The organism is Azospirillum lipoferum, from assembly GCF_024170005.1.
Lineage (GTDB): Bacteria > Pseudomonadota > Alphaproteobacteria > Azospirillales > Azospirillaceae > Azospirillum > Azospirillum lipoferum.
Window position 1 is genome coordinate 227715 of the sequence record NZ_JALJXJ010000006.1, and the last position, 57671, is coordinate 285385.

General features: G+C 67.7%; 40 protein-coding genes (2 of these 40 cut by a window edge). 23 read left to right on the plus strand and 17 right to left on the minus strand.

Translation table 11 applies throughout. The features are described 5' to 3' along the window. Nucleotide 1: a 1-nt sliver of a hypothetical protein gene (locus tag J2848_RS15525; protein ID WP_149231871.1), read on the minus strand. Its footprint begins 449 nt before the window's first position; a 1-nt sliver of its 450-nt coding sequence is all that appears in the window; only part of the start codon is in view: it crosses the left edge, with 1 base visible at nt 1; its stop codon lies off the left edge, out of view. 326 nt (nt 2–327) lie between these two features. Between J2848_RS15525 and J2848_RS15530 the strand changes: the two genes are divergently transcribed. The 4 genes from J2848_RS15530 (at nt 328) to J2848_RS15545 (ending at nt 3964) form a co-directional block, all read left to right on the plus strand. Continuing rightward, entirely contained in the window at nt 328–1521 is a 1194-nt protein-coding gene (locus J2848_RS15530) for a muconate cycloisomerase family protein (protein ID WP_149231870.1), read from the plus strand. 4 nt (nt 1522–1525) lie between these two features. Beyond that, on the plus strand, nt 1526–1816 hold the full coding sequence (catC, locus tag J2848_RS15535) for a muconolactone Delta-isomerase (RefSeq protein WP_149231869.1): 291 nt from the start codon (nt 1526–1528) through the stop codon (nt 1814–1816). A gap of 71 nt (nt 1817–1887) precedes the next feature. Then, on the plus strand, nt 1888–2808 hold the full coding sequence (gene catA, locus J2848_RS15540) for a catechol 1,2-dioxygenase (protein WP_149231868.1): 921 nt from the start codon (nt 1888–1890) through the stop codon (nt 2806–2808). A gap of 160 nt (nt 2809–2968) precedes the next feature. Next, on the plus strand, nt 2969–3964 hold the full coding sequence (locus J2848_RS15545) for an AraC family transcriptional regulator (RefSeq protein WP_149231867.1): 996 nt from the start codon (nt 2969–2971) through the stop codon (nt 3962–3964). Nucleotides 3965–3988: 24 nt separating this feature from the next. Here the strand turns inward: J2848_RS15545 and J2848_RS15550 are convergent, their stop codons facing one another. The 10 genes from J2848_RS15550 to J2848_RS15595 form a co-directional block, all read right to left on the minus strand. Beyond that, complete coding sequence (locus J2848_RS15550) at nt 3989–4690, minus strand: ABC transporter ATP-binding protein (protein WP_149231866.1); 702 nt, start codon at nt 4688–4690, stop codon at nt 3989–3991. Continuing rightward, a complete protein-coding gene (locus J2848_RS15555; protein ID WP_149231865.1) occupies nt 4690–5445 on the minus strand; it encodes an ABC transporter ATP-binding protein in 756 nt (251 codons plus the stop codon). The genes J2848_RS15550 and J2848_RS15555 overlap by 1 nt, the downstream gene beginning before the upstream one ends. Further along, nucleotides 5438–6427: a branched-chain amino acid ABC transporter permease gene (locus tag J2848_RS15560; RefSeq protein ID WP_149231864.1), complete on the minus strand. Its 990-nt coding sequence runs from the start codon at nt 6425–6427 to the stop codon at nt 5438–5440. Before J2848_RS15560 ends, J2848_RS15555 begins: the two co-directional genes overlap by 8 nt. Next, the gene (locus tag J2848_RS15565) at nt 6424–7356 is read right to left on the minus strand and encodes a branched-chain amino acid ABC transporter permease (RefSeq protein WP_149231863.1); all 933 of its coding nucleotides are present in this window, start codon (nt 7354–7356) and stop codon (nt 6424–6426) included. Before J2848_RS15565 ends, J2848_RS15560 begins: the two co-directional genes overlap by 4 nt. 32 nt (nt 7357–7388) lie before the next feature. Then, complete coding sequence (locus J2848_RS15570; protein WP_149231862.1) at nt 7389–8585, minus strand: ABC transporter substrate-binding protein; 1197 nt, start codon at nt 8583–8585, stop codon at nt 7389–7391. 163 nt (nt 8586–8748) lie between these two features. Further along, nucleotides 8749–10014, minus strand: a complete 1266-nt coding sequence (locus J2848_RS15575; RefSeq protein WP_149232058.1) for an NAD(P)/FAD-dependent oxidoreductase — start codon at nt 10012–10014, stop codon at nt 8749–8751. A gap of 22 nt (nt 10015–10036) precedes the next feature. Beyond that, nucleotides 10037–10351: an anthranilate 1,2-dioxygenase ferredoxin subunit AndAb gene (gene andAb / locus J2848_RS15580; RefSeq protein WP_149231861.1), complete on the minus strand. Its 315-nt coding sequence runs from the start codon at nt 10349–10351 to the stop codon at nt 10037–10039. Between the two features lie 20 nt (nt 10352–10371). After that, complete coding sequence (gene andAd, locus J2848_RS15585; RefSeq protein WP_149231860.1) at nt 10372–10860, minus strand: anthranilate 1,2-dioxygenase small subunit AndAd; 489 nt, start codon at nt 10858–10860, stop codon at nt 10372–10374. Between the two features lie 5 nt (nt 10861–10865). Beyond that, nucleotides 10866–12140: an anthranilate 1,2-dioxygenase large subunit AndAc gene (gene andAc, locus J2848_RS15590; protein WP_149231859.1), complete on the minus strand. Its 1275-nt coding sequence runs from the start codon at nt 12138–12140 to the stop codon at nt 10866–10868. A 287-nt stretch (nt 12141–12427) separates the two neighbouring features. Beyond that, a complete protein-coding gene (locus J2848_RS15595) occupies nt 12428–13300 on the minus strand; it encodes a LysR family transcriptional regulator (protein ID WP_149231858.1) in 873 nt (290 codons plus the stop codon). A gap of 544 nt (nt 13301–13844) precedes the next feature. Between J2848_RS15595 and J2848_RS15600 the strand changes: the two genes are divergently transcribed. From J2848_RS15600 to gcvA, 10 genes are all read left to right on the plus strand, one after another. Continuing rightward, the gene (locus J2848_RS15600) at nt 13845–14573 is read left to right on the plus strand and encodes a helix-turn-helix transcriptional regulator (RefSeq protein WP_149231857.1); all 729 of its coding nucleotides are present in this window, start codon (nt 13845–13847) and stop codon (nt 14571–14573) included. 387 nt (nt 14574–14960) lie between these two features. Continuing rightward, nucleotides 14961–15542: an acyl-homoserine-lactone synthase gene (locus tag J2848_RS15605; RefSeq protein ID WP_246193905.1), complete on the plus strand. Its 582-nt coding sequence runs from the start codon at nt 14961–14963 to the stop codon at nt 15540–15542. An 85-nt stretch (nt 15543–15627) separates the two neighbouring features. After that, nucleotides 15628–16437 carry a pyrroline-5-carboxylate reductase gene (gene proC, locus J2848_RS15610; RefSeq protein WP_149231855.1) on the plus strand — a complete coding sequence of 270 codons (810 nt, stop codon included), beginning with the start codon at nt 15628–15630 and terminating at the stop codon, nt 16435–16437. Nucleotides 16438–16473: 36 nt separating this feature from the next. Continuing rightward, a complete protein-coding gene (locus tag J2848_RS15615) occupies nt 16474–17340 on the plus strand; it encodes a methyltransferase (protein WP_149231854.1) in 867 nt (288 codons plus the stop codon). A gap of 38 nt (nt 17341–17378) precedes the next feature. Next, on the plus strand, nt 17379–18623 hold the full coding sequence (locus J2848_RS15620) for a sarcosine oxidase subunit beta family protein (protein ID WP_149231853.1): 1245 nt from the start codon (nt 17379–17381) through the stop codon (nt 18621–18623). 25 nt (nt 18624–18648) lie between these two features. Continuing rightward, nucleotides 18649–18933: a sarcosine oxidase subunit delta gene (locus J2848_RS15625; protein ID WP_149231852.1), complete on the plus strand. Its 285-nt coding sequence runs from the start codon at nt 18649–18651 to the stop codon at nt 18931–18933. Between the two features lie 41 nt (nt 18934–18974). Continuing rightward, nucleotides 18975–22022 (plus strand): sarcosine oxidase subunit alpha family protein, encoded by a 3048-nt coding sequence (locus tag J2848_RS15630; RefSeq protein WP_253568663.1) that lies wholly within the window; start codon nt 18975–18977, stop codon nt 22020–22022. Next, nucleotides 22015–22599: a sarcosine oxidase subunit gamma gene (locus J2848_RS15635; protein WP_170307053.1), complete on the plus strand. Its 585-nt coding sequence runs from the start codon at nt 22015–22017 to the stop codon at nt 22597–22599. The genes J2848_RS15630 and J2848_RS15635 overlap by 8 nt, the downstream gene beginning before the upstream one ends. A gap of 79 nt (nt 22600–22678) precedes the next feature. After that, nucleotides 22679–23848, plus strand: a complete 1170-nt coding sequence (gene metK, locus J2848_RS15640) for a methionine adenosyltransferase (protein ID WP_149231849.1) — start codon at nt 22679–22681, stop codon at nt 23846–23848. Between the two features lie 71 nt (nt 23849–23919). Continuing rightward, nucleotides 23920–24897, plus strand: a complete 978-nt coding sequence (gene gcvA, locus J2848_RS15645) for a transcriptional regulator GcvA (RefSeq protein ID WP_170307052.1) — start codon at nt 23920–23922, stop codon at nt 24895–24897. A gap of 102 nt (nt 24898–24999) precedes the next feature. Here the strand turns inward: gcvA and J2848_RS15650 are convergent, their stop codons facing one another. The 3 genes from J2848_RS15650 to J2848_RS15660 form a co-directional block, all read right to left on the minus strand. Continuing rightward, the gene (locus tag J2848_RS15650; protein ID WP_246193904.1) at nt 25000–26163 is read right to left on the minus strand and encodes an MFS transporter; all 1164 of its coding nucleotides are present in this window, start codon (nt 26161–26163) and stop codon (nt 25000–25002) included. Nucleotides 26164–26366: 203 nt separating this feature from the next. Next, complete coding sequence (locus J2848_RS15655) at nt 26367–26819, minus strand: MaoC family dehydratase (RefSeq protein WP_149231846.1); 453 nt, start codon at nt 26817–26819, stop codon at nt 26367–26369. Beyond that, nucleotides 26816–27982, minus strand: a complete 1167-nt coding sequence (locus J2848_RS15660) for a CaiB/BaiF CoA transferase family protein (RefSeq protein WP_149231845.1) — start codon at nt 27980–27982, stop codon at nt 26816–26818. The genes J2848_RS15655 and J2848_RS15660 overlap by 4 nt, the downstream gene beginning before the upstream one ends. A 475-nt stretch (nt 27983–28457) precedes the next feature. Here J2848_RS15660 and J2848_RS15665 point away from each other — a divergent pair, with 475 nt between their 5' ends. Further along, on the plus strand, nt 28458–30134 hold the full coding sequence (locus tag J2848_RS15665) for an AMP-binding protein (RefSeq protein ID WP_149231844.1): 1677 nt from the start codon (nt 28458–28460) through the stop codon (nt 30132–30134). A gap of 30 nt (nt 30135–30164) precedes the next feature. Here J2848_RS15665 and J2848_RS15670 read toward each other — a convergent pair whose 3' ends face one another. Together J2848_RS15670 and J2848_RS15675 are read right to left on the minus strand one after the other, a co-directional pair. Beyond that, nucleotides 30165–30968 carry a ParB/RepB/Spo0J family partition protein gene (locus tag J2848_RS15670; RefSeq protein ID WP_149231843.1) on the minus strand — a complete coding sequence of 268 codons (804 nt, stop codon included), beginning with the start codon at nt 30966–30968 and terminating at the stop codon, nt 30165–30167. A gap of 153 nt (nt 30969–31121) precedes the next feature. After that, the gene (locus tag J2848_RS15675; protein ID WP_149231842.1) at nt 31122–32549 is read right to left on the minus strand and encodes a sigma-54 interaction domain-containing protein; all 1428 of its coding nucleotides are present in this window, start codon (nt 32547–32549) and stop codon (nt 31122–31124) included. Between the two features lie 296 nt (nt 32550–32845). On the opposite strand from J2848_RS15675, the gene J2848_RS15680 reads away from it, so the two are divergent. From J2848_RS15680 to J2848_RS15700, 5 genes are all read left to right on the plus strand, one after another. After that, a complete protein-coding gene (locus tag J2848_RS15680; RefSeq protein ID WP_149231841.1) occupies nt 32846–33757 on the plus strand; it encodes a 3-hydroxyacyl-CoA dehydrogenase family protein in 912 nt (303 codons plus the stop codon). A 72-nt stretch (nt 33758–33829) separates the two neighbouring features. Next, the gene (kce, locus tag J2848_RS15685) at nt 33830–34783 is read left to right on the plus strand and encodes a 3,5-dioxohexanoate:acetyl-CoA acetone transferase (RefSeq protein WP_149231840.1); all 954 of its coding nucleotides are present in this window, start codon (nt 33830–33832) and stop codon (nt 34781–34783) included. A 32-nt stretch (nt 34784–34815) separates the two neighbouring features. Next, nucleotides 34816–35610, plus strand: a complete 795-nt coding sequence (locus tag J2848_RS15690) for a 3-hydroxybutyrate dehydrogenase (RefSeq protein ID WP_149231839.1) — start codon at nt 34816–34818, stop codon at nt 35608–35610. Between the two features lie 74 nt (nt 35611–35684). After that, nucleotides 35685–36899: an ABC transporter substrate-binding protein gene (locus J2848_RS15695; RefSeq protein WP_149231838.1), complete on the plus strand. Its 1215-nt coding sequence runs from the start codon at nt 35685–35687 to the stop codon at nt 36897–36899. A 196-nt stretch (nt 36900–37095) separates the two neighbouring features. After that, nucleotides 37096–37890, plus strand: coding sequence for a tellurite resistance TerB family protein (locus tag J2848_RS15700; protein WP_149231837.1), 795 nt, complete (start codon nt 37096–37098; stop codon nt 37888–37890). A gap of 17 nt (nt 37891–37907) precedes the next feature. On the opposite strand, the gene J2848_RS15705 is transcribed toward J2848_RS15700, so the two are convergent. Then, the gene (locus J2848_RS15705) at nt 37908–38090 is read right to left on the minus strand and encodes a hypothetical protein (RefSeq protein ID WP_149231836.1); all 183 of its coding nucleotides are present in this window, start codon (nt 38088–38090) and stop codon (nt 37908–37910) included. A 487-nt stretch (nt 38091–38577) separates the two neighbouring features. Here J2848_RS15705 and J2848_RS15710 point away from each other — a divergent pair, with 487 nt between their 5' ends. From J2848_RS15710 to J2848_RS15720, 3 genes are all read left to right on the plus strand, one after another. Then, complete coding sequence (locus J2848_RS15710; protein WP_149231835.1) at nt 38578–40740, plus strand: type I secretion system permease/ATPase; 2163 nt, start codon at nt 38578–38580, stop codon at nt 40738–40740. After that, nucleotides 40727–42190 (plus strand): HlyD family type I secretion periplasmic adaptor subunit, encoded by a 1464-nt coding sequence (locus J2848_RS15715; protein WP_149231834.1) that lies wholly within the window; start codon nt 40727–40729, stop codon nt 42188–42190. Before J2848_RS15710 ends, J2848_RS15715 begins: the two co-directional genes overlap by 14 nt. 78 nt (nt 42191–42268) lie before the next feature. Further along, on the plus strand, nt 42269–57671 hold the 5' portion of the coding sequence (locus tag J2848_RS15720; RefSeq protein WP_149231833.1) for a calcium-binding protein. It continues 4364 nt past the right edge of the window; 15403 of the gene's 19767 nt are visible here — the first part of the coding sequence; it begins with the start codon at nt 42269–42271; the stop codon falls past the right edge of the window.

The window sequence follows — 57671 nt, forward strand, 5'->3', positions numbered from 1 at the left end:
TGGTGTGGTCTCCTGGATGGGGCCGGTGCTGTGCATCCGGCGGGTTGTCCCGATGACATGACCCTAGCCGACCCCGCCCGCCGCCGATGTGAGCCGGGCCACAACCGGCCGCATCTTTCACCACGATCCAGAACTCCAGGGGCTCCACCGCTCGGAAATCGGTCCCCGCTGCCTTCGGACCTTCTCAGCACCGCCCATACCTCTTGGGTATGGAAACCGGACTCAATCGGTTTTGGACACCGACTGTCCTTTAAAACGATGATCAGCCCCAGAAGCTCTGAAGCTGCAAATGCACTGATTTGGGCGCACTGATTTGAGGATGTTCGCGTGACGAAAATCGAGCGGGTCGAAACCTTCATTCTGGATCTGCCGACCATCCGCCAGCATGTGCTGGCGATGGCGACGATGCGGACGCAATCGGTCGTGATCGTCCGCATCACCGCGTCCGACGGTGTCGTCGGCTGGGGCGAAGGGGCGACCATCGGCGGCCTGAGCTATGGCGAGGAATCGGTCGAGGGCATGGCGCTGGCCATCGACACCTACATGACGCCGTTGCTGGTCGGCGAGGACGCCGGACGGGTCGGTGCCGCGATGGCGCGGATCGACGCCTTCGTCCAGGGCAACAACACGGCCAAATGCGCGGTCGAGACGGCGCTTCAGGACGCGGCGGCCCGGCGGCTGGGCGTATCGCTGGCCGATCTGTTCGGCGGGCGGGTGCGCGACCGGCTGCCCTGCGCCTGGACACTGGCGAGCGGGCAATCCGACCTGGACATCGCCGAGGCCGAGCGGCTGCTCGACGCCCGCCGCCACAACATCTTCAAGCTGAAGATCGGCAAGCGCGCGCTGGCCGACGACATCGCCCACATCGCCGCGATCAAACGCGCGCTGGGCGACCGCGCCAGCGTCCGGGTCGACGTCAACCAGGCCTGGAGCGTCACCGACGCCCGGCGCGGACTGGCGGCGCTGGCCGACGCCGGGGCCGATCTCGTCGAACAGCCGGTAAGCCGCCGGCATCTGCCGGCGCTGGCCCGCCTGACCCAGGATTTTCCCATCGCCGTGATGGCCGACGAGATCCTGCGCGGCACCGAAGACGCCTTCCGTGTCGCCGCCGCCGCCGGGGCCGACGTCTTCTCGGTCAAGCTGGCCCAATCGGGCGGCGTCGGTCCGGCGGCCAAGGTCGCGGCCATCGCCGAGGCGGCCGGGATCGGCATCTATGGCGGCACCATGATCGAAACCGGGGTGGGGACGGCGGCGGCGGCCCAGCTGTTCGCCACGCTGCCCCGGCTGGACTGGGGAACCGAGCTGTTCGGCCCCCTGCTGTTCACCGACGATTTTCTCGCCACGCCGCTGCGTTACGAGGAGTTCGCCCTGGTCGTGCCGGACGGGCCGGGCATCGGCGTCGACATCGACCCCGACCGGCTGGATGCCCTGCGCCGCGACCGTCCGCGCAGCCTCCACGCGACCCGTGCCATTTCTCAGGCCGCCATTCCCCAAGCCGCCGTTCCCCAAGCCGGAGAGTGATCCCATGCTGTTCCATGTGACGATGACCGTGCGCCTGCCGGCCGACATGCCGGCGGACGACGCGGCCGACCTGAAGGCGCGCGAGAAGGCCATCGCCGCCGGCCTGCAACGCGGCGGCAAATGGCGCCATCTGTGGCGCGTCGCCGGCGCCTACGCCAATGTCAGCATCTTCGATGTCGCCGACAATGCCGAGCTGCACGACATCCTGACCGGACTGCCCCTGTTCCCCTACATGGACATCGCCGTGACGCCGCTGTGCCGTCACCCCTCCTCGGTCCGTGACGGCGACGCCTGACGGTCCTCATCACACGTCCGTTCCCCAGCCCCCCTCACGCCACCAACCAACAAGTTCAAAGGGAGACTCCCATGCAGGCCAAGGAAATCGATGCGCTGCTGGCGCGCTTCACCCAGGTCACGCCCGGCAAGACGCCCAACCCGCGGGTCAAGGCGATCGTCGACCGCATCGTCCGCGACTTGTTCGTGACGATGAACGAATTCGACGTTACCCCGGACGAATTCTGGACCGCCTGCAACTACCTGACCGAGCTGGGCAAGAACAACGAGGCCGGGCTGCTGGCTCCGGGGCTGGGCTTCGAGCATTTCATCGACCTGCTGGTCGAGGAGCGCGAGAGCGCCGCCGGCCTGAATGAGAACGGCACGCCGCGCACCATCGAAGGCCCGCTCTATGTGGCCGGCGCCCCGGTACACCAGGGCAGCGCCCGCATCGATGACGGGCTGGACAGCGAGGCGGAGCCGCTCTTCATGTCGGGCGTCGTGCGCGATGCCTCGGGCAAGCCGATCCCCAACGCGGTGGTCGAGGTCTGGCATGCCAATTCCAAGGGCAACTATTCGATCTTCGACAGTTCGCAGACGCCCTTCAACAACCGTGGCACCATCCAGACCGGTGCCGACGGGCGCTATTCCTTCCAGTCGATCATGCCGTCGGGCTATGCCTGCCCGCCGGGCAGCAGCACGCTGCAACTGCTGGACCTGCTGGGCCGCCACGGCGCCCGTCCCGCCCACATCCACTTCTTCGTCAGCGCCCCCGGCTACCGCAAGCTGACGACGCAGATCAACATCCAGGGCGACCCGCTGATCGACGACGATTTCGCCTTCGCCACCCGCGACGGTCTGGTGCCCGAGATTCGCCGCATCGACGATCCGGCGGCGCTGGAGGCCCGTGGCGTGACCCGTCCCTTCGCCGAGATCGGCTTCGACTTCCGTCTGGTCGAGGCCCGCGACGGCCTGCCGGCCGACGTGGTCGAACGCGCGCGCGTGTCCGCCTGAACGGTCCAGACGCCCCAGGGGCGCCCCGGCTTCCGCTCCGTAACGACCCCCGCCAGTCCTGGCGGGGGCGTTCCCGTTTCGGAATCCGGGATACGGTATAAGATTTGCTTAGAGTCCGTATCGTTGCGAGGATTGTCCACAGCCGGGAGGATGCGTCGCCATGGACATGACTGCCGCCTTGTCTGCCCTGAACGGGCCGTCCCTCGACGCGTCGGCGCTTCGGCTGTGCCGCGTCTTCGAGACAGCGGATCTGGACGACGCCCGCGAACGGATTTCCAAGGTGATGCAGCCGCACAGCCTGATGGCCTGCGGCCGGCCGAAGGGGGGGCAGCCCTCGCACATGGATTTCATGGCGATGAAGGGCATGGGGATCGGGACGATCAAGTTCGGTCAGGCATCGATCGCCGTCCCGCCGCTGGACGATTACTATCTCGCCATCCTCTGCGTCAGCGGCGGCGCCGAAATCCGCATCGAGCGCGACACCTTCACCGTGGACCGTTTCAACGGCGTGCTCTGTTCGCCGGGAAGCCCAATCGCTGGGCAGTTCTCGCCCGATTGCGAGCAGCTGGTGCTCAAGATTGCGCGCACCCGGCTGGCGACCTTCAACGGGCCGCGTCCGGTGCGGCTGGCGTCAAGGCTCGATCTGCGCAGCCCGCGGCTGACGCCGCTGCTGGTGGCGCTGCGCGGCGTGATCGGCGACCCGGCCACCGTGCGGCTGATCCGCGACGACGCCCTGGTCGCCGCGGAGTATGAGCAGCTTTTCCTGCGGCTGCTGCTGGCCGGGCAGGAATGCGTCGAGACGGACGACCGGCCGCAGGGTCCGCGGCCGGTGTCGGTTCATCGCGCCATCGCCTATCTGCGGGAGAATTCCGCCGCCGCGGTCACGCTGGCCGACATCGCCCAGGCGGCCGGCGTGCCGGAACGCACGCTGCACGACGCCTTCAAGCGCTTCGAGGGCGTCAGCCCGTTACGCTATCTGCGCAACCTGCGGCTCGACGATGTTCATGCGCAGCTGCGCGCCGGTGGTGGGGAAGATGCCAGCGTGACGGCCATCGCGCTGAACGCCGGCTTCACCCATCTGAGCCGCTTCGCCCAGGATTATGCCGAGCGCTTCGGCGAGCGGCCGTCCGACACCCTGCGCCGGGGGTGCGCCTGACGGCGGCCGCTATCCCCCGACGCCTCAGATGTGCAGGTAGCTTTCCTGGATGTCCGTCGCCCGGCCCAGCTCCGCGCTGGTGCCGCTCCACACCGTGCGGCCCTTCTCGATCACCGCGCAGGCGTCGGCGAGGCGCAGTACCGCCGACAGGTTCTTGTCGACCAGAAGGATGGACTGGCCTTCGCGCTTCAGCGTCTCCAGCACCGCCCAGATTTCGGCGCGGATCACCGGGGCCAGCCCTTCGGTCGCTTCGTCCAGGATCAGCAGGCGCGGGTTGGTCATCAGCGCCCGCCCGATCGCCAGCATCTGCTGCTCGCCGCCCGACAGGCGGTTGCCCAGGTTGCGGCGGCGTTCGCGCAGGCGGGGGAACAGTTCCCACACCGCCTCCAGCGTCCAGCGTGCGGTTCCATCGCCACGGGCGGCGGCGGTGGCGACGAGGTTTTCCTCCACCGTCAGGGTCGGGAAGATCTGGCGGCCTTCCGGCACCAGCCCGACCCCCAGCCGCGCCACCCGGTGCGGCGGCATCCGGCCGATGCCCCGGCCGTCGAAGCTGACGCCGCCGCCCCAGCGCGGGATCAGCCCCATGATTGCGGAGATGGTCGTCGTCTTGCCCATGCCGTTGCGCCCCATCAGGGCCAGCACCTGACCGGCCTCGATGGAGAGCGACACGTCGAACAGCACCTGGCTCTGGCCGTAGCCCGCCGTGAGATTGTCGATCTTCAGCATCACGCCAGCGCGTCCTCTCCAAGATAGGCGGTGCGGACTTCCGGATGGCCGCGGATCTCGTCCACCGTGCCGGTGACGATGACCCGGCCATAGACCAGGACGGAGATGCGGTCGGCCAGGGCGAACACCGCCTGCATGTCATGCTCGACCAGCAGGATGCCGTAGCGGCTGCGCAGGTCGCGCAGGATGCCGATCAGCCGCTCCGTCTCCTCCGGCCCGGCCCCGGCCAGCGGCTCGTCGAGCAGCAGCAGGCGGGGGTTCATCGCGATGGCGATGGCGAGTTCGAGCTGGCGCTTCTCGCCATGCGACAGGGCCGCGGCGCCGCGGTCGGCGACGCGGCCCAGCCCGACGGTGTCGAGTGCGGCGCGCGCCTCCTCGTTCAGCGCCTTCTCGTTCGCGACCGGTCGCAGGAAGCGGAAGGAGGAGCCGCTGCGCGCCTGCACCGCCAGCGCCACATTCTCCAGGGCGGTGAAGCCCGGCACGATGCTGGTGATCTGGAAGCTGCGGGCCAGCCCCAGCCGGGCGCGGCGTTCGAAGGGCAGGGCGGTCACATCCTGCCCGGCGAAGCGGATGGTTCCGCGGTCCGGGCGCAGGGTGCCGCTGATCTGGTGGATCAGCGTGGTCTTGCCCGCCCCGTTCGGGCCGATGATCGCGTGGATCTCCCCCGGCAGGACGGTCAGCGACACGTCGGAGGTCACGGTCAGCGCGCCGAAATTCTTGCTCAGGCCGCGCAGCTCCAGCAACGGATCAGGCATCGGCGTTCCTCCGCTTGGGCGAGGCGAACCGGAAGGCGGCGCGCAGGCGCAGCGGGGCGCCGACCAGCCCGTCCGGCAGGAACAGCACCGACAGCACCAGCAGCGGCCCGAACACCAGCCGCCAGTAGACCAGCAGGTGCGACAGCGATTCCTCCAGCAGCACGATGGCGAGCGCCCCCAGGATCGCGCCGCCGAGCTGGCCGACGCCGCCGAGGATGACCATGAACAGCAGCTCGCCCGAGCGGGTCCAGGACAGCAGGGCAGGGGACACGAACTCCGTCGCGTTGGCCAGCAGGGCGCCGGCCAGCCCGCCGACCGCCCCGGCCATCACATAGGCGACCAGACGGTAGGGGTAGGGCTGGAAGCCGACCGCCAGCGCCCGCTGCGGATTCTCCCGCGCCGCCCGCAGCACCCGGCCGAACCGGCTGCCCAGCAGCAGGCTGCCGCCGACCCAGACCAGGGCCAGCAGGCTGAGGCAGAGGAAATGGAAGGTCAGGCGGCTGTCCAGGATCCGGGTCCCCAGCCATTCGGTGCGGGCATAGAGCGTGTAGCCGTCGTCGCCGCCCAGGCTGGAGAAGGAGGAGGTGGTGAAGAAGGCCATCTGGCCGAAGGCCAGCGTGATCATGATGAAATGCACGCCGCTGGTGCGCAGCGACACCGCTCCCGTCAGAAGCGCGTAGGCGGCGGCCGCGGTGATGGCGGCGGGAAAGACGATCAACCCCTCGCTGATCCCGGCGGCGTCGAAGGCGACCACGGTATAGGCGCCGATCCCCATCGTCGCGGCGTGGCCCAGGCTGACCAGCCCGGCGCCGCCGACCAGCAGCGACAGGCTGACCGCCGCCATGCCCAGGATCATCGCGCGGGCCAGCAGGCCGAGCGCGAAGCCGTCGCCGAAACCGAGGAAGGGGGCCGCCGCCAGCGCCAGCAGCGTGACCAGGGCAAGGGCATGTTTGCGAAGGGTTTTGCGAAGCGGTGCCGTCATGCCGAACGTCCTCCCGGAAACAGCCCGGCCGGGCGGAAGAACAGGATGGCGGCCATGACGATGTAGACCAGCATGGAGGCCAGCGCCGCTCCGGTCTGCCGGGCCGACGACGGGTCGAGCAGCAGCCGCAGCAGGTCGGGCAGCATCGCCCGCCCCACACTGTCGAGCAGCCCGACCAGCAATGCTGCGATGAAGGCGCCGCGGATGGAGCCGACGCCGCCGATGACGATGACCACGAAGCACAGGATCAGCACGGTGTCGCCCATGCCCGGCGCCACCGGGAAGATCGGGCTGGCCAGCGCCCCGGCGAAGCCCGCCAGCATGGCGCCGAAGGCGAAGACGATTGTGAACAGGCGGCGGATGTCCACCCCCAGCGCCGACACCATGGCGGGATGGGTCGCCCCCGCCCGCACCAGCATGCCGGCCCGCGTGCGCTCCACCAGGAACCACAGCAGCAGCGGCACCACGATGCCGACGCCGATGATGACCAGCCGGTAGGTCGGGTAGATCAGTCCGGCGACGATCTCCACCCCGCCCAGCGGGCCGCCGGACAGTCCCGACGGCTCCAGCACGGTCTGCGGCGCGCTGCCCCACAGTGCCCGCGTCGCCTCCTCCACCGTCAGGATCACCCCGAAGGTGGCGAGCACCTGGCTCAGATGGTCGCGGCGGTAGAGATGGCGGAACACCAGCCATTCCAGCGCCAGCCCGACCAGCAGCGCCACCGGCAGGGCCAGCAGCGCCCCCAGCCAGAAGCTGCCGGTCCACACCCCCAGCGTGGCGGCGACATAGGCCCCCAGCATGTACTGGACGCCATGGGCCAGATTGATCAGGTCCATGACGCCGAACACCAGACTGAGTCCGGCCGCCACCAGGAACAACAGCACCCCGAACTGCAGGCCGTTCAGGGCCTGCACCAGAAGCATGGACATCGCGAAAGCCCCCTGTCAGCCCGTCCCGCCCGTCACCCCATCTTGCAGGAGGCGGCGTAGCTGTCGGCGTCGGCGGTCAGCACCTTGCGCACGGTTTCCGTCTGGAACTTGCCGTCGGCGCGCTTGGCGACCTTGCACAGCCAGAAATCCTGGATCGGGAAATGGTTGGGACCCAGCCGCAGCGCGCCCCGCACCGACGGGAAATCGCCGGCCTCCAGCGCCGTGCGTAGCGCCGCCTTGTCGGCGACGTCGCCCTTGGTCCGGCGGATCGCCGCGTCCAGCATGTGGGCGGCGTCATAGGCGTGGGCGGCGAAGTTCGACGGGACATAGCCGTAGGCCGCCTCGAACTCCTGCACGAAGCGGCGGCTGTGCGGGTTGTCGAAGTTGGGCGCCCAGGTGGCGGCGGTGTAGAAGTCGAGCGCCGCCTCGCCCTGGGCCGGCAGGGTCGATTCATCGACGGTGAAGGTGGACAGGAAGGGGATGTTGGCCAGCCCGGCCTGCCGGTACTGCCGCACCAGATTGACGCCGAGCGCGCCCGGCATGAAGGTGAAGATGGCGTCCGGCTTGGCGGCGGCGATCTTGGTGACCTCGGTCGAGAAGTCGAGCTGGCTCAGCGGCACATAGATCTCGTCGACCACCTCGCCCTTGTAGCGGCTGCGGAAACCGGCCACCGCGTCCTTGCCGGCCTGATAGTTCGGCACCAGGATGAAGACGCGCTTGTAGCCCAGATCCTGCGCCGCCTGCCCCATCGTCGCGTGCGGCTGGTCGTTCTGGTAGGCGCTGCTGAAGAGGAACGGACTGCACCCCTTGCCGGCGAGGGTGGAGGGACCGGCGTTGGCGGTGATCAGGAAGGTGTTGCTCTCCGTCACCGGGCGGACGATGGCCTGCAGCATGTTGCTGAAGACGACGCCGACCACGAAATCGACCTTGTCGCGCTCCAGCGCGGCGCGGACCTTGGACACCGCCACGTCGGGCTTCAGCTCGTCGTCGATCACCAGCGTCTCGACCGCCCGGCCGCCGAGCTGGTTGTTCAGCCGCGTCACCCCCGCCAGCCAGCCGTCGCGCAGATGCGTGCCCAGCGCCGCCCCCGGACCGGACAGCGTGCCGACGAACGCCACCTTCACCGCCTGGTTCTGCGCCCGCGCGATGGACGGCGCGAACGCGAAGCCGCCGGTGGCGGCGAGGGTTGCGGTTGCGGCGGTCGTGGTGAGAAAGCTGCGACGGTTCATTGGTGAATTTCCCTGTTCTTGAAGTGTTTGGAGCATACCCCCGCGATCCGGCTTTTGGCATCCGTGTCTCTGCGGTGCACCGGTTGTCCGTGGCGGGGGTCGAACTGTCCAGATCCGAAATTCGGTTCCTTGAAACCGGAGCCGGAATGTCTGGAAGGACGCGTCAGTCCATTCCGACGTTCGGGCGGCTGGGCAGGCGCTGGACCGGCGTCGCCGTGTCGGCCCAGGCGTCCGGCAGCGGGGCGCGGCCATCCTCCAGCAGCTTGCGCAGCACGCGCAGGTCGCGGGCGGCGTTGACCGCGACCGCGCCGACGGCGATCCCGGACTCGTCCAGCATCAGCCAGCAGCCACTTCCGGCCTCCGGCGTGCCGCGCGCAACCGCGCGGGTGCCGAGGCCGGGCAACCCCAGCATCTGGACGTTCACGCCATACTGATCGGACCAGAACCACGGGATGTCGGCATAGACGCCGGTCCCGCCCAGGGCCGCTCGCGCCGCGGCGATGGCCTGGTTCTGGGCGTTGGCCCAGGATTCCAGCCGCAGCGCCGCCCCGGCGAAGGCGTTGGGATGGCGGGCGACGTCGCCGGCGGCGAAGATGCGGGGGTCGGAGGTCCGCCCCTGGGCATCGACGACGATGCCGTCGTCCAGCGCCAGACCCATCGCCGCAGCCAGCCCGACCTCCGGCTCGATGCCGATGCCGAGCAGCAGATGGTCGGCATCCAGCCGGCCGCCGTCGGCCAGGGTGACGGCGACGCCATCGGCCGTACCGGTGACGCCGGCAACACCGGTCCCGGTCAGCACGTGCACGCCGTTGGCTTCATGCAGAGTGTGCAGCCAGTCGGAGACCACCGGCGGCATGGTGCGGGCGCACAGCCGGGGGGCCGCCTCCACCACCGTCACCGCGACCCCGAGGGCGCGGGCGGTCGCCGCGACCTCCAGCCCGATCCAGCCGCCGCCCAGCACCAGCAGATGCTTCGCCCCGGCCAGCGCACCACGCAGCCGTTCGGACTCCGTCAGCGTGCGCAGGGTGTGGACCCGCTCCGCCGGCACCGCGTCCAGGCCGGGCAACCGCCGCGCCTGCCCGCCGGTCGCCAGGAACAGCGTGTCGTAGGCGACGCTCCGGCCGTCGGCGGTGGTGACGACCCGCGCCTCCCGGTCCACCGCCGTCACGCGCTGGCCGAGCCAGCACTCGATGCCGGCCTCCTCGGCCAGCGTCGCGTTCAGCAGGGTGATCGCCTCGACGCTGCCGGTTCCGCGCAGGAACTCCTTCGACAGGGCCGGCCGTTCATAGGGCCAGTGCGGTTCCTCGCCGATCAGCACCAGCCGTCCGGCGAACCCCTCGGCCCGCAGGGTGCGGGCGATCCAGGCGGCGGCTTGACCGCCGCCGACCACCACATAGGTCGCGTCGTTTTCCGGCATCGCGGTCAACATCGCGGTCAAGGGCGCCTCCTCCTCAGCGGTTGAGAGCGATCTCGACCCGGTCGCCGACCACCCGCACGGGATAGCTACGCACCGGCTCGGTGATCGGGGCGGAGCAGGGGGCGCCGCTGCGGATGTCCACCAGCCCCTGGTGCAGCGGGCATTCGACGCAGCCGTTTTCGACGAAGCCGTCGGACAGCCGGGCCGCCCCGTGGGAGCAGAGGTCGTGCAGGGCGAAGAAGGCGCCCTCCTGCCGGAACAGGGCGACCGGCACGCCGGCGATGCTGAGCCCCATCACCTCGTCGTCGCTGAGCGCGTCGGTGGCGGCGGCGTCGTGCCATTCGGTCATGGTCGGCCTCCTCTCCGCGGTCAGATCGGGTAGGCCAGCAGGGTCTGCACCCGGCTGGTGTCGTAGATGCAGCGCTTGGCCTTGAAGCGCAGCCCTTCGGCCGTGCGCACCACATGGTCGAGATAGCGCCCGGCTTGGTAGACCGTCGATTCCCCGGCCGCCGAGGTGTTGATCACCACATAGCTGGTCTGGCAGAGATAGCCGTCCGCCCCGTCGCTCCTCCATTCCAGGCCGGACAGGCAATGGCGGTAGATCGGCTGTTCGAAGATGTTGGCGTTGCGCATCGCCACCACGCGGTCGCGCAGCATGCGGGCGTTGTCGCAATGCATGATCGGCGCCGGCAGCCCCAGATCCTCGTTCTCCTTCGAGATGATCTGGTACAGGCAGTCCTCGGTGAACAGCGCCGGCCATTCCTCCATCCGGTCATTATCGATGATGGAGACGTAACGGTCCTGGAGCGCGCTCAGCTCCAGGCGGATCATCAGGTCGCGGGTCGTCAGGTCGTTCATGCCGGTCACTCCGCCGCGATGCTGGGCGTCTGGAAGCCCATCAGGTTCTGATAGCCGACCCAGAAGCGGCGGATCAGGTTTTCGGTGATCAGGGTGTTCTGCTCGTCCGGGGCCGAGCGGGCCATCTCGATGACCGAGGTCTTGTCGCCGTCGCGCACCGTGCCGCGCTGCACCAGCTCGGTCGCCTCGGTGTCCTCCATCGAGATGTAGCCGGCCGGGCCGACCAGATTGGCCTGCTTGATGCGCAGCGCCCGCAGCTCCGGCGTGTCGTCCTCATAGCCGAAGAAGTGGAAGACCAGCTCGAAATGGTCCGGCCCCTTGGGCAGCAGCTGGCGGGCGACCAGCGTGTTGTGGATCTGCTGGATCACCAGCTGCGGGAAGATCGGCTGGATGTGGTTGGTGGTGATCTCCTCGAATTCCGGCTCCAGCGCCAGCAATGAGTCATCCTCCAGATGGAAGCCCTCGTCGTAGGAGCGGATCTTCTGGGCCTTGTAGTCGGCCGAGTTCACGTCCTCCTCGCTCTTCGACACATAGATGATGCTGTGCAGCCCGTGCGTGGCGTCGGGGATGCAGCGCGCCTTCATGCCGACGCGGAAGATGTTGAAGGTGGTGTGGAACAGGTGCAGCAGGCTGGCGTGGTAGGGGTCCTTGACGTTCTCCAGGTACAGCTTCCAATTGCTGTCCGAATATTGCCGGGTGCAGCCGAGATAGACCACCGGCTTGGCGAAGATGCGGTCGACGAAGGGCCGCATCTCCGGACCGATGTAGTCGGCCAGCGGGCAGACCGTGTCGCTGAAGGTGGCGAAGACCAGCCCGCGATAGCTCTCCACCCGTAGCTGATGCAGGTTGTGCTTGGCCGGATCGAAATCCTTCGGCATCCCGGTGGCGCCCTTCTGGCCGCGCCGGAAGGGAACGCCCTGGAGATTGCCCGCAGCACCGAAGCTCCACTGGTGATAGACGCAGCTGTGCGACAGCGCGTTGCCGCGGGCCTTGCGGCAGACCATGGCGCCGCGGTGGGCGCAGCGGTTGACCCAGGCGGCCAGCGTCCCGTCTTCGGTCCGCGTCATCACCACCGGCGTGTCGCCGACGAAGCTGCTCTTGTAGTCGCCGGGCTTGGGGATCTCCGCTTCCAGGCCCAGGAAGTTCCAGGTCGGGCCGCGATAGATGCGCTCCTGCTCCAGGGCGTAGATCTCTTCGGAACTGAACACCGTGTAGGGCACACGCGACCCGTCGGGATTCGGGAATACGGCAAGCCGGCTTTCGGCGCTTGGTCCAGTCATCGAGCTTTTCCTTTGACCATGGATGGCGTTCCGCCTCTGGCCATGGATGGCCATGGGGTCAACCGACCCTCCAGACCGGAAAAGCTTGGCAGATGATCGGCGCACCGCACTATCCGCTCAGCGCATGCGCGATCCGCCACTATCCAGAAAACGCAACAATCGGAAGATCAAAACCCACATTCTTTTTGGAGTTATGGGCAGTGCCATAATAAAGCGCAGAGGATGCTGCTGATTTGACCAAGTCGCCGCGACGTTGAGCTGTCGCGCTGCCGGAACGGCGCCTGGCTTCACTCCGTCACCATGGCGAGAAGGGCGGCGGTCGCCTCGTTGTCGTCGCCAGCCCGCGTGCTGACGATGATCGGCGAGGTGATCGCCGGTTCGGCGACCGGCCGGTAGATCAGGTCGCCGCGCGATCCGGAGGCGGAGTCCGGCACCAGGCACAGCCCGACGCCGCAGGCCACCAGCCCCAGCGCGGTCTGGAGTTCTCCCGCCTCCACCACCGCGTTGGGCAGCAGGCCGCGGTCGCGGAACAGCGCCAGCACCTGATCGGCGTAGCTTGGTCGGGGTTTGCGGGGATAGACCAGCAGGGTTTCGCCGACCAAGGCCGCCAGGGGCACGGGGCCGGTCCCGGCTGCCAGCGGGGAGTCGCTGGAAACCGCCACCACCAAAGGTTCGTCATGCAGAACCCGCTGGACGATGCCCGGTTCCTGGAAGGACAACCGTCCGAAGCCGATGGCGATGCGGTGGTCGCGCAGCGCCGGCAGCTGTTCCAGCGTCGTCATTTCGATCAGGCGGACGTCGAGGTCGGGGCGCGAGGCCCGGAACCGGCGCAGCACGCGGGGAAGCGAGCCGTAGAGGATCGAGCCGACCAGCCCGATGGGATAGACGGTGCGGCGCGACCCGCCCAATGCCCGCAGGCTCCAATGGATGTCGTCGACCCGGTCCAGCACCTGGATGGCATGCTCGTAGAGCAGGCGCCCGGCCTCGGTCAGTTCCAGCGGGCGTGATCCCCGCACCAGCAGTTCCGTCCCCAGCTCCTCTTCGAGCTGACGGATCTGCCGGCTGAGCGGGGGCTGCGCGATGTGCAGCCGCTCCGCCGCGCGGGTGAAGCTGCGTTCCGCCGCGACCATCTGGAAATAGCGCAGGTGCCGCAGTTCCATGTCACCGAATGTCCATCACCGGTCGGAGGGGAGCCGTCATCCTGCTCTTGATGCCCCCCTTGATGCCCGATGGCGGAGACGATGGCAACAGACCGGACCCGGACCCTGCACCCGAACTGACCGGGGTTGCGAAGGCGCCGTAGCAGGCCGGGCTCGCCCACGGCCCGAAGCCGTATCCGATAATGCATAGTCTACATTTAGGGAAAAGTGTCGTCGGGAGAATACAAACTTCCGTCAATGGGTACGGGATCGGGCATAAAATAATATACGCAAGTATGTTTGTCCGCCGGTGCTGGACGTCGGTGCCACATTCTTGTTTTACGACACAGTCGGTGTTCGCTTTATGTGGTATAGACACAGTATAAGTCCAGGATTATACAGTGAGATAGCGAATGTAAGCCGACACCTTTTGCGTTCGCCGTCTCGTAATTACAGCAACCACAGGATAGATCCGAGACGGCTACGCAGAGCACCAATCCCCTGACTGGTTTGATCTTTGTACAGACGATCGACGGGCTACGCACGAGTAAGTGGAGATAGGCTCATGAATACGTGCCAAAGATACTTAAAGGAGATTGCAAAAGCGCGCCATCTTGAAGAGCTGCAAGAGGCAATGAATTTCGTTCTGTCAGAACTGAGTATCGAGTCTTACGCTTATTTAAACGTCGGCGTCGGAACCAACAGTGCACGATCACCATTCTTAATTGGGAATTATAAAAGTGATTGGACAGATTATTATATTCGCAATAAGTTGGATCTGATAGATCCGGTTATCGAAGCCTCGATAAAAAGTTGTGTGCCCTTTTTCTGGGGAGTGCCGGAAGTCGTTTATGCGTCCCGTCCGGAACAGGAAGTGCTGTTTCGGCAGGCTGCGTCTTTTGGAATACGTCATGGCTGGACCGTTCCCATCCACAACTGCAACGGACGCATAGGAACCATCAATATCTGCTCCTCCAAAGAATTCGATCAGTTCAAGGAGCACATAGAGAATCTGGCGATGATGCTTCACGTTATATCCATTCATTTCCATGCCTCCGTCTGCAAGTGCGAACTTGCGGACACGAAGCGCTCCAGCATTGATTTGACGACGCGGGAAAAGCAGTGCCTGGAGTGGGCGGCAAAAGGGAAAAGCAGAACTGATATTGCCGAGATCGTCGGGCTCAGTCCGCGAACAGTGAAATTCCACATAGAAAACGCACAAAAGAAATTTGGCGTATTCAGCACGCGGCAAGCCGCATTGCAGGCCGTTCTCTCTGGAATGATCTCCATATGAAAGTCCATGCAGTCCCCGGGACGGAGCTGGGCGCCCTCCCAAACTGCTACGTCGCACCTTCATACGAGCACCGGGCCGAGCGTTTGGCCGATGCCTATGTCCATGCTGGCGACATAATAAATTCACGGCATGGTAGAAATGCATGCGTTTAATTCAAAATTTGGCGACCCCAGTAAATATATAGCCTGATCAACGGAATCCGCGGCTTCACCGTCGGGTTCACGAATTCGCCGCATCGAACCCAACCGGATATCCTGTCCAGGTGGACAGGTGCGGCGAACTCCCCCCTGTGGCTTCTATTCAAGAAATAATGTTCGTGTAACGCATTGTATGGGGGTGCGGATGATACTGGTATCTGGACCAAGCGACTCTGCCACGCATGCTCCGATGCTTTCCGCCATGTATCGGCTACGTCATCAAGTGTTTCACTTGCGTCTGGGTTGGAAAGTGGCCGTCGTCAACGGCATGGAACTCGACGAGTACGATACGCAAAAGCCCTTTTACCTGCTGTATGTTCGGAATGATGGCGAGGTGGGGGGATGCGTCCGTCTCCTGCCGACCACCGGCCCATACATGCTCAAGAACACCTTCCCGTCATTGGCCGGACAGAACGCCATCCCGAGTTCGCCGCAAATCTGGGAAGCCAGCCGATTCGCCGTGTCCACTCCGGCGGTGCGCAACGCTGACGGATGGTGTCGCGCCAGCCATGAAATGTTCGCCGCGATGGTCGAGTTCGGGCTGGCGCGCGGCATCACCGATTTCATGGCCGTGGTGGATCTGCGGATGGAACGCATTCTGCGACGCGCGGGCTGGCCGCTGGACAGAATGGCCGATCCACAACAGGTCGACGTGACCATGGCGGTCGCCGGCCGGCTTGAGGTTTCGCACCGCACGCTTGCCTCCATTCGCAAGGCCGGCCGGCTGGACGGGCCGGCAATCCGGGACATGACGCTGCGTAACGCGGCGTAGTCCAGGGCCTGTCAGTCACGAATGTCCGCAACCCGGCACCCGCCCGGTTGGTGACACCAAAGGAAACGACCCAAAAGGAAACGACATGGCGAACCTGATCATGTACGGCTGCGGCCACATGGGTTTTCCCATCGCCAAAGCCATCCTGGACGGGCGCGGCAACGAAGCTTCCCCGCTGATCATCGTCGAGGCTGACCGCGAAAAGGCGGACCTGTTGCGGCGCACGCTCGCCTGCGACGTCGTCGCGTCCCATCGACCGGCGCCCGACGACGCTCTGATCCTGGCTGTGAAGCCGGTCGACACGCGACCGCTGGCCGATTCGATCAATCACGCAATGGGGCCGGACAATCTGATCGTTTCGGTGATGGCCGGGGTCACCACCGCCGAGCTTTCGGAGTGCTTCCGCACCAGGCAGGTCATCCGCACCATCCCGAACACGCCGTGCCTGATCGGCCAGGGAATTACGGTGTTCTGCCGCACGCCCGAGGTCACCGGCGCCCACCACGCCCATACCCTGAGGCTGCTCGGCTGCCTTGGCCAGGTGGTGGAGGTTCCCGAAGAGGCGATGATCGACAAGGCGACCGGCATCTCGGGAAGCGGCCCCGCCTACGTCTTCTATCTCGCCGAGGCGCTTCGCGACTGCGCAGTGGAAATGGGCTTCTCGCGTTCCGACGCCTGGTCCCTCGCCACGGAAACCGTCGCCGGCGCCGGCGCCCTCCTGCGCGCCCGGCAAGAGGATCCGACGACGCTTCGGCACGAGGTCATGACACCCAAGGGGACCACGGCCGCCGCGATCGACCACCTCGAGCGGCACCATGTGGGACGGATTATGCAGGAAGCTTTCCAGGCGAGCTGGCAGCGCGCGGCATCGCTGGGCACCAACCCTCTGGGTTGACAGACGAACAACTCCTTCAATCAGAGAGGAATTGCCATGCTTCAAAGTGTCGAGGCACAGCCCCTGCCTGGGCGGGCTTTACCGCAGTCCGGCATCGAGGATCTCTGCAGCCACTATTTCGGTCTCGGGATCGAGGTGAAGTTGCGGCGGGACGGCAAGGTGTTCCAGCCCAGCAAGGCGGGCCTGGCGTTCGGCGAGTATCTGCTGTCGAACGTCACCATCGAAGAAAAGATGGGCGATATCCTGGAGATCGGCACCGGCTCCGGAGCTTTGGCGATCCTTCTGGCAATCGCCGGCGCCCGCAACGTCGTCGCCACGGACATCAACCAGCACATCATCGACGTTGCCCGCGCCAACTACGGCATCGCGCAGCGCGATTTCCGGTCGCTTCAGGGAGGTCGCAGTCCCCACCTCCGTTTTCTGGTGAGCAACCTGTTCGACAGCCGGGATCTCGAGAACCGGAGGTTCGACCTCATCTTCTTCAATCCGCCGGGGTGGCGGACGCCGGACGATCCGGAACTGTTCCGCACCATCTGCGAGGACAGCTACTACTCCATGTTCGAGGGCGACCAGACAGTCACCCGCTTCCTCCAGCAGGTCGGCCGTTATCTGAAGCCCAATGGGCGGGTGCTCATCGGCCTGAATTCCATCGTCGGCATTCAGAGCGTCATCGCCGCCTACAAGGAGTGGGAGGCGAAGCACGCCCTGTGGGAGTTCGATTTTACCATTCGACAGAAGAATGCCATCGAGCTGATGCTCTACAATGATCATTGGAAGAAGAATGGCGACCTGATCCGTAATCAGCTTCTTCTGTGGAAGCAGCGCGGACTCTCCCACTTTTCCCATCATAACGATCACTCGGAGTGGTTCTACGAGATCACGGAGATACAGAATATTACGTAGCGCGCCGTTCCGGCCCGGCCCAGGATCAAGAGGCCCCGATGCACAAGCACTCCTTCCTCGATCTTCTTCGCCACGGATTGGCCGGAAACCGGACCTGGCCGCGCATGTGGCGCACTCCGGAGCCGAAGCCGGAGTATGACGTGGTCATCGTCGGCGGCGGCGGGCACGGTCTGGCCACCGCCTATTACCTGGCCAGGGAACACGGCGTCCGCAACGTCGCCGTGCTTGAAAAGGGTTGGCTGGGCGGCGGCAACACGGCCCGCAACACGACCATCATCCGGTCCAACTATTTGCAGGACCCGTCGGCGGCGCTGTACGACTTCTCGATACGCCTGTGGGAGGGGCTGTCGGCCGAGCTGGGATTCAACGTCATGTTCTCGCAACGTGGCGTCATCCACCTCGCGCACAGCCTCCACGACCTGCACGAGATCCAACGGCGGGGCAACGCCATCCATCTCAACGGCGTCGATTCCGAATTCCTCGATCCCGCCCAAATCCGCCGGATGCTGCCGTCGATGAACCTGGACTGCCGGTTTCCGGTGCTCGGGGCGTTGCACCAGAAACGCGGCGGGGTCGCGCGGCACGACGCCGTGGCCTGGGGGTACGCCCGGGGCGCGGACGCCCACGGCGTGGACATCATCCAGCGCTGCGAGGTGCTGGGCTTCCGCACGCGGGGCGGAACCGTGACCGGCGTGGAAACGACGCGCGGCTTCATCGGGGCGCGCGTCGTCGGCTGTGCGGTGGCGGCGGCCAGCGGCGTTCTGGCGACCATGGCGGGGTTCCGCCTGCCGCTGGAGACCTCTCCCCTGCAGGCGTTCGTCTCCGAACCGGTCCGCCCGTTCCTGGACCATGTCGTGATGTCGAACGCCATCCACCTCTACGTCTCGCAGTCGGGCAAGGGCGAACTGGTGATGGGGGCCGGCTCCGACCCGTACGTGTCCTACGCGCAGCGCGGCAGCTTCGATCAGGTGGAACTGGCCGTCCGCGCCCTGCTCGAACTCTTTCCCTCCCTGTCACGGCTGCGGTTCATGCGGCAGTGGGCGGGAAACTGCGACATCACCGCCGACCGCTCGCCGATCATCTCCGGCACGCCGGTACGCAATCTCTTCTTCAATTGCGGCTGGGGCACCGGGGGGTTCAAGGCGACCCCCGCGTCCGGCTTCGTCTTCGCCCATTGTCTTGCGCGCGGTACTCCCCACCCGCTGGCCGAGCCGTTCGGCATGGAGCGGTTCCACAGCGGCGCCCTCATCGACGAGGGCGCGGCAGCCACCGTGGCGCACTAGACCATCTTGCAGAAAAGGAACCGCCATGCTGGTGATTCGCTGCCCCTGGTGCTCGGAGCGCGACCAGACCGAATTCTCCTACCATGGGGAAGCCCACATCGCGCGCCCCGCGACCCCGATGGACCGGACGGACGAGCAGTGGGGCGATTACCTGTTCTTCCGCAGCAACACCCGTGGCCCGCACCGCGAGCGCTGGCTGCACGCCGCCGGGTGCCGGCGCTGGTTCAACCTGCTCCGCGATACCGCAACCGGCCGGATCCTGGCGGTTTACCGCCCGGATGAACCGCCACCTGCCGCAACGGCCGGATGAGCGCGGTGCCCTCTGTCATAGGCCTGATTCCCATGGACGGTGTGACCCCCATCCTTGACGCGTGCCCGGTTCGCCGGGCCGCGCAGACCAACCGCCTGGCGGGCGGCGGCGGCATCGACCGCTCCCGTCCGCTCGACTTCCGCTTCGATGGCCGCGACTACCAGGGATATGCGGGCGATACCCTGGCTTCCGCTCTTCTGGCGAACGGAGTCCGGCTCCTCGGCCGCAGCTACAAGTACGGCCGCCCCAGAGGCATCGTCTCCGCCGGCCCGGAGGAGCCGGGCGCTCTGGTGACGCTCGGGTCCGGCGCGGCGCTGGAACCGAACATCCGGCCGACCATGGTCCCGCTGCGGCAGGGGCTGGAGGCCTTCGCGCAGCTGTCGCCCGCCGGGACCGGCCCCGACCCGCTCGGCTGGATCGCCGACCGGTTCTCCCGCTTCCTGCCGCCGGGGTTCTATTACAAGACATTCTCGTGGCCCCGCCGGCTGTGGCCGCTCTACGAGCGGATGCTGCGGAAGGCGGCAAGTTCGGCGCCCGTGCCGGAGCAGCGCGACGCGAACCGGTACGAGCACCGGTACATGCATTGCGACGTGCTCGTGGTCGGCGGCGGCCCCGCCGGTCTGGCCGCAGCCCTGGCCGCCGGGCGGGCAGGGGCGTCGGTCGTCCTCGCCGACGAGAACGCCGAACTGGGGGGAGCCCTGATCGACGAACCCGACACGCCGGCCGGCCGCGCCGCGCGCGCCTGGGTCGCCGCGATGGTCGGCGAACTGGACAGCCTGCCGGAGGTGGAGACGCTGAAACGGACGAGCGTCGTGGCTTTCCACGATCACAATTACCTGATCGCGGTCGAGGAACGCGGGGACTCCATGGTGCCTCCGCCCGCCCAGCGCCTGCTGAAGATCCGGGCGCGGGAGGTGGTGCTGGCGACCGGCGCCGTCGAACGCCCTCTGGTCTTTCCCGACAACGACCGGCCGGGCGTCATGCTTGCCGGGGCGGTGCGGACCTATCTCAACCGGTACGCCGTGATGCCGGGCCAAACGATGGTCGTCTTCACGAACAACGACACGGCCTACCGCACCGCGCTGGAGGCAGCCGGGGCCGGCGCCCGCGTCACCGTCGTCGACATCCGGCCGCAACCGCGGGGAGCCCTGGTCCGGCGAGCGCGGGCGGCCGGCATCGGTGTCCTTCCCGGACATGCGGTGACCGCCGTGCGCGGCCGGCGGGCGGTCCGCGGCGTCGAGATCCGCGCGCTGGCCGACGACGGGCGTGGCGTGGGCGCGGCGGCGATGGAACTGCCCTGCTCCGTCGTCGCCATGTCCGGTGGCTGGATCCCGTCAGTCCAGCTCTTCAGCCAGTCGGGTGGGCGGCTGCGCTTCCGTCCGGACGTCGGCGCGCATGTGCCGGGCGAGCCGCCGACCCTGAATCGCAGCCGGCCGGCCGGAGCCTGCAACGGCAGCTTCACCCTGTCCGCCTGCGTCGCCGAGGGGCTGGCCGCCGGCCAGGCGGCAGCCGGCCAAGCGGAAGCCGGCGTGGGGAGCGGGGCGGAAATCCCGCACCCGCCGCCGCCCGGCACGGATGACGAGGAGGAGCCCGCTCTCTTCCTGCCCCATGTGCCTGGACCGTTGCCTGGACCGTTGCCGGGCAAATCCTTCGTCGATCTGCAAAGCGACGTGACGGTCGCGGACATCGTGCTGGCCGAACGGGAGGGGTACGGCGCCGTCGAGCATCTCAAGCGCTACACGGCGCTGGGGATGGGAGCCGATCAGGGCCGGACCTCGGCGCTGAACGGCCTCGCCGTGCTGGCCGGCCAGCGCGGCGTGGGCATCGGGGCGCTGGGCCATACCACCTTCCGTCCCAACCTGAAGCCGGTCCGCTTCGGTGCCATCGCCGGCCCGCATCTCGGCCCCTCCTTCACACCGCAGCGGCGCACCCCGATGCATCCCTGGCACGAGGCCAACGGCGCCGTGTTCGAGGATACCGGCACCTGGATCCGCCCGTTCTGCTTTCCCAATCCGGGAGAAACGGCCGAGCAGGCGGTGCGGCGCGAAGCCCGCGCCGCGCGGACCGGCGTCGGCCTGCTGGACGCCTCGACGCTGGGCAAGATTGAGGTCCAGGGACCCGACGCCGAGGAATTCCTGGACCGCATGTATGTGACGACCCGGCGCGGGCTGGCGGTCGGCCGGTGCCGCTATGGGATGATGCTCAACGAAAACGGGGTCGTCTTCGACGACGGCGTCACCACGCGGCTCGCGCCGGATCATTTTCTCCTGTCGACCAACTCCAGCGGTGCCGCGCGCGTGCTGCGCTGGCTGGAGGAGTGGCTGCAAACCGAATGGCCCGATCTGGACGTCTTTTGCACCTGCGTCACCGAGCAGTGGGCGAACGCCACGCTGGTCGGGCCGCTGGCCCGCGACCTGCTGCGCCAGGTGACGGACATCGACCTCGATCCGGCGCGCTTTCCCTTCATGTCGATGCGCCAGGGGACCGTGGCCGGCTTGCCGGCGCGGGTCTTCCGGATCGCCTACTCGGGTGATCTGTCCTTCGAGATCAACGTGCCCGCCCGCCACGGGCTGGCGCTCTGGGAAAGCCTCGTCCGCGCCGGGGAGACCTTCGGCCTCACTCCTTACGGAACGGAGGCCATGCATCTGCTGCGGGCAGAGAAGGGCTTCATCGTGGTCGGACAGGATACCGACGGAACCGTCACCCCGGTCGATCTGGGCCAGGGCGTGCCGGCCGCCACGGCCCGCGACTTTGTCGGGAAAAGGTCGCTGTTCCGGGCCGACATGCTCCGCGACGACCGCAAGCAGCTGGTCGGGCTGCTGACCGCGGACCCGTCGCTGGTCCTGCCCGTCGGCACCCATCTGACCGACACCCCGCGACCCGTCCCGCCCGTTCCGACCCTGGGCTTCGTAACGACCGGCCATTTCAGTCCGGCGGTGGGGCGTTCCATCGCCTTGGCGCTGGTGGCCGGGGGACGGGGCCGGCTGGGCGAGACGGTCACGGCGTACCGCCGTGACGGCGGGCCGCATCCGGTCACGATCGTGCCACCCTGCTTCTACGATCCGGATGGGGAGCGCCGCCATGCCTGACGCACCATATGTCCAAGCCCCGGCCCTCATCACGGAGGATCGGATCACCGGTGCCTGGGAAACCGTGCCGACGGGCAAGATCCTGCTGCGCGGCGACCCGGCGGACAGGCTGTTCCACCGGGTGGTGACTCAGGCCTTGGGCGCCGGACCCCCGACGGAACCGAACCGGGTGCAGACCGCGCGTTCCGGTCCGATCGTCTGGTTCGGTCCGGACGAGTGGCTGGCCGAAGTGCCGGATGGCGACTGCGGGCGTCGGCTGGAGGAGTTGCGGCGCGGGCTGGCCGGAACACATGCGGCGGCGGTCGATGTTTCGGATTGCCACGTCGTCTTCCGCCTGTCCGGAGCGCGGGCGCGCGATGTGCTGGCCAAGACCTGCCCGCTCGACCTTCGGCCCCGATCCTTCGGCCCCGGCGACTGCGCGCGCAGCCGCCTCGGCCAGGCATCGGTCTGCGTGATCCTGGCCGACCCGTCGCCGGTCTTCCGGATCTTCGTTCCACGATCGATAGCCGACTATGCCGGCCAATTGCTCTTCACGGGAATGGAAGAGTTCGCGGCGCCGCCGGCCGGCCGCGGATGACGCAAGGCGGCATCTCCGCTTTCGGAAATGGGCTCCCTTTCAAAATTGGGCCCCTTGCAAAAATGGGAAGGAACGCACCGTGTCCACACAGAACCATCTCTTCACCAGCGAATCCGTGTCCGAGGGCCATCCGGACAAGGTCTGCGACCGGATCTCCGATGCCATCGTCGACCTCTACCTGTCGCACGCCCCGGACGCCCGCGTCGCGGTGGAGACGCTGTGCACCACCAACCAGGTGGTGCTGGCCGGCGAGGTGCGCGGTCCCGAGAGCATCACTCCGGACATGCTGGTTCAGGTCGCGCGCCATGCGGTGAAGGACATCGGCTACGAGCAGGACGGCTTCCACTGGGACAGGATGGACGTCAGGTGCTTCGTCCATTCCCAGTCGGCCGACATCGCCATGGGCGTCGATGCCGCCGGCGGGAAGGACGAGGGCGCCGGCGACCAGGGCATCATGTTCGGCTACGCCTGCGACGAGACCCCGGCCCTGATGCCGGCGCCGGTCTACTACGCGCACGCCATCCTGAAGTCGCTGGCCGAGGCCCGCCACTCCGGCGCCGCCATCGAATTCGGTCCGGACGCCAAGAGCCAGGTCACCCTCCAGTACGTCAACGGCCGCCCGACCCGCGCCACCTCGGTGGTGGTCTCGACCCAGCACGGCGAGACGTACTCCCAGGCCGACATCCGGGAGATCGTCCGTCCGCATGTCCTGAACGTGCTGCCGGAAGGCTGGATGTGCGACGAGCCGTCCTTTTACGTGAACCCGACCGGCCGCTTCGTCATTGGCGGCCCGGACGGCGACGCCGGCCTGACCGGCCGCAAGATCATCGTCGACACCTATGGCGGTGCGGCCCCGCACGGTGGCGGCGCCTTCTCGGGCAAGGATCCGACAAAGGTGGACCGCTCGGCCGCGTACGCGGCGCGCTATCTGGCGAAGAACGTCGTCGCAGCCGGCTTGGCCGACAAATGCACGATCCAGCTCTCCTACGCGATCGGGGTGTCGAGGCCGCTGTCCGTCTATGTCGATACCGCAGGCACGGGGAAGGTGGATATGCACCGTCTGTCGGACGTGCTCCAGCAGCTGGTGGACCTCTCCCCGCGCGGCATCCGCACGCATCTCGGCCTCAACAGGCCGATCTACGCGCGCACGGCGGCCTATGGCCACTTCGGCCGCGAGGCCGAGGCGGATGGCGGTTTCTCCTGGGAGAAGACCGATCTGGTGAACGACCTGCGCTGCTCGTTCCTCTGAACGTCGAAGGCAGCAAACACCGGAAGGCTTGTTTTTCTGCCAAAAAGAAGGAGCATTGGATGTCCTACCGAATGCCGCCGCTGAACGCATTGCGGGCTTTCGAGGCCTCGGCGCGCCATCTCAGCTTCAAACTGGCCGCGAATGAACTGAACGTGACGGCCGGTGCCGTGAGCCAGCACGTGAAGTCTCTTGAGGATCTGCTGGGCGTGAAGCTGTTTCGGCGCCTTCACAAGTCGTTGGCTCTTACTCAAGCCGGACAATCCTATCTGCCGGCGCTGCGAAACGCCTTCAGCATCATCTCCGAATCAACGCAACGGATTGCGGTGAAACGCTCGGTAGAGGTCTTCTCGATCGGGGTGCAGGCCGCATTTGCGGTGAAGTGGCTGTTTCCCCGTCTTCCACTGTTCCTCGACGACAACCCTCATATCGACGTTCGGCTGAGTTCTTCCATCGAGCTTGAGGAGGTCCGCCAGGGTCTGGTCGATGCCGTCATTCGATACGGCACGGGACATTTCCCGGGCTTCCGGAGCATCCTCATTCGCCCGGAGCGGCTGGATCCCGTTTGCAGTCCCCGTCTGCTGGCCAACGGCCCGCCGCTGGAGAAACTGGAAGACCTGCGGCATCACCTGTTGCTGCACGACGAGTTCCGCGAGAGCTGGCGGATATGGTGCGCTGCGCGGGATATGGATGGCCTGGACTTCACGAAGGGCCTGAGTTTCGCCGATGAGCACCTCGCACTGAAGGCTGCGATCGAAGGGTTCGGCGTCGCGCTCGGTCAGGATCTGCTGATCGAAGAGGATGTGCGGTCCGGGCGGCTGGTCCGGCCGCTCGGCGACGGCCCCGAACGGAACGGCGGATACTATCTCGTCTGCTCCGACAGCAACGCCGACTGCGCCAAGATGAAGACGTTCCGGGAGTTTCTCGCCTCGGGCATCCAGGTTCCCGACCTCTTCGAGGCTGACGCGCCGGCGATCGTCGTTCAGGCGCGGGCTCTCGCCGCCGTCAGGAAAGGCTCCCTCAACGGCATGGGGAAGAGCATGGGGGCATGAGGCCCCGCCGGTGTGGGCGGCGGGGCAGGGGAACCCGGAGGCTGGGGGCTCAAAGGTTGGACTGTCCGGCAAGATCACCGCCAAGGCTGGAATGCGGCCGGATCAGGCAAATGCCGTGCGGGCGCGCGATCGCAACAGCAACGTCAGCACGATGGCGGCGTTCAGCGCGTTCCAGCCGACTCCGTTCAGAAAGGCCGCGTTATACGAGCCGGTCATGTCGAAGATCATGCCGGAACTCCAGCCTCCGGCCGACATGCCGAGCAGGGAGACCATGATCACCGTGCCGACGCGCGTTGCCGCTTCGCTCGCAGGCATCGTCTCGCGAACGATGATGGCGTAGCTCGACACGATTCCGCCGTGGAACAGGCCGAACAAGGCGGAGACCACATAGAGCGGCGTGAGCCCGTCGAAGAACAGGTACATCGTGAGTGCCGAGGCCTGCGCCACCGATCCGATCAGCAGGGTCGCGAGGCCGCCGAGCCGATCGGCTATGATGCCCGACCCGACCCGGCTGACGGCGCCGAAGGCCAGCATCAGCGACAGCATTTCGGCTCCGCGCCCGACGCCGTAACCGAGATCGCCACAATAAGCGACGATATGCACCTGCGGTATCGCCATTGCCATGCAGCAGCAGAAGCTCGCGATCGAGAGAACCACCGTCAGAACGTTGGGGCTGAGTCTGGTATCGACGCTCGGGCGGGTGTCAGCACCGGGCCGGTGCTGCTGCGTCCTGCCGATGCTCGACCGGAGTATGAGGACAAGCACCGTCATCGCGGCTCCGCAAAAAATGCCGAGAGCGAGGTGCGTCGTCTGCCAGCCGTAATGGGTGATGCCCCGGTTGATGAGCGGAGGCCACAGGGCACCGGAAAGATAGAATCCGCTGCCCGCGATCCCCACCGCGATTCCGCGCCGGCGCACGAACCAGCGCGACGCTTCCGCCATCAACGGCGCGAAGGTCGCCGATGCGCCGAACCCGACCAGGAAATGCGCCATGTTGAATTGCCAGAGCGCATTCGAAATGCCGGCCGAAAGATAACCGAGCAGCAGTGACAGAACGCCCATCGCCATCGCGGGGATGATGCCGACGCGGTCCGTCAGACGGCCCGTGATGACTCCGCCGAGGCCAAAACCGATCATCGCCAATGTGTAGGCGAGCGACGCCACGGCGCGCGTGCCGCCGAATTCGGCCTGGACCGTCGGCAGCACGATCACGACCGACCACACGCCGACGCTGCCGACCGTTGCGATCGCCAGGGCGATCAGCAATCGCCGCCACGCCGCGGGCGAGTCGGGCACGAATGTCGGAACGTTCCGTCCGGGGGCAGAAGATGTAATCAATCGGTCCTCCGCTGGCAGGGCTTTCTCGTTCTACGCGCATCAGGATGCAGGAAAGAACCGCAAACGTCCCCTCCCGCCTGCCGCCTTTCCCGACGCCGTCGCGGTAAAAGTCCGTTCGATCCGGACACTGGCTAAAGGCGATCCGTAAGCAGCACCCGGCCTTTGGCCGCGAGGGACGTCTTGCCATCCTGTCCCTTGATACGGCCCCGCAGATCAACGATCTCGCCCCGCAATTTCTCGTTCCAGGCGACCTTTCTCACCAGCCATTCCAATCGAATGGTTTCATCCGCATAGATCGGACGCCTGAACCGGATCCAGAACTCCAGGCCCAGCATTGCCCCCTTCTTGGAGAAATGAGACGCCGTCAGGGCAAGCAGCAAAGACGTGGCGTGAGGTCCGCTCGCCGTGGGCCGGCCGAAACGGGTGGTCGCGGCATAGGCGATGTCATGATGTATCGGGTTGTTGTCGCCGACGGAGTCGGCAAATTTGGTGACCTCCGACAATGACAGCGCCACTTCGCAGGAAAAGCGCTCCCTTGGGCGTGCCTTCATCGCCGTCAGCGGGCTGAGAGTCTCACAAGTCATGACGCGATCTCTGCTGTGACGGCGCGTTGCGCCGAAAATGCCGCGGCCCTGGCCACCTGTTCACGGCTGCAGCCCCATTGCGACAGCAGTTCCTTCACGGCTGCCGGTTCGGCGGTGGCCGGCGCGGGGTGTGCCGCCGGTGTGCGGCTGAAGCGCGGCGCGGGGGCGTTCTGGGGGACGCCGGCGACCTCGACGAACGCCTGCCGCGCCCGATTGTGCGGATCGCGGGGGGCCTCCTCGAGCGTCAGCACCGGCGTGACGCAGGCGTCGCTGCCCGCGAACACCGCACACCACTCATCGCGCGTGCGGGTCATGAACTGCTCGGCGAGGAGTGGTTTCAGTTCCGCCCAGCATTGCGGACCATCCTCGGCACTCATGAAGCCCCGGTCCCCGAACAGCTTCGGATCGAGCCCGGCCTTGGCGATGAGTTCCGCATAGAATTGCGGTTCGAGCGGACCCACGGCCATGAATTTGCCGTCCTTGGTTCGATAGGTATCGTAGTAATGCGCGGCGCCCGCAAGAAAGTGCTCGCCGACTTGGTTGCAGTGCGAGCCATGCGCCTGCATGCCCAGGAGCATGGCCATCAGCGCGATGGAACCATCCACCATCGCCGCATCCACCACCTGTCCCTGGCCGGATCGCTCACGCTCCAGCAGCGCGCACAGCATGCCGAACGCGAGCAGCATGCCGCCGCCGCCGAAATCTCCCACTAGGTTGAGAGGCGGCACCGGCCGTTCGCCCGGCCGGCCGATGGCGTGCAGCGCGCCGCTCAAGGCGATGTAATTGATGTCGTGTCCGGCGCGGCTCGCGAGCGGCCCGTCCTGCCCCCAGCCGGTCATGCGCCCATACACCAGCCTTGCATTGCGGCCCAGGCAGTCGTCCGGCCCGAATCCCAGGCGCTCCGCCACGCCGGGACGGTACCCTTCGAACAAGGCATCGGCGTGCTCGACGATGTCGAGCAGCACAGCCACCTGATCCCGGTCCTTCAGGTCCAGCGCCAGGCGCAACCGGTTGCGCTGCAAAGGATCGTAGACATCGGCGCTTGTTCCATGCCGTTCCACTCTGAGCACCTGCGCGCCCAGATCCGACAGAAGCATGCCGCAGAACGGCCCCGGTCCCATCCCGGCCATTTCAATGATACGGAAACCCTTGAGCGGACCCATTCAGATCACTCCTTGATCAGCGTCAGCCGCAAGTTCGGTTTTGGATTGCCGCCAAGCGCGGCGCGTTTCGCTTCACCCGCCGACGATCGCCGGGCTTGCAGGTTGCGGTCCGACATAGCCTTGCGCCGGCACATGCCTTGTACCGTGCCCGACGAGTCCGGCGCCTGACAAACCAGAAAAACGCAGCAAACCGCTCAGAAAAACTGCCGTGACAAAAGCGCTGCCATCGCGATGATGATCCCGGCGCCGGTGCCATGATGTGGTTATGAGGAATGGCACGCGTCAGCGCATGAAGCAGGCCATGGACGGCACGGCCATGCATGATGAACCCATGCAGCGCGTCCGCCTCCCAGGTAACCGGTGTTGCCGTTTTCAGAATTCAGGATGCGCTTGTTAGAAGGCGCTGCTTGCTGCCTTTTGCATTGGATTTCACGATCCGAAGAAGAAACTCGCTTGATCAAAGGGGAGAAGCGTTATGCTGAGCTATGTCAGTGGAACGAGCGACCAGCCTTTGCTGTACCAGACGGTCGGTGCGACGCTTGAACGCGCGGCCGAACGGTGGCCTGCGCGCGATGCGCTGATCATCCCGCAGCAGAATATCCGCTGGACATGGCGGCAACTGAATGACGAGGCGGACCGGCTGGCGCGCGGCTTCCTCAGTCTGGGGCTGAAGCCCGGCGACCGCATCGGCATCTGGGCTCCCAATCGCGTCGAATGGGTCGTCACGCAGTTCGCCTCGGCGAAGGCCGGCCTCATTCTCGTTACCATCAACCCCGCCTATCGCCTCAGCGAGCTTGAGGCCGCGTTGAACAAGGTGGCGGCGCGCGCGCTGGTGCTCGCACCGTCGTTCAAGAGCAGCAACTATGTTGAAATGATCCGCCAGCTCGCTCCCGAACTCGGCACCGGCGGTGCCAGAGATCTGAAGCTTGCCCGCCTGCCGCATCTGCGGTCGCTCGTGCTCATGGGCGATGAATTGGTTCCGGGTTTCATCGCGTATGATTCGCTGTTGCGGGATGCCGATGCATGCGGGGACCTCCAGCAACTGGCAACGCAGCTGCAACCGGAAGATCCCATCAACATTCAATTCACCAGCGGCACGACGGGCTTGCCGAAAGGCGCGACGCTCACCCATCACAACATCGTCAACAACGGCTACTTCGTGGCGCGGCGCCAACGGTTCACCGAGCATGACCGCGTATGCATTCCCGTCCCGCTCTATCACTGTTTCGGCATGGGCATGGGGGTGCTCGGCTGCACGACCCACGGTGCGGCAATGGTCTTCCCGGGGGAAGGGTTCGATCCGCTTGCCGTGCTGAAAGCCGTCGACCAGGAGCGCTGCACGGCGCTGTACGGCGTACCGACGATGTTCATTGCCGAGCTGGACCATCCGGAGTTCGCGTCCTACGACCTGCACTCCCTGCGCACCGGCATCATGGCGGGCGCACCGTGTCCGGTCGAGATCATGAAGCGTGTGGTTGCGCAGATGCACATGCGCGAGATCACGATCTGCATGGGCACGACGGAAATGAGTCCTATCACTTTCCAGACCGAGCCCGACGATACGCTGGAACGGCGTGTCTCCACTGTCGGCACGATCCACCCCCATGTCGAAGCGAAGATCGTGGATGCGAACGGGCGGGTGGTCCCCTTGGGCGTTCGCGGTGAACTGCTGACGCGCGGCTACGGCCTCATGCAGGGCTATTGGGAGGAGCCGCAGAAGACCGCCGAGGCCATCGACCAGGACGGCTGGATGCACACCGGCGATCTCGTCATCCTGGACGAAGCCGGTTACCTCAAGGTCGTCGGCCGGAGCAAGGATTTGATTATTCGTGGCGGCGAGAACATTTCGCCCCGGGAGATCGAGGACTTTCTGTATCTGCATCCCAAGATCCAGGAGGTGCAGGTCTTCGGCCTGCCCGATCAACGCCTGGGCGAAATCGTCGCGGCGTGGATCAAGCTCAAACCCGAGATGGAGTGCACCGTCGAGGAGGTGCAGCATTATTGCCGCGACAATATCTCCCACCACAAGGTGCCGAAGCACGTCTCTTTCGTCACGGACATCCCCATGACGGTGACGGGCAAGCCCCAGAAGCACATCATGAGAAAGATGATGGTGGAAAGGCTTGGACTGCAGGACGATCGGGCCGCCTGATACCAGGGCTCGCGGGTCATGGGTCACGGGTTACGGCCGCGGCACCGGCCGTTCCCTTGCGGGGCGCGCTTCCCCTGCTCCACCCCCGGTGGCCAGCAGCGTGTCGATCCTGTCGCGCAGCGCCAGCAGTGCAGACCGGTCCGCCTCCGCCAGATCCGGCGCGGCGTCGATCCGGTCCAGCTGGCGGGCGCAGCGCCGCACCGCCGACAGGGCGCGGGGCAATGCCGGCAGGGCCTCGCGCCGCATCCGCCGCGCCTGCCGCACGGTGAGCGCGCCGCCCCTCGCCTCCCGCCACAACGCCGCCTGTGCCTCCGCGTCGCGCACCCGCGCGACCTCCACCAGCAGGGAGCGCGAGACCACCCGCCGCACCTGCGCATACTCCGCCTTGATCCAGTCCGGCAGCCGGTTCAGGCTCAGCAGATCGCCGACCCAGCTGGTGCTGCGTCCGACCAGCCGGGCCAGAGCCTCGCGCCCCCAGCCCTGCTCCACGAGGCGCTGGAGCGCTTCGGCCAGTTCCAGCGCGTCCAGACCTTGGCGCTGCGTGTTCTCGACCAGCGACAGCACCGCGGCGCTTTCATTGGACACCGCCACCGCCGGCACCCCGGCCCGGCCGAGCGCCTGCACCGCACGCAGCCGGCGCGCCCCGGCCAGCAGCTCGTACCGCCCGTTTCCCAGCGGACGAACGACGATGGGCTGCAACAGCCCGACCTCTTCGACGGAGCGGGCGAGCGAATCGAGATCCTCGTCGTCGATGCGGCGGCGGGCGTGGCTGTCGGGCACGGTGATGGCGGCGACGGCGATGCACGCGACGTCGCCCATGGCGGCAAGGCTCATGGCGCACAAACTCCTCGGGCCGCGGGCCTGGGCAGGCGCACGGCGGGTGGGGAAGGGGATATGTCGGGGAAGCCGCGGGCGCAGTTGGCCCGCCGACGGCAGCGATCCTGCCAAACTATAGGAATATTGTCAAGGCCGCGGTGGCTGCCGGCCTCAGTCGTCCGGTTGCACGGGAATGCCGTGCTTGCGCAGCTTCGCATAGAGGTTGGTGCGCGACAGGCCGAGGCTGCGGGCGGCCTCCAGCTTGTTGCCCCGGCTGTCGGCGAGTGCTTCGAGGATCAGCGACCGTTCCAGATCGTCCATCGTCGCGGCCAGCGGGCGTTTTCCCTTGGCCGAGGCGGGACGGTCGAGGGGGGCGTCCGGCAGGATGTCCGCGAAATCCTCCGCCAGGATGCGGTCGCCTTCGGTGCGCACATAGACCTGTTCGATGACATTGGCCAGTTCGCGGATGTTGCCGGGCCAGTCATGGCGCCGCAGCAGGTCGAGCGCCGGCGGCGTGAGGTCGCGCATCGGCTGGTCGAGGCTGAGCGCCACCTTCTCCGAGAACAGCGAGGCGAGAATCTCCAGATCGTCCCGGCGGTCGCGCAACGCCGGCAGCTGGATCGGGAAGACATTCAGCCGGTAATAGAGGTCCGGCCGGAAGGCGCCGCTGCGCACCATCTCGGCCAGCGGCCGGCTGGTCGCCGCGATGATGCGGACGTCGACCTTGACCACCTGATTGGAGCCGAGCGGTTCGACCTCGCGTTCCTGCAAGACGCGCAGCAGCTTGGCCTGCAACGGCAGCGGCATGTCGCCGATCTCGTCGAGGAACAGGGTGCCGCCGTCGGCCAGCTGGAACTTGCCGGGGCGCGGCTGGCGGCCGGCGCCGGTGTAGGCACCGGGGGCGACGCCGAAGAACTCCGCTTCCAGCAGGTTTTCGGGAATGGCGGCGGTGTTGACGCCGACGAAGGGACGGTGGGCGCGGTCGGAGCAGGCATGGATCGACTGCGCCACCAGCTCCTTGCCGGTTCCGGTCTCGCCCAGCAGCAGCACCGCCGAGGTGATCTGGCCGGCCCGGCGCACCAGCCGCTTGACCTGGAGCATCGCCGGGCTGAAGCCGATCAGGTTCTCGACCGTGTATTTCGACGCCCGGCTGGCCGCCAGTTCCTGTTCCACCCGGGTCAGCCGTGATTGCAGCTTGTTGAAACGGTCAGCGATGGGGCGGAGATAGGTCAGGCTGTTCTTCAGGGCGAAGGCGAGGGCGCCGATGACCTCCCCCCGTTCGTCGCGCAGCGGCAGACGGCTGACCAGCAGCGTATGCTCGCCATAGCGCATGATGTCGAGCGGCATCGACCGGCCGCTTTCCACCACCTCGCGCATCCGGCTGTGCGGAATGACGCGCTCCACCGGCTGGCCGATCGCCTCCGCCCGCGACTGGAACCCCAACTGCGCCATCAGCTTTTCGGTGAACCAGACATGCTTGTCGTTCGACCAGACGATGCGGGCGTCGCGGTCGACCAGCAGGGCGCCGTCGATCATCTCGTCGACCATCGCCATCAGCGCGCATGCCGCCGCGAACTGCTCGCTCCGATCCGTGGGCATCCCCAGCCCTCCCCGTTACGGACTGTCAATATTACGCACAGTATCTGTCAGAAAAATGAACAGGACGGAAGCGCCGATTTCCAGGGAAGCGGGGCTTCGCCACGCGGCCGGCTGTCCGCAATCGTAGGCATCCGGCTGCCGTTGCCGGACAGGGCTTCGGCAAAACCGTGCCGCAGCAGTCACTTGGCCGTCTGGCACGGCCATTGCTTACCAGCCTTTCCAAACAGCGTCCATAGCGAACAATCAGTGCAACGCCTTGACGGGCGCCGGTCACGCGAAGGGGGAATGCACAGGCCATGACACACCAGCGCATCGCCATCATCGGCGCCGGGATGATGGGGCAGGGGATCGCGCAAGCCTTCGCCGCCGCCGGCCATCGCGTCGACATCCAGGAACCCGACCCTGGCCACCGGGCCGGCATCCTCGACCGCATCCGCCGGAGCTTCCGCGATCTCGGGCAGGACAGCGCCGCCGCCGACCGCATCCAGCCGCGGGAGAGGCTGGAGGAGGCCGTCGCCGCCGCCGACATCGTCATCGAGGCGGTGCCGGAGGATCTTGCCCTCAAGCAGCGCGTCCTGGCGGCGGCGGAAGCGGCGGCGCCGTCCCATGCGCTGCTCGCCAGCAACACGTCGGTCATCCCGATCACCCGGATCATGGAGCCGCTGCGCGACCGCAGCCGCGCGCTCGGCACCCACTGGTGGAACCCGGCCCATCTGATCCCGCTGGTCGAGGTGGTGCGGACGCGCGAAACCGCCGATGCGGCGGTCGATGCGGTGACCGGCCTGCTGAAGTCCATCGGCAAGCAGCCGGTGGAGGTCCGCAAGGATGTGCCCGGCTTCATCGGCAACCGCCTGCAACATGCGTTGTGGCGCGAGGCGATCGCGCTGGTTCAGGACGGCGTGTGCGATGCCGAGACGGTCGACACCGTGGTCAAGGCCAGCTTCGGCCGGCGTCTCGCCGTCCTGGGGCCGCTGGAGAACGCCGATCTCGTCGGCACCGACCTGACGCTCGCGGTCCACGGCCATGTCCTGCCCGATCTCGACCGCACGCCGGGCCCGCAGCCCCTCCTCCGCGATCTGGTCGCTTCCGGGCGGCTCGGCATGAAGTCCGGCGCCGGTTTCCGCACCTGGAGCGAGGGGCAGCGGGAAGAAATCGCCGCCCGCCTCGCCGCCCATCTCCAGCGCCTGGATGGTCTCGAACGCGGATAGGCGTTCCCCATCCACAACCCCAATTCGAATCGTCCGGGCCGTTCCGTCCGGACCAGCACAGGAGGGCCTTGCATGGCCGCATCGAAGAAGCCCGCATCAGTAAAAAAGGTCATCATCAGCTGCGCGCTGACCGGATCGATCCACACCCCCACCATGTCGGACGCCCTGCCGGTCACGCCGGACGAGATCGTCGAGCAGGGCGTCGGCGCGGCGGAGGCCGGGGCCGCGATCCTGCATCTGCACGCCCGCGATCCCCGCACCGGCCAGCCGACGCCCGACCCGGCGGTGTTCATGCAGTTCCTGCCGCGGCTGAAGCAGTCGACCGACGCGGTGCTGAACATCACCACCGGCGGCTCGCTCAACATGACGGTGCAGGAGCGCCTCGCCGCCCCGCTGCTGGCCAAGCCGGAGATGTGCTCGCTCAACATGGGATCGATGAATTTCGGCATCTTCCCGCTGGCCGACCGCTACAAGGACTGGAAGCATGATTGGGAGGAGCCCTATCTGCGCAGCACCGACGATTTCATCTTCCGCAACACCTTCCGCGACATCGCCTACATCCTCGAACATCTCGGCGAGGGCTGCGGCACCCGCTTCGAGTTCGAATGCTACGATGTCGGACACCTCTACAATCTCGCGCATTTCCTCGACCGCGGGCTGGTGAAGACGCCGCTGTTCATCCAGACCATCTTCGGCATCCTCGGCGGCATCGGTGCCGAGGAGCGCAACCTCGTCTTCATGCGCGAGACCGCCGACCGCCTGTTCGGCAAGGATTACGAATGGTCGGTGCTGGCCGCCGGCCGCCACCAGATCCCCTTCACCACCATGGCCGCGGTGATGGGCGGCAACGTCCGCGTCGGGCTGGAGGACAGCCTGTATCTCGCCAAGGGCCGGCTCGCCCGCAACAGCGCCGAGCAGGTGGCGAAGATCCGCCGCATCCTGGAGGAGCTGTCGCTGGAGGTCGCCACGCCTGAGGAGGCGCGCGCCATGCTCCACCTCAAGGGCGCCGATCAGGTGGCGTTCTGACGCGCTATCATCAGACCAGGGAACGAAGAGACATGCAGAACAGAATAGCCGCCGCCAGAATCGCCGTCGTCACCGGATCGACCAGCGGCATCGGGCTGGCGACGGTGCGGGCACTTGCCGGCCGGGGCTGCGACGTGATGGTCAACGGCTTTGGCGACCGCGCCGAGATCGACCGCAACTGCGCCGAGATCGCCGAGCGGACCGGCAACCGCATCGTCTATTCCGCCGCCGACCTGAGCCGGCCGGAGGAGGTGCGCGCCATGATGGCCGATGCCGCCGACCGGCTGGGGCCGGTCGACATCCTGGTGAACAATGCCGGCGTCCAGCATGTCGCCGCCCTGCACGAGTTCCCCGACGACAAATGGGACCTGCTGCTGGCGGTCAATCTCAGCGCCGCCTTCCACGCCATCAAGGCGGCGCTGCCGTCCATGCGGGAGCGGCGCTGGGGGCGCATCGTCAACACCGCCTCGGTGCTGGGCATGGTCGGCGCCCCGCACAAGCCGGCCTATGTCGCCGCCAAGCACGGCCTCATCGGCCTGACCAAGTCGGTGTCGATCGAGGTCGCCCCGCACGGCATCACCTGCAACGCGGTCTGTCCCGGCACCGTGCTGACCCCGATCATCGAGCGGCAGATCGCCCAGCAGGCGCAGGTCACCGGCCTGCCGGAGGATCAGGTGTTGCAGACGGTGTTTCTGGAACGGATGCCGACCGGCCGGCTGATCGCCCCGGAGGAGGTCGCATCCGCCATCGCCTTCCTGTGCTCCGACGCCGCGGGGTCGATCACCGGAGCGGCCCTGCCCGTCGACGGCGGCTATACCACCCACTGATCTCCGCCTCCCGGCCGTCCGGTCGGGGGCGATGAGTCCAAAACATCAAGAATAGTCGAATTAGGGAGCGAACCATGCGTACACTTCTTCTTGCCGGCACCGCCCTGGCCGTGTTGGGATCCGTCCTGGCATCCGGCGCCGCCCAGGCCCAGATGTCCGACAACGTCATCAAGATCGGCATGCTGTCCGACCGCTCCGGCATCTATGCCGACATCAACGGCGAGGGGTCGGCGGTGGCCGCGCGGATGGCCGCCGAGGAATTCGGCAACGCCATAAACGGCACGAAGATCGAGATCATCGTCGGCGACCACCAGAACAAGGCGGACATCGCCGCCAATCTGGCCCGCCAGTGGATCGACACCGAGAAGGTCGACGTCGTCGCCGACGTGCCGAACTCCGCCGCAGCGCTGGCGGTGCAGGCGATCACGCGGGACAAGAAGCGCCTGTTCCTGATGTCCGGCCCCGGTTCGACCGACCTGACCGGCAAGGAATGCAGCCCCTATGGCTTCCACTGGACCTGGGACAACCATGCCGTGGCCTCCGCCACCGCCCGCGCGCTGGTCGAGCAGGGCCGCAAGAGCTGGTTCTTCATCACCGCCGACTATGCCTTCGGCCATTCGCTGGAAGCCGAGGCGGCCAACACGGTCAAGCAGCTCGGCGGCACCATCAAGGGCAGCGTGCGCCATCCGCTGGGCGCATCCGACTTCTCCTCCTACCTGTTGCAGGCGCAGGCATCGGGGGCCGAGGTGGTGGCCTTCGCCAATGCCGGCGGCGACACCATCAACGGCGTCAAGCAGGCAGCCGAGTTCGGCATTCCACAGGGCGGCCAGACGCTGGCGGGGCTGCTGCTGAACATCAACGACATCCAGGCGCTGGGGCTGGAGACCTCGCAGGGGCTGATGCTGGCGAATTCCTTCTACTGGGACATGACCGAGGAAACCCGCGGCTGGTCGAAGAAGTTCGAGGAGCGGACCGGCCGCAAGCCGTCGATGAACCAGGCCGGCGTCTATTCGTCGGTCCGCCATTACCTGAAGGCGGTGCAGGAGGTGGGCACCGACGATCCCGACAAGGTGGCGGCGAAGATGCGTTCCATGCCGGTCACCGACATGATGATGAAGGAGGCGAAGATCGCCGCCAACGGCCGCGTCTTCGACGACATGTATCTGGCGCAGGTGAAGACGCCGGCGGAATCGAAATACGCCTGGGACTATTTCAAGGTCCTCAAGACCGTTCCCGGCACCCAGGCCTATATCGACCCGAAGGACAGCGGCTGCCCGCTCGTCAAGTGACGCCTGTCAAGTGATGCCTGTCAAGTGATGCTTGGCATTTGACGGCCGGCATCTGCCGCCTGTCGCCTTTCCCACCGCTGCTCTTGCGGGTGACGCCGGTTTCAATGGCCGCGACCATCCCCATGTCTACGGCTCCCGGCCGTGGCTCCAGGCCATGGCCGGGGCGTGTCATCCGCAGCCGGCAGGAAAGGGAACGATGAGCAACCTCAGCAAAGTCCTCGGCGTCATGCTGGCCAACGGGCTGGCCGGGCGCACCGGCCGGGGGCCGGCCTTCGCCGCCGCCATGCCCCTGCTCCTCGGCAAGAAGGGCAGGAAGAAGATGAAGGGGCATTACGGCCACGGCATCCCCCATGCCCCGGCCGCCGGCTCGGGGTTGCTGCAGAAGGCGGGGCTCGCCTCGCTGGCCTATCTCGCCTACCGCGCCTATCAGGACAGCCGGACGCCCGCCACCCCCGGCCATCCGCCGGCGGGGCCGGCTCCCACTGCGGGCGGACCGCTGGGAGGAATCCTCGACCGGCTGGGCCTGGGCGGCGCCTTGGGCGGTGTGCTGGGCGGTGTCCTGGGAGGGGCCGGTGCGGGCGGTGTTGCCGGCGGTTTGGGCGACCGTCTGACCACGGTGCTGCGCGGCGGCCCGCCGGAACCGGATCTCGGCGACGCCAAGGCGCTGCTGCTGATCCGCGCCATGATCGCGGCGGCCAACGCCGACGGCCACATCTCGCCCGACGAACAGCGGCGCATCCTCGACAGCCTGGACGCCGCCCAGGCCGAACCGGAGGACCGTCGCATCGTCGAGGCCGAACTGCTGAGGCCGCGGCCGCTCGACGAGATCGTCCGCGATGTCCGGGATCCCGAGACGGCCGAACAGGTCTATCTCGCCTCCGAACTGGCGGTGCGCGGCGGCAGCGAGGTCGACCGTCAGTATCTGGCCTATCTCGCCTCCCGCCTCGGCCTGACCGATGCCCGTCGTCGCGAACTGGATTCGATGGTCTGAGTGTCCGTTCGTGGCAGTCACACGCTGAGCTCCTGGAGAACGATCCGCCTCAGGGGCTTGGTGAGGATCGAGATGACGACGATTTGGACGCAGGCGAGGAGGTGCTCTTCACGCCGCGGATCGTCTTGCCGCCATCCGCGCCACGCGCGCAGCAGCTCGGGGCCGAGGGGCAGATCGCGGCTGTAAACACGCACACGCATACGGGACGCGACCCGAGGGGGGAGGGGAACCGCCGCCCGCCCGCCGATTGTTCACCCCTGCGGACGAACCGGAGTGGCCCGGCCGGGGTGGCCGCGTCGGCATAGAGCCCGGCAATGAAGCTGCAGACGACCTGGGCCAAGCGCAGCAAGTCCGGGAGGAGCATGCTGTCATGCAGGTTGTCGGGCGGAAAGGACGCCTTCTCGTTGCATTATAAGAATTTTAGGAAAATTAAATTTATTAACTTAAGGGAATATTATCTTAGGTAGAAAATAATTACAAAAAACAATTAAAGTTGACTGCGATGGGATGAGACCGATAAAAAAGGCGCGGAAAATGACTATGACTCCTCTTATACGGCTGAAATTCGCGAACCCTGCGCCTTGATTGCATGTTTCCTGCGGCCGATACAGCTCGCCGGGCTGTGATCCGGCAGCGGTGCAGTCGCGGACCCGGCATGGTTTCCGTATCCAATCCAGGAAATGAGGAATGCCGCGTCTGGTTGAGGACAGTGTGACTCCGGACACCGGACTGTCATGCCTTACCTTCATGTTGCGCCTCCTGGGACACCCGGCCGATCCGGAGCAGCTCCGTCATGATCAGGCGGTCCGCGGCCGGGCGATGGGGACGCTGGACATCCTGCGCGCGGCAAAGCGTTTCGGCCTGAAGGCGCGCTCCGTGACCACCCGCTGGGACAGGCTGGCCGCCACGCCGCTGCCGGCGATCGCACGGCGGCGTGACGGGCGTTACTTCATCATCGCCAAGATCGACGGCGACCGCGTGCTGATCCAGGATCCGCTGGAAGCGAAGCCGCTGGCGCTGCCGCGGGCGGTGGTCGAACCGGCCTGGTCGGGCGAACTGGTGCTGATGGCGCGGCGTGCCGGCCTGGATCTGGCGCAGGTGCGCTTCGGCATCGGCTGGTTCGTTCCGGCCCTGCTGAAATACCGGCGCCTGTTCTCGGAAATCCTGCTCGCCTCCTTCATGCTGCAGGTGTTCGGGCTGATCAGTCCGCTGTTCTTCCAGGTCGTGGTCGACAAGGTGCTGGCCCACCGCAGCCTGACCACGCTGGACATCCTGGTCATCGGCCTCGTCGTGGTGTCGCTGTTCGAGACGGTGCTGGGCGGGCTGCGCAGCTATCTGTTCTCGCACACCACCAGCCGGGTCGACGTGACGCTGGGCGCGCGGCTGTTCGACCATCTGCTGGCGCTGCCGCTGCCCTATTTCCAGGCGCGCCGCGTCGGCGACAATGTGGCGCGGGTGCGCGAACTGGACCGCATCCGCGATTTTCTGACCGGATCGGCGCTGACGCTGGTCATCGATCTGGTCTTCACAATCGTCTTCCTGGCGGTGATGTGGTGGTACAGCCCGGCGCTGACCGGCATCGTCCTGGCCTCGCTGCCGGTCTATGTCGCGATCAGTCTGGCCGTCACTCCGATCCTGCGCCGGCGGCTGGAAGCGAAATTCGCCCTTGGCGCGGAGAACCAGTCCTTCCTGGTCGAAAGCATCTCCGGCATCGAGACGCTGAAGGCGATGGCGGTGGAACCGGAGATGCGCCGCCATTGGGAGGAGAAGCTGGCCGCCTATGTCGGCGCCGCCTTCCGCGCGTCCAGCCTGGGGGTCGTCGCCGGCCAGGGCGTCCAACTGGTGGCGAAGCTGACCATGGCCGCCCTGCTCTATGTCGGCGCGCAGGAGGTGATCGACGGCGCCCTGACCGTCGGGGCGCTGGTGGCGGTGAACATGCTGGCGGGGCGGGTGTCGTCGCCGGTGCTGCGGCTGGCCCAGTTGTGGAACGACTTCCAGCAGGCGCGCGTCTCCGTCGAACGGCTGGCCGACATCCTCAACACCATGCCCGAACCGGCGGCGAAGCCCGGGCGGCTGCCGCTGCCCGCCATCCGCGGCCGCATCCGTCTCGACCGGGTCGGCTTCCGCTATCGCCCCGATGCCTCCCTCACGCTCCAGGGCATCGACCTGACGGTGGAGGCGGGCGAGACCGTCGGCATCGTCGGGTCGTCGGGATCGGGGAAGAGCACGCTGACCAAGCTGGTGCAGCGGCTCTATGTCCCGGAATCGGGCCGGGTGCTGATCGACGACGTCGACCTGTCGCTGGTGGATGTGGCCTGGCTGCGGCGGCAGATCGGCGTGGTCCTGCAGGAGAATGTGCTGTTCAACCGCTCGATCCGCGACAACATCGCGCTGGCCGATCCCGGCATGCCGATGGAGCGGATCGTCGAGGCGGCGCGGCTGGCCGGGGCGGACCGCTTCATCCTCGGCCTGCCGGAGGGCTACGACACGGTGATCGGCGAGCGCGGCGCCAGCCTGTCGGGCGGACAGCGCCAGCGCGTCGCCATCGCCCGCGCGCTTGCCACCGATCCCCGCATCCTGATCTTCGACGAGGCGACCAGCGCGCTCGACGTCGAGAGCGAGGCGGCGATCCAGGCCAACATGCGCCGCATCTGCGCCAACCGCACCGTGCTGATCGTCGCCCATCGGCTGTCCACCGTGCGCGGCTGCGACCGCATCGTCGCGGTGGAGGAGGGGCGGATCGCCGAAGAGGGCACCCATGACGAGCTGATCCGGCTCGGCGGACGCTATGCGGCGCTGTGGCGGATGCAGGCGGGCGGACAGGCGGAGGTCGGCCATGGCGTCGCTTGAGAGCGCAGCCGAACCGGCGCCGGCTCCCGCTCCCGCCGCGCCTCCGCCGCCATCCGCACCGCCTTCCACGCTGGCGCGGCCCCGGCCGCGCCGCGGGCACGAGCTGGAATTCCTGCCGGCGGCGCTGGAGGCGATGGACACGCCGCCCTCGCCGTTCGCCAGGGCGGTGTCGCTGCTGATCGTCGCCTTTGCCCTCATCGCCATCGCCTGGGCCTGGATCGGCCACATCGACATCACCGCCGTCACCCGCGGGCGCATCATCCCCAGCGACCGCAACAAGCTGGTGCAGACGTTGGAGCCGGGCATCGTCCGCGCCATCCGCGTCACCGAAGGGCAGCAGGTGGAGCAGGGGACGGTCCTGCTGGAACTCGACCCCACGGACAGTGCCGCCGACGCCGGCCGCGCCGAATGGGAACTGGCGGTGGCGGAGACCGAGGCCGCCCGCCTGCGCGCGGCGCTGGCCGGCCGGCGCGGTTTCGACCCGCCGCCGGGTGCCGACGCCGCCCTGGTGACGCTCCAGCGCTCGATCCTCGCCAACCAGCTGACGGCGCGCGATGCCGCGCTCGACGCCATCGGCAGCCAGGAGCGCCAGCGCCGGGCGGAGATCGCCGCGCTGGCCGCGGAGAAGGCGCGGCTGGGCGCCACCCTGCCGCTGATCCGGGAGCAGGTGCAGGCCAAGCGGAACCTGTCCCAGCGCGGCTACAGTCCCCGTTTCGACCTGCTGGAGCTGGAGAAGGAGCTTGCCGAGGTCGAGTATGGCGCGGTCGCCGCGAAGAACCGCGAGGCCGAGGCCGAGGCGGCCCTGAAGGGACTGGCGGACGAACGGCGGCGGGTGACGGCGGAGTTCGACGGCAAGGCGATGGCCGACCTCGCCGATGCCGAGAAGCGCGCCGCCGCCTTGCGCCAGGAACTGACCAAGGCGGCGCGGCGGCGGGAGCGCCAGCTTCTGACCGCGCCGGCCGGCGGCGTGGTCCAGCAGCTCGCCGTCCACACGGTCGGCGGGGTGGTCACGGCGGCGGAGCCGCTGATGGTGATCGTGCCCGCCAGCCGCACCCTGATCGTCGAGGTGCAGGTGGAGAACAAGGACATCGGCTTTCTCCATCCCGGCATGCCGGCGGAACTCAAGGTCGATGCCTTTCCCTTCACCCGCTACGGGCTGCTGCCGGGCACGGTCCTGTCGGTTTCGCACGACGTGATCCTGCCGCCGGACGGAGCGGCGGCGCGCACCGGGGCGGCCGAACCTGTCGCGGCGGCCGACCGCGACGGCCCGAAATTCTCGGCGCGCATCGCGCTGGAGCGCACCGCCATCCGTGGCGAAACCGGCGAGGACATCGCGCTCGCCCCCGGCATGGCGGTGACGGCGGAGGTGAAGACCGGCCGCCGCCGCATCCTCGATTACCTGCTCTCCCCGGTGCTCGCCCACGTCCACGAGGCGATGCGCGAGCGCTGAGTCCCGAATCTTTCCTGTCCCGACCCCACAGCCGCAAGGCCCGGAACAACCGGCCCGACTGATCTGGAGAACAAGCCGATGACCAGCACCGTGACCACCGACGGCGATGATCTGCTGAACGGCGACTGGCGCGCCGACACGCTGAGCGGCGGGGCCGGCAACGACACGCTGTCTGGCGGCGACGGCAATGACTGGCTGGATGGTGGCGACGGCGACGACCGGCTGGATGGCGGGACGGGCGACAACAGCCTGTCCGGTGGCGCCGGCAACGACACGCTGCTGGGCGGCAGCAACAACGATACGCTCGACGGCGGTGCCGGCAACGACGTGATCTCCGCCGGGACGGGCAACGACCTGATCGCCGGCGGCGACGGGGCCGACAGCATCGACGGCGGGGAGAACGACGACACCATCGACGGCGGCGGCGGCAACGATACCATCCTCGGCGGCGGCGGCCGGGACGTGGTGGCTGCCGGCGACGGCGACGATCTGGTGACGGACGGCAACAATGTCTGGAGCGACGACCGCTTCGACGGCGGGGCCGGCAACGACACGCTGGATGGCAGCTTCGGCAGCGACACGCTGATCGGCGGGACCGGCAACGACCGGCTGACGGTGGGCAACGACTACACTGGCGACGTTCTCGACGGCGGCGAGGGGGACGACACGCTGATCGGCGGCATGGGGGCGGATCGGCTGGCCGACGGCACCGGAGCCGATCTGGTCCAGGCCGGCGGTGGCGACGACCTGCTGGACCATGTGTTGTCGGATCAAATGGGGGCCGACACGCTCGATGGCGGGGCCGGCTATGACCGGCTGCGCGTGGCCCTGACCGCCGGGCAGGTGACGGCCGCCGTCGCCGCCGACCTCGTCGCGCTGGCCGATTTCATCCGCAGCCATGGCGACGACGGCCGGAGCTTCACCGGGCAGGCGATCCGGCTCGCCGCCAGCAATTGGAACGCGCTGGAGGTGACGGTGGACGGCCGGGCGGTGGCGGTCGGCGATCTGGCCGGGATGGCCGTCGCGGCGCCTAACCGGGCGCCGGTGGTGAGCGACCGGTCCCTGAGCGGAACCGAGGACACGCCGCTCGCCGGATCGGTGGGGGCGGTCGATCCCGACGGCGATCCGCTGTCCTACGGCATCGGCGCCGGACCGGCCCATGGCCGCCTCGTCCTGGGTGACGATGGCAGCTTCATCTACACGCCCGATGCCGATTATGCCGGTGGCGACAGCTTCCGCATCGACGTCTCGGACGGGCGCGGCGGCGTCTCGTCGCAGACCGTCACCCTGGCGCTGGCCGCCGTCAACGATGCGCCCGGTGCCGTGGCGCTCGACGGCGTCGCCGTCGCCGACCATGCGGCGGCCGGCACCATCGTCGGTACCGCCCATGCCCAGGATCCCGATGGCGATGTGCTGGCCTACAGCCTGACCGACGATGCCGGCGGCCGCTTCGTCATCGATGCCGCGACCGGCGTTCTCTCGGTCGCTACCGGTGCCGATCTCGATTACCTGCGTGCGCCGGCCCATGCCGTGACCGTCCGCGTCACCGACGCCGCCGGGCTGAGCACCGACAGGGTCTTCCATATCGGCATCACCGCCGCCCGGAACGATGGCGCGGCCGATGTCGAGGGGCGGTCGCCGGCCGACGAGCAGGCGCAGGAGGCCGGCGAGGCCCGGACTGGCGGCAATGAGAGCAGCGGCAACGACGCGATCTCCGGCGACTGGCGGGCGGAGACGCTGGACGGCGGGGCCGGGAACGACACGCTGGGCAGCGGTGGTGGCGGCGGCACGCTGCTGGGCGGGGCCGGCGACGATGTGCTGAACGGCGACTGGGGCGAGGACAGCCTGCTCGGCGGGTCCGGTGGCGATACGCTCCGTGGCGGATCGCAGAGCGACCGGCTGTTCGGCGGTTCCGGCGACGACCTGCTGGATGGCGGCAGCGAGGATGACACGCTGGATGGCGGGACCGGCAACGATAGCCTGTTCGGCGGCAGCGGCGCCGACCTGCTCCAGGGCGGCATGGGCGACGATCTGCTGGATGGCGGCACCGACGCCAACACGCTCTATGGCGGCAGCGGCAACGACACGCTGCTGGGCGGCGACGTGAGCGACACGCTCGACGGCGGCAGCGGCAACGATGTCATCAGCGGCGGCACCGGGACCGACAGCATCCGCGGCGGGGCCGGCGACGACCGGATCGACGGCGGCGAGAACGACGACACCATCGAAGGCGGCAGCGGCAATGACACCATCCTCGGCGGCGGCGGCCGCGATGTGGTCACTGCCGGCGACGGCGACGATCTGGTGACGGACGGCGAGGGGGTGTGGAGCGACGACCGCTTCGACGGCGGCGCCGGCAACGACACGCTCGACGGCGGTCTGGGCAGCGACACGCTGTTCGGCGGGACCGGCAACGACCGGCTGGCGGTGGGCGGCGACTATAACGGCGACTATCTGGACGGCGGCGACGGCGACGACACGCTGGTCGGTGGGCTGGGCGCCGACACCCTGCTGGGTGGTGCCGGCAACGACGTGCTGAAGGGGGGCGGTGGGAACAACGTCCTGATCGGCGGCGACGGCATCGACATCGCCGACTATTCGGCGGAGAGCGACGCGATCTCCATCGATCTGCAGACCGGCGAGGTGCGCCACGGCGGCTGGATGGCCGACCATGTCTCCGGCATCGAGACCATCCTGGCCGGTGGCGGCGCCGACACGCTGGCCGGCGACGGTGGGGACAACAGCCTGGCCGGCGGGGCCGGCGCCGACAGCCTGTCGGGTGGGGCGGGCGACGACCTGCTGGACGGCGGCAGCGGCGCGGACCGGCTCGACGGCGGCGCAGGCATCGACACCGCGACCTATGCGGCGTCCGGCGCGGGGGTGACGGTCGATCTGGCGGCCGGCACGGGATCCGGCGGCGATGCCGAGGGCGATGTGCTGTCCGGGATCGAGAACCTGACCGGCTCCGCCCATGACGACCGGCTGAGCGGCGATGCCGGCGCGAACCTCCTCGACGGCGGCGCGGGCGACGATTTGCTGGTTGGGGCTGACGGCGCGGATACGCTCGTCGGCGGCGACGGAACCGATACCGCCGACTATTCGGCGTCGGGCGGCGGCGTGTCCATCGATCTGGCGGCTGGGACCGGCCTCGGCGGCGATGCCGAGGGCGACCGGCTGTCCGGGGTCGAGAACCTCACCGGCTCGGCCCATGACGACCGCCTGACCGGCGACGGCGGCGCGAACGTCCTGGATGGCGGTGCCGGGGACGACACGCTGGCGGGTGGCGGCGGTGCCGATACGCTGACCGGCGGCGCCGGCAGCGACACCGCCGACTATTCGGCGTCGGCCGGCGGCGTGTCCATCGATCTGACGGCGGGAACGGCGGCCGGCGGCGATGCCGAAGGCGACGTGCTCACGGATATCGAGAACCTGACCGGCTCGGACCAGGACGACCGGCTGGTGGGGGATGCGAACGCCAACCTGCTGGACGGCCGCGGCGGCAACGACACGCTGATCGGGCTCGGCGGTGCCGACACTTTGATCGGCGGCGACGGCATCGACCTCGCCGATTATTCGGCATCGGCCGATGGGGTGTCCGTCGACCTGTCCAGTGGTATCGGGACCGGTGGCGACGCCGAAGGCGACCGGCTGAGCGGCATCGAGAATCTGACCGGAAGCGCCTCCAACGACCGGCTGACCGGCGATGCCGGCGCCAATGTCCTGGATGGCTCGGGCGGTGACGACACCCTGGCGGGACTGGACGGGGCCGACACGCTGGTTGGTGGCGACGGGATCGACCTTGCCGATTATTCCGCTTCGGCCGCAGGCGTGGCGGTGGACCTGTCGAGCGGTGCCGGGCTGGGCGGCGATGCCGAGGGCGACGTGCTGTCCGGGATCGAGAACCTCACCGGTTCGGCCCATGACGACACGCTGACCGGCGACGGCGGGGCGAACCTGCTCGACGGTGGGGCGGGCGACGATCTGCTGGCCGGCGGGGCCGGTGTCGATACCCTGATCGGTGGCGATGGAACGGACACCGCCGACTACGCCGCGTCGGCCGGCAGTGTCACCGTCGATCTGGCAGCGGGGACCGGGCTGGGCGGCGACGCCGAAGGCGACCTGCTGTCCGGGATCGAGAATGTCAGCGGCTCCGCCCACGATGACCGCCTGTCGGGCGACGATGGAGCGAACCGGCTGGATGGCGATGCCGGGGACGACTGGCTGTCCGGCGGATCCGGGGCGGACACGCTGATCGGCGGCGACGGCACCGACAGCGCCGATTATGCGGCCTCGGCCGGCGGCGTCGAGGTGAACCTGAGCAGCGGCACCGGTGCGGGCGGCGATGCCGAGGGAGACGTGCTGTCCGGCATCGAGAATCTGTCCGGCTCCGACCATGACGACCGGCTGACCGGCGATGCGAACGCCAACCGGCTCGACGGGCGCGGCGGCAACGATACGCTGGCCGGGCTGGGCGGGGCGGATACGCTGATCGGCGGCGACGGCATCGACACCGCGGAGTATCTGGCATCATCCGCCGCGGTGACCGTCAGCCTGGCGAGCGGCACCGGTTCGGGCGGCGATGCCCAGGGCGACCGGCTGACCGGCATCGAGAACCTGACCGGTTCCGCCTTCGGCGACCGGCTGACCGGCGACGGTGGCGCCAATGTCCTGGACGGGGCGGGCGGCAACGACACGCTGGTGGGCGGCGCGGGTGCCGACACCTTGATCGGCGGGGCCGGCAGCGACACCGCCGACTATTCGGCGTCCGGCGCGGCGGTGACGGTCGATCTGTCGGCGGGCACCGGGCTCGGCGGCACGGCGGAGGGGGATGTGCTGATCGGGGTCGAGAACCTGATCGGCTCCTCCCGCGCCGACCTGCTGACCGGCGATGGGCAGGACAACACCCTGCGTGGCGGCGCCGGAGCCGATACGCTGAGCGGTGGCGACGGATCGGACACCGCCGACTATACCGGCTCCGCCGCCGGGGTGACGGTCAGCCTTGCCGACGGAACCGCGGCCGGCGGCGATGCCGCGGGCGACGTGCTGTCGGGGATCGAGAACCTGACCGGGTCGGCCGCTGACGACCGGCTGACCGGCGACGGCGGGGCCAACCGGCTGCGCGGCGGCGGCGGCAACGACACGCTGATCGGCGGGACCGGGGCCGACAGCCTGAGCGGCGGAGCAGGGATCGACACCGCCGATTACTCGGCGTCCGACGCGGCGGTGTCGGTCGACCTTGCCGCCGGCACCGGCCGCGGCGGCCATGCGGAGGGCGACCGGCTCGACGGGGTGGAGAACCTGATCGGCACCGGGCTTGCCGACAGCCTGACCGGCGACGGTGCCGCCAACTATCTGGATGGCCGTGGCGGGGCCGACAGCCTGAGCGGCGGGGCGGGCGACGACACCCTGCGGGTGCTGGACGACGGCTTTGCCGGCCTGGACGGCGGCAGCGGCTTCGACACCCTGCGCTTCGAGGGGGAGCGGCTGGTCGTGACCGGTGCCGATGCCGGCGGGGTGCACGGCATCGAGATGATCGACCTGACCCATCCGGGCCGCCAGACCCTGATCCTGAACGAGCAGGGCATCCTCGCCGACACCGGCGGCGCGCCGCTCTACGTCACCGGCGACCGCGGCGATCTGGTGACCTTCAAGGAATCCGGCTGGCGTCGCGGCGGCAGCGAGACCGTCGGGTCGGTGCTGTACAACCTGTATTCCCGCGGCACGACCACGGTCCATGTCCAGGACGGCGTGCGGATGTTCGGCGACCTCGTGGTCACCGGCACCGGCGGGGACGATGTCCTCACCGCGCCGTCGGGGGCCGGCCATGTGGTGGTGTTCGGCGAGGGCGGCAACGACACGGTGCGGCTCGGCTCCGGCTTCCGGCACGAGATCGCGCATCTGGTGCGGATCGACGACGACCTGCACATCCTGTTCGACGCCCAGGGTGGACCGGCCGGGGAGGATGGCTATGCCCGCGACCGCGTCACCATCATGGGCCATTTCGCCGCCAATGGCGCCGCCGGGGCGGGCGACGGCAGCGTCCGCCAGATCCAGTTCGCCGACGGCGTGGTCTGGCCGGTGTGGGGCGGCGACCTGCTGCTGGGCAGCACCGGCGACGACACCGTCGCCATCGAACCCGGCTTCGCCAGCCACAGCCTGCATGCCGATGCCGGGGTGAACGTCATCCGTTTCGGCGCCGACGTGACCGCCGACGAGCTGCGCCTGTCGCGCAAGGGCGACGATCTGGAGATCCGCATCGCCGGCACCGACCGCTCGCTGCTGCTGTTCAACCATTTCTCGGCCGAGGCGCTGGCCGGCGCCGGCAATGGCGGGGTGGAGGCGATCGAGCTGGCCGACGGCACCCGCTGGCGCGTGCGCGGCAACGACATCCGCATCGGCAGCGGCGGCGACGACAGCATGGTGTTCGGGCTGGACGGCGGGCAGACGATTCTCTACGGCAGCGCCGGTGCCGACAGCATCGCCTTCGCGCTGAACGTCGATCCCGACCGCATGCGGCTGACCCGCGAGGGCGACGACCTGCGCCTTTCCTATGAGGGCACTGGCGCCTCCTGGCTGATCAGGCAGCATTTCGACGGCAATCCGGACGGCTACCGGACCATCCGCTTCGGCGACGGCACCGAATGGGCCCTCGACAACACCCGCCTGATCGCCGGCACCGCCGCCGATGAGCGCGTGGAGGTGGGCGCCGGCCTGGGCGAGCGCGTGCTGGCGACCGGTGGCGGCCGCGACGGGCTGGTCCTGGCGGCCGGCATCGTCCCGTCGCAGGTGGCGCTGCGCCGGGACGGCGACAAGCTGGTCATCCAGATCGGCAACGCCGACGACCGGGTGGTGGTGCTGAACCACTTCAACGGCACCGGCGCCGGCAACGGCGTGCTGCCCAGCCTGACCTTCGCCGACGGGACGGTGTGGCCGCTGGATGCCGGGGCCGGATTCCGCATCGGCGGCGACACCGGCGACGTGTTCGCCTTCAAGCCGGGCGACGGCGCCGTCACCCTGTTCGCCGGCAAGGGTGTCGACACGCTGAATCTCGGCTCGGCCATCGGCGCCGACAAGCTGGAGTTCGCCCGCGTCGGCGACGACCTGATCATTTCGGTGAAGGGGTCCACCGACAAGGTGACGGCGCTGAACCATTTCGCCACCGGCTGGGGCGCGTCGCTGCTGGAGAATGTCTATGCCGGCGGGCGCTTCTGGAACCTGTCCGATCCGGCGCTGCTGATCGGCGGGGCCGGCGACGACAGCTACACCCTGACGGTCGGCGGCGGCGCCAGGTCGATCCTGCCCGGCAGCGGCAACGACCAGATCGTCATCGGTCCCGGCATCGACAAGGCGAGCGTCACCATGCAGCGGGTGGGCGACGATCTGGTGATCGGCCTGCGCACGCTGCCCGACAAGCTGACCGTGCTGAACCACTTCTCCGGCGGGGCGAGCGGCGGCGTGCACACGCTGCGCTTCATCGACGGCGATACGTGGAACATCTGGGGCGCCAGCATCCTGGTCGGCACCAGCGCCACCGACACCTTCACCGCCGAACCCGGGATCGGCCACGTCTCGCTGTTCCCCGGCGGCGGCAGCGACCGGCTGCGGCTGGGCACCGGCTTCGACAGCCTGGACACGCTGGTGCGTCGGGTCGGCGACGACCTTGAGATCGTCATGCGCGACGGCAGCGATTCGGTCAAGGTGCTGAACCATTTCCTCGGCAACGAGGCGCGCGACATCGCCTTCGCCGACGGCAAGGTCTGGACGGTCGGCGGTCCCAATGCCCGCATCGGCACCGACGGCGCCGACCGCTTCGTCCTGTCGCCCGGCTCGGGCGCTACAGTGGTCTATGGCGGCGGCGGGCAGGGCGGCGACCGCATCGAGGTGGCTCCCGGCATCGATCCCTCGACGGTGCGGCTGACCCGGATCGGCAACGACCTGCGCGTCACCGCCGGCACCGACAGCATGACCATTGTCAACCAGTTCGCCACCGGCGGGGTGGTGACGATCCCGCAGATCATCTTCCCCAACGGCGTCATCTGGCCGATCGCCGGCACCAACGTCTTCATCAGCGGCGGCGGGGCGGAGACGATTCCGGCCGGTGCGACGTACATCTATCCGGGCGCGTCCGGCCAGCATCTGTCCATCGACGCCGACCCGGGCAAGACCCGCATCGTGCGCGTCGGCAACGACCTGCACCTGACCATCGTCGGCCAGCCGAACGAGATGATCGTCGTCAACCATTTCGCCATGAACGGCATCGGCGATCTGGTCTTCAACAACGGCACCACCTGGAACATCCAGGGCGGCAAGGTGCTGATCGGCGGCACCGGCCATGACGAATTCGTGATCCAGCGCGGCATGGGCGACGTGATCGTCTATCCCGACAGCATCGGCGACGACACACTGCGTTTCGTCGACACGGTGGACGGATCCAAGATCCGCGTGGCGCGTGTCGGCGACAATCTGCGCATAACCATCGACGGCACCGCGGATGCGCTGACCATCGTCAACCATTTCGCCGGCACGCCGATGGAGTCGCTGAAGCGTCCCGACGGCTCGGTCCTGCCGCTGACCGGCGACGGCCTGCTGATCGGCGGCCAGGGCGGAACAGTCTTCCTGGTCGGCGAGACCAGCGGGTCGAAGACCATCTATGCCGAGGGCGGCGACCGCGTGGTCTTCGGTGACATCGACAGCACGGAGGTGCGGATGATCCGCACCGGCTCCGACCTGCAGGTCTTCATCGACCGCACGCAGCAGGTGGTGACCGTCCTCAACTATTTCGGCGGTGTCGGCCAGCTGGAGTTCGCCGACGGGCGGACCTTCGACCTGTCGTCCCCCTACACCCTGATCGGCGGTGGGGGCGGCGACCGCTTCACCATCGGCAAGACCGGCCCGGCCAGTCAGATCATCCATGCCGGCGGCGGCGGCAGCCAGATCGTCTTCGGGCCCGACGTCTCGCCCGGCGACGTCACCCTGCGGCAGGACGGCGTCGATCTGGTCGTCGCCTTCATCGGCAGCGGGCGCGTCGTGCGCGTGGTCAACCACTTCACCGCACCCACCGACGGCCTGTCGCGCGGGCTGGACGCCATCACCTTCAGCGGCGGCCTCACGCTGGATGTCTTCGGCGACAACGTGATGTTCGGCCAACAGGGGATGGACGACTTCACCGTGCTGCCCGGCCAGGGCCGGCAATATATCTTCCCTGGCGGCGGTACCGACCGGTTGAGCTTCGGCCCCGGCATCGACCCGGCGCTGGTGCGGATGGAGCGGGACGGCGTCAACCTGCACATCTTCACCGACGACGGCAGCATCGATCTGGTGGCGGTCAACCATTTCGGACCCACGGGGGTGGCGGGCAGCGGCTCCGGCCTCGCCACCATCGCCTATGCCGACGGGCAGAGCTGGTCGGTCGCCGGCAACGGCATCCTGATCGGCAGCCGCGGCAACAACAGCTACAGCGTGGCGACCAACAGCGGCCCGGTGACGATCCACCCGGCCGGCGACGACAACCGGCTGGCCTTCACCGCCGGCATTCCGCCGGCCAACCTGCGGCTGGTGCGCGAACATGACGACCTGCGCATCCTGTCGGCCGACGGCACGGTCAACGTGCTGGTGATCAACCATTTCCAGAACCAGCTCGATCAGGTCACCTTCTCGTCCGGCGCGCCGTGGAACCTGGGGGCGGGCAATGTCTTCATCGGCGGCGACGGGCCGTCGGTCTTCCGCTTCGACAGCATCTCCACCGACCTGATGGTGTTCCCCGGCAGCGGCGACATCGTGGGGATGCCCAGCGGCCTCGACTGGAAGGATGTGGTGCTGTCGCGCTCCGGCGGCGACCTGATCGTGCAGGTGCGCTCCACCGGGCGGCAGATCCGCATCGTCAACCATTTCTCCGCCAGCGACGGCACCAGCGGTCTGGCCGGGCTGACCTTCGCCGACGGCACGACGATGCCGCTGGGCGAGCTGGCGATGCTGGGCGGCGGCAGCGGCGATCTGCTGACCGAAACGGCGACCGACGACGTGATGCTGGGGCAGGACGGCGACGACCGGCTGAGCGGCGGAGCCGGCAATGACACGCTGATCGGCGGGACCGGCAACGACACGCTGGACGGCGGGACCGGCAACGACGTCTACGTCTATCGGATCGGCGACGGGCGCGATTATATCATCGACAGCGCCGGTTTCGACCGGATCGAGTTCGGTCCCGGCATCGGCCGCGGCGACCTCTATTTCGCGCGCTTCGGCAACGACCTCCATATCCGCTTCCGCGGACGGCCGAGCGACGAGATCGTGGTGACCGGCCGCTTCAACATGGCGGGCGACGGGACCAGCTTCGTGGAGCGGCTGGCCTTCGCCGACGGCAGCAGCTTCGACCTGACCCGCACCGACATCGCGCTGGAGACGGTGGCGACCGCGGCGGCGGAGTATCTGCAGGGCTACAATGTCGGGGACCGGATCGAGGGGACGGCCGGCAACGACACGATCCTCGGCTATGCCGGCAACGACACGCTGATCGGCGGCACCGGGTCGGATTCGATCGACGGCGGGACGGGCGACGACCTGATCGACGGGCGCGACGATCCCGGCACCGACGGCGCGAGCGACGTGATCCAGGGCCGCGACGGCGACGACACCGTCCTGGGCGGCGGCGGCTCCGATGTGATCCTCGGCGGCACCGGCGACGACAGCCTGTCGGGCGGTGGCGGCAACGACAGCATCGACGGCGAGGATGGCGACGACAGCATCGACGGCGGTGCCGGGGCCGATACCATCTATGGCCGGGCCGGCAACGACACGCTGGCCGGTGGCGCCGGCAACGATACGCTCTACAGCGGGGTGGGCGACGACCTGATCCGCTACGGCGGCGGCAGCGACACCATCACCAACGAGGGCGGTTACGATGTCCTGGAGATGGGGCCGGACATCGCCCGCGCCGATGTCTATTTCGCGCGCTTCGGCAACGACCTCTATATCCGCTTCCGCAATTCGGCGGAACAGATCGTCCTGACCGGCCGCTTCAGCGGGGCGGGCGACGGGGCCAGCTTCGTGCAGAAACTGCGCTTCGCCGACGGCACGGACTACGCCGTCACGGCGCAGGATCTGGCGCTGGAAACGGTGGCGACCGACGCCAGCGAGAAGCTGGAAGGCTACAATGTCGGCGACATCATCCGCGGGCAGGGCGGCAACGACACCATCTACGGCTATGCCGGCAACGACAGCCTGGACGGCGGGAGCGGCAACGACTTCCTCTATGCCGATGCCGGCGACGACAGCGTGGAGGGGGGCGACGGCGCTGACGCGCTGTATGGCGATGCCGGCGCCGACACGCTGTCCGGCGGCACCGGCAATGACAGTCTCTATGGCGATGTGGGGGCCGATGTCCTGTCGGGCGGCGACGGCAACGACTTCCTGTCGGGGGCGGCCGACAACGACATCCTCCATGGCGACGGCGGCGCCGACACGCTGGATGGCGGGGCCGGCGACGACCTGCTGGAGGGCGGCGACGGCGACGACCGCCTGCTGGCCGGCGACGGCGACGACACGCTGGATGGCGGCGGCGGCACCGACACCCTGTTCACCGGGGCCGGCAATGACACCATCCGCTTCGACGGCGGACGGGAGACCATCACCAACGAGGCCGGTGCCGACACCCTGGTGATCGGCGGCGGGCTGACCAGGGCCGACCTGTATTACGCCCGCTTCGGCAACGACCTGTATCTGCGCTTCCGCAACCGCGGCGACGAGGTGGTGCTGACCGGCCGCTTCAACGGAGCGGGCGACGGAACGAGCTATGTCCAGACCGTGCTGTTCGCCAATGGCGAGCGGGCCGACCTGACCGATCCCGCCCTGGTGCTGGAGACGGTGGCGACGGATCTCAACGATTCCCTGGAGGGATACAACGTCAACGACACCATCAGCGGACTGGGGGGCAGCGACACCATCCGTGGCTATGGCGGCGACGACCTGCTGGACGGCGGGTCGGGCAACGATGTTCTGTTCGGCGGAGCCGGTGCGGACCGGCTGATCGGCGGCATCGGCGCCGACAGCCTGGAAGGCGGCGATGGCAACGACACGCTGGAAGGTGGTGACGACGCTGACCAGCTTGTCGGCGGTGCGGGCGACGACCTGATCCTTGGCGGCGTCGGCAATGATTCCCTGGATGGCGGCACCGGCAACGATAGCCTGTCCGGCGATGTCGGCGACGACAGCCTGAAAGGAGGCGACGGCGACGACAGCCTGCTGGGCGGCGCCGGCAACGACTATCTCCAGGGCGGCGACGGCGCCGACACGCTGGAAGGCGGGTCGGGCACCAACACCATCCTGACCGGGTTGGGCGACGACGTGATCCGCTATGACGGCGGACGCGACACCATCACCAACGAGGGCGGCAGCGACGTTCTGGAGATCCGCACCGCATTGCGGCGGGAGGACCTCTATTTCGCCCGCTTCGGCAACGATCTGTATCTGCGCTTCCGCGGCGCGGCCGACGAGATCGTGCTGAAGAACCGCTTCAACGGCGCCGGCGACGGGGCGAGCTATGTCCAGACCCTGCTGTTCGCCGACGGACAGCGGGTGGACCTGACCGATCCGACGCTGACGCTGGAAACGCTGGCGACCGCGGCCTCGGAGACGCTCGAGGGCTACAATGTCGGCGACCTGATCCAGGGCGTTGACGGCAACGACGCCATTTACGGCTATGCCGGCAACGACACGCTGGATGGCGGGGCCGGCAACGATACGCTGTATGGCGGGGCGGGCGGCGATACGCTGATCGGAGGGGCCGGGGACGACCGGTTGAACGGCGACGATGGCGACGACCTGCTGCAAGGCGGTGCCGGCAACGACAGCCTGACCGGCGGCGCCGGAGACGACACCCTGATCGGCGGGCTGGGCGCCGACCAGTCTTACGGCGGCGCCGGCAACGACCTGATCGACAATCGGGACGACAGCGGCAGCGGTGCGTCGTTGAACGTCGCCTATGGCGAGGCGGGGAACGACACCATCCTGGGCGGCGACGCGGGCGAGACCTTCTCCGGCGGCGACGGTGACGACCGGCTGGAAGGCAACGCCGGCAACGATTGGCTGGAAGGCAACACCGGCAACGACAGCCTGCTGGGGGGCGCCGGTGACGATTATCTCCAGGGCGGCGACGGCGCCGACACGCTGGAAGGCGGGGCGGGCACCAACACCATCCTGACCGGGTTGGGCGACGACGTGATCCGCTATGACGGCGGACGCGACACCGTCACCAACGAGGGCGGCAGCGACGTTCTGGAAATCCGCACCGCATTGCGGCGGGAGGACCTCTATTTCGCCCGCTTCGGCAACGATCTGTATCTGCGCTTCCGCGGCGCGGCCGACGAGATCGTGCTGAAGAACCGTTTCAACGGCGCCGGCGACGGGGCGAGCTATGTCCAGACCCTGCTGTTCGCCGACGGGCAGCGGGTGGACCTGACCGATCCGACGCTGAAGCTGGAAACGCTGGCGACCGCGGCCTCGGAGACGCTGGAAGGCTACAATGTCGGCGACCTGATCCAGGGCGTCGATGGCAACGACGCCATTTACGGCTATGCCGGCAACGACACGCTGGATGGCGGGGCCGGCAACGACCAGCTCTATGGCGGAATCGGCAACGATACGCTGGTCGGAGGAACCGGGATCGACCGGCTGGAAGGTGGCGACGGGAACGATACGCTGGACGGCGGCGACGGGGACGACACGCTCTATGGCGATGCCGGCGACGACACGCTGATCGGTGGCGCCGGCAACAACACGCTCTATGGCGGAACCGGCAACAACACGATCCGCTTCGATGGCGGCCAGGACATCGTCTACAACACCGGCGGCAACGACGTCATCGAACTGGACGAGTCCTTCGACAAGGCAAAGCTCTATTTCTCCCGCTTCGGCAACGACCTCTATGTGCGCTTCACCGGACGGACGGACCAGATCATCGTCAAGGGCCGCTTCAACGGTTCCGGCGACGGTGCCGCCTATGCCCAGACGCTGCGGTTCGCCGATGGATCGCTGGAAGATCTGACCCGCCAGGATCTGGTGATCCAGACGATCGGCGGTGCGGGAGGCGAGACGCTGGAGGGCTACAATGCCGGCGACACCATCGACGGGCAGGCCGGCAACGACACGATCTACGGCTATGGCGGCGACGATACGCTGACGGGCAGTGCCGACAACGACGATTTGCGCGGCGGCACCGGCTCGGATCGCCTCGATGGCGGGGCTGGCAACGATTTCGTATATGGCGGTGCCGGAGACGACAGCGTTTCCGGCGGAAGCGGTGAGGATCGTCTTTTCGGTGACGAGGTTTCGACAACGGGTAATGAAGCCATAAAAATCCGTATCCGTGTGCAGTCAATTGATTTGCTTAATCCTCTCCTGCGGGTGTGGCTGGACAATACCGTCGTTGGGGAGGTAATCGTCTCTGCGGTTGGTGTCTCTAATCATATAGACTACCATCAGTGGCAGGATGTCATTTTCACTGTCCGCGACCGCGATTATGCCGGGGTGCTTCGGCTGGAGACCGTTGCCACATTCAATTATTCCGGCTTGAATCTGATCGGAGTGATTGTATCCGGTGCTGAAGTCAATGGAATACCGGTTCCGGGTGCTGGTGTACCGTACCTGTACGCTGGCGGGACGGCTGTTCCCTTTGGACAATCGCACAGCTTCGGTCTTTCGACGGTCCTGCCGCCCCCGTCCGCCAACGAACCCACCGGCAACGACAGCGTGGCGGGCGGCGACGGCAATGATGCGCTCAGCGGCGGCCAGGGCAACGACAGCCTGTCGGGCGACAGCGGCAACGACACCATTCTGGGCGGTGCCGGCAACGACACCATCCTGGGTGGTGCCGGGTCCGACGAGATGCATGGCGGTGCCGGCGACGACCTGATCGACAACCGTGACGATCCCAATGCCGCCGGCATCAACGACGCGTCCTATGGCGGCAGCGGCAACGACACCCTCTATGGCGGCGGCGGGGTCGATGTCGTCTATGGCGGCACCGGGAACGACCTGATCGATGGCGGCGGCGGCACCGACTATCTCTATGGCGAGGACGGCGCCGACTCCGTCCTCGGCGGCGCCGGGGCCGACTATCTCTATGGACAGGCCGGCAACGACACGCTGGATGGCGGCGCCGGCAATGACGCCATCGACGGCGGGGCCGGCGACGACCTGATCCGCTTCACCTCCGGTGACGGCGTGGACAGCATCGGCGGCGGCGGCGGCAACGATGTGCTGGAACTGGGGGCGGGCCTGGCGCGGGAGCAGATGTATCTCTCGCGTATCGGCACCGACCTGCACCTGATCTTCCGCGACACCGGCGACCGCATCGTCCTGGCCGGCCGTTTCAGCGGCGAAGGCGACGGTGCCAACTTCGTGCAGACCGTGACCTTTGCCGATGGAAGCCGTGTCGATCTCTCGGCCCAGACCATTGTGATGGAAACCCACGGGCAGGCGACGG

Excerpts from the sequence above, each read along its gene's own strand:
- catC (WP_149231869.1), top strand. The coding sequence starts at position 1,526 with ATGCTGTTCCATGTGACGATGACCGTGCGCCTGCCGGCCGACATGCCG.
- catA (WP_149231868.1), top strand. The coding sequence starts at position 1,888 with ATGCAGGCCAAGGAAATCGATGCGCTGCTGGCGCGCTTCACCCAGGTC.
- J2848_RS15545 (WP_149231867.1), top strand. The coding sequence starts at position 2,969 with ATGGACATGACTGCCGCCTTGTCTGCCCTGAACGGGCCGTCCCTCGAC.
- J2848_RS15550 (WP_149231866.1), bottom strand. The coding sequence starts at position 4,690 with ATGCTGAAGATCGACAATCTCACGGCGGGCTACGGCCAGAGCCAGGTG.
- J2848_RS15555 (WP_149231865.1), bottom strand. The coding sequence starts at position 5,445 with ATGCCTGATCCGTTGCTGGAGCTGCGCGGCCTGAGCAAGAATTTCGGC.
- J2848_RS15560 (WP_149231864.1), bottom strand. The coding sequence starts at position 6,427 with ATGACGGCACCGCTTCGCAAAACCCTTCGCAAACATGCCCTTGCCCTG.
- J2848_RS15565 (WP_149231863.1), bottom strand. The coding sequence starts at position 7,356 with ATGTCCATGCTTCTGGTGCAGGCCCTGAACGGCCTGCAGTTCGGGGTG.
- J2848_RS15570 (WP_149231862.1), bottom strand. The coding sequence starts at position 8,585 with ATGAACCGTCGCAGCTTTCTCACCACGACCGCCGCAACCGCAACCCTC.
- J2848_RS15575 (WP_149232058.1), bottom strand. The coding sequence starts at position 10,014 with ATGTTGACCGCGATGCCGGAAAACGACGCGACCTATGTGGTGGTCGGC.
- andAb (WP_149231861.1), bottom strand. The coding sequence starts at position 10,351 with ATGACCGAATGGCACGACGCCGCCGCCACCGACGCGCTCAGCGACGAC.
- andAd (WP_149231860.1), bottom strand. The coding sequence starts at position 10,860 with ATGAACGACCTGACGACCCGCGACCTGATGATCCGCCTGGAGCTGAGC.
- andAc (WP_149231859.1), bottom strand. The coding sequence starts at position 12,140 with ATGACTGGACCAAGCGCCGAAAGCCGGCTTGCCGTATTCCCGAATCCC.
- J2848_RS15595 (WP_149231858.1), bottom strand. The coding sequence starts at position 13,300 with ATGGAACTGCGGCACCTGCGCTATTTCCAGATGGTCGCGGCGGAACGC.
- J2848_RS15600 (WP_149231857.1), top strand. The coding sequence starts at position 13,845 with ATGAATACGTGCCAAAGATACTTAAAGGAGATTGCAAAAGCGCGCCAT.
- J2848_RS15605 (WP_246193905.1), top strand. The coding sequence starts at position 14,961 with ATGCTTTCCGCCATGTATCGGCTACGTCATCAAGTGTTTCACTTGCGT.
- proC (WP_149231855.1), top strand. The coding sequence starts at position 15,628 with ATGGCGAACCTGATCATGTACGGCTGCGGCCACATGGGTTTTCCCATC.
- J2848_RS15615 (WP_149231854.1), top strand. The coding sequence starts at position 16,474 with ATGCTTCAAAGTGTCGAGGCACAGCCCCTGCCTGGGCGGGCTTTACCG.
- J2848_RS15620 (WP_149231853.1), top strand. The coding sequence starts at position 17,379 with ATGCACAAGCACTCCTTCCTCGATCTTCTTCGCCACGGATTGGCCGGA.
- J2848_RS15625 (WP_149231852.1), top strand. The coding sequence starts at position 18,649 with ATGCTGGTGATTCGCTGCCCCTGGTGCTCGGAGCGCGACCAGACCGAA.
- J2848_RS15635 (WP_170307053.1), top strand. The coding sequence starts at position 22,015 with ATGCCTGACGCACCATATGTCCAAGCCCCGGCCCTCATCACGGAGGAT.
- gcvA (WP_170307052.1), top strand. The coding sequence starts at position 23,920 with ATGCCGCCGCTGAACGCATTGCGGGCTTTCGAGGCCTCGGCGCGCCAT.
- J2848_RS15655 (WP_149231846.1), bottom strand. The coding sequence starts at position 26,819 with ATGACTTGTGAGACTCTCAGCCCGCTGACGGCGATGAAGGCACGCCCA.
- J2848_RS15660 (WP_149231845.1), bottom strand. The coding sequence starts at position 27,982 with ATGGGTCCGCTCAAGGGTTTCCGTATCATTGAAATGGCCGGGATGGGA.
- J2848_RS15665 (WP_149231844.1), top strand. The coding sequence starts at position 28,458 with ATGCTGAGCTATGTCAGTGGAACGAGCGACCAGCCTTTGCTGTACCAG.
- J2848_RS15670 (WP_149231843.1), bottom strand. The coding sequence starts at position 30,968 with ATGAGCCTTGCCGCCATGGGCGACGTCGCGTGCATCGCCGTCGCCGCC.
- J2848_RS15675 (WP_149231842.1), bottom strand. The coding sequence starts at position 32,549 with ATGCCCACGGATCGGAGCGAGCAGTTCGCGGCGGCATGCGCGCTGATG.
- J2848_RS15680 (WP_149231841.1), top strand. The coding sequence starts at position 32,846 with ATGACACACCAGCGCATCGCCATCATCGGCGCCGGGATGATGGGGCAG.
- kce (WP_149231840.1), top strand. The coding sequence starts at position 33,830 with ATGGCCGCATCGAAGAAGCCCGCATCAGTAAAAAAGGTCATCATCAGC.
- J2848_RS15690 (WP_149231839.1), top strand. The coding sequence starts at position 34,816 with ATGCAGAACAGAATAGCCGCCGCCAGAATCGCCGTCGTCACCGGATCG.
- J2848_RS15695 (WP_149231838.1), top strand. The coding sequence starts at position 35,685 with ATGCGTACACTTCTTCTTGCCGGCACCGCCCTGGCCGTGTTGGGATCC.
- J2848_RS15700 (WP_149231837.1), top strand. The coding sequence starts at position 37,096 with ATGAGCAACCTCAGCAAAGTCCTCGGCGTCATGCTGGCCAACGGGCTG.
- J2848_RS15705 (WP_149231836.1), bottom strand. The coding sequence starts at position 38,090 with ATGCGTGTGCGTGTTTACAGCCGCGATCTGCCCCTCGGCCCCGAGCTG.
- J2848_RS15710 (WP_149231835.1), top strand. The coding sequence starts at position 38,578 with ATGCCGCGTCTGGTTGAGGACAGTGTGACTCCGGACACCGGACTGTCA.
- J2848_RS15715 (WP_149231834.1), top strand. The coding sequence starts at position 40,727 with ATGGCGTCGCTTGAGAGCGCAGCCGAACCGGCGCCGGCTCCCGCTCCC.